The organism is Streptomyces sp. NPDC001315 (assembly GCF_042896175.1).
In the GTDB taxonomy this organism is placed as follows: Bacteria; Actinomycetota; Actinomycetes; order Streptomycetales; family Streptomycetaceae; genus Streptomyces.
Window position 1 is genome coordinate 1 of record NZ_JBIAWZ010000035.1, and the last position, 48,430, is coordinate 48,430.

The window sequence follows — 48,430 nt, forward strand, 5'->3', positions numbered from 1 at the left end:
GCTCGGCGGGACCAGGACCTCACACGTGGCCCGCCTCGAACTCACCGCGTGACCCACGGGCACGGCAGCCGGTTTACGGATTTCTCAACGGAGTCCTGAAGGGCGGAGCACTGGGCAAGTGTTCGGTAGCGGTCCGGCTTTCGGGTGCGGGGTGAGTGAGGCTGATCGCGCCCGCGTGGCGGAGCCGCGTATGGACACGGCCCCGCGCCCCTTCAGGTGGGCAGCAGGTTGCCTCGTTTCGAGAGCAGGAACTTCTTGAAGGCTGCCACCGGCGGTGTGTCCGGGTGGCCGTCCAGCCACGCCACGCCGATTTCTCTCGCCGCGCGCGGGGCCGTGACCGTCAGTTCCACCACTCCCGGGCGGGCCACTGCCGGTGGTGGCAGCAGCGCGACCCCCAGGCCCGCCGCGACCAGGCCCCGCAGGGTTTCCGCCTCCTCACCCTCGAAGGCGACACGGGGCTTGAAGCCGGCCTCCTGGCAGAGGTCGTCGGTGATGCGGCGGAGGCCGTAGCCGGGTTCGAGGGTGACGAAGGTTTCGTCGGCGGCTTCGGCGAGGCGGATGCGGCGACGGGACGCCAGCGGGTGGTCCGCGGGGACGACGAGGCGCAGCTTCTGTTCGTCGAGGCGGCGGGCGACGAGGTCGGGGGCGTCCGGGACGGGGGAGGTCAGGCAGAGGTCCAGTTCGCCGGCGCGCAGTCGTTCGAGCATCGCCTCGCCGTAGTTCTGGACGAGACTGAAGCGGACGCCGGGGTGGTCGGCGCGGAAGGCGTGCAGCAGTCCCGGGACGGTCTCCGCGCCCATGGTGTGCAGGAAGCCGAAGGCGACCTTGCCGGTGGTGGGGTCGGCGTCGGCACGGACCTCGTCGGCGGCGCGCTCGACCTCGGCGAGGGCACGTTCGACGGAGGCGAGGAAGGTGCGTCCGGCGGGCGTGAGGGACACCGTACGGCCGCGGCGGGCGAACAGGTCGACGCCCAGGTCCTGTTCCAGCCGGACCATGGCCCGGGACAGGGTGGACTGCGGGACGTGCATCTCCTGGGCGGCGCGCGTGACGTGCTCGGTGCGGGCCACGCCGGCGAAGTGGGCCAGACGCGGGGCGAGCAGCGCGACGATGTCGTCCATGTCTTTTGTGTCACCGGTCGGTGACAGCCGAGCCTGTGACCTCTGCTGATGCGCCATGGGAACGATTATGACGATTCCATGCATTGGACGGATGAAGGAGGGGTGCATAGCGTCGAAGCATGTCTCCCGCCAGTACCGGGGCGTCCACCGTCGTGGACGCCGTCCCGTCCGTTTCCGCTCCGGATTCCGCTCCCGACTCCCGCATGGCCCCCGGTGGCCCCGGCTACCGCCGGATGAGTTTCGCGCTCTTCCTCGCGGGTGTCGCCACCTTCGCGCTCCTCTACTCCACCCAGGCCCTGCTGCCGTTGATCTCCGGTGAGTTCGGGGTGGCGGCGAGCGAGGCGAGCTGGACGGTGGCGGCGGCGACCGGCGGACTCGCGCTGTTCGTGCTGCCGATGAGCGCGCTCTCGGAGCGGTTCGGCCGCCGTACGGTGATGACGGGGTCGCTGGCGGTCGCGGTGACGGTCGGGATGCTGGTCCCCTTCGCCCCGTCGCTGGGGTGGCTGGTGGTGCTGCGCGGGCTCCAGGGCGCGGCGCTGGCCGGGCTGCCCGCGTCGGCGACGGCGTACCTGGCGGAGGAGGTCCGCCCCAGGGCGCTGGTCACGGCGATCGGTCTGTTCGTCGCGGGCAACAGCGTCGGCGGGATGAGCGGCCGGGTCATCACCGGCTGGATCGCGCAGGAGTGGGGCTGGCGGATCGCCGTCGGCGCGGTCGGCGTGATCGCGGTGGGGTGCGCGGTGGCCTTCCGGCTGCTGCTGCCCGCCCCGAGGCACTTCATGGCGGGTTCGCTGCGGCCGCGGGTCCTGGCCCGCACCGTCCGCGAGCACCTCGCCGACCCGCTGCTGCGCCGGCTGTACGCGATCGGCGCGCTGTTCATGACGGTGTTCGGCGGCGTGTACACGGTCATCGGTTATCGCCTGACGGAGGCACCCTTCTCCCTCCCGCAGGGCATCGTCGGCTCGATCTTCCTGGTCTACCTGGTCGGTACGGTGTCGGCGTCGACGGCGGGCCGGCTGGTCGGCCGCCTGGGCCGGCGCGGCGCTCTGTACCTGGCCGGCGGCACGACGGCGACGGGCCTGCTGCTGTCCCTGGCCGACTCGCTGCCCATGGTCCTGCTGGGCCTGGTCCTGATCACGGCGGGCTTCTTCGCCGGCCACGCGGTGGCGTCCTCGGCGGTCAGCAAGACGGCCACCACCGGCCGGGCCCAGGCCTCGGCCCTCTACCAGTCCGCGTACTACATCGGCTCCAGCGCCGGCAGCACGGTCGGCGCGATGGCCTTCCACTCCGGTGGCTGGGCCGGGACCGTGGGGGTCGGCGTCCTGGCGGTGTTCGGCGTCGTGACGATCACGGTGTTCGGCTCGCGGGCGGCGCGGGTGCAGAAGCGACTGGCGACGGCCTGAGCCGCGCACGCACGGTGGGCACGGGGCCGAGGCGGCTGGGGTCGCCTCGGCCCCGTGCCCCGTACGGGTCGTACGGGTCGCGCCGGCATCTGTCACATCCGTGAAGCAACCGCGCTGACCTGGGCTTTCGCACACTCCGAGGGCCATTGTCAGTGGGGTGCGGTAGCTTCCGAAGTGCTGGGCGCACAGGCGCGTGACAGAACGGCCACAGGGGTGGGTGGACCATGAGTGACGGTACGGCGACGGCTGACGACCTCGACATCAGGCTGGAGAAGCACCGGGTCGAGCTGACCGGCTACTGCTACCGCATGCTCGGCTCCTCCTTCGAGGCCGAGGACGCGGTGCAGGACACGATGGTCCGCGCCTGGCGCGGCTACGAGAAGTTCGCGGGGCGCTCCAGCCTCCGCTCCTGGCTCTACCGCATCGCGACGAACGTGTGCCTGGACATGCTGACCGCCGGCAACAAGCGCGCCCGCCCCATGGACCTGACCGACTCGACCCCGCTCGCCCAGGCCGCCCTCTCCCCCCACCCGGACCACACCTGGCTGGAGCCCGTGCCGGACGCCCGGGTGCTGCCGACGGTGGAGGACCCGGCGGAGGCGGCGGTGGCGAAGGAGTCGGTGCGGCTCGCCTTCATGGCCGCCCTCCAGCAGCTGCCGCCCAAGCAGCGGGCGGTGCTGATCCTGCGCGAGGTGCTGGCCTGGAAGGCGAGCGAGGTCGCCGAGCTGCTCGACACGTCGGTCGCGTCGGTCAACAGCGCGCTGCAGCGGGCCCGCGCGACCCTCTCGGAGCGGGACGACTCGGGCGCGGACGCGGCTGTCTCCGACCCGCTGGACGAGGAGCAGCAGAAGCTCCTGGAGCGCTATGTGGCGGCGTTCGAGGGCTATGACATGACGGCGCTGACGGCGCTGCTGCACGAGGACGCCGTCATGACGATGCCGCCGTTCGACCTGTGGCTGACCGGCCACGACGACATCACGGGCTTCATGACGACGCTGGGCGCGGCCTGCGCCGGTTCACGTCTGCTGCCGGTCGAGGTGAACGGGCTGCCGGGCTTCGCCCAGTACAAGCCGGACCCGGAGGCGGGCGGCTTCACGGCGTGGGCGGTCCAGGTCCTGGAGATCTCAGACGGCCGGCTCACCGGGTTCCACTTCTTCCTCGACACCAAGCGGTGGTTCCCGCTGTTCGGGCTGCCCCTCCAGCTCGAAGCGGAGACCGACCAGGTGGAGGAGGGCGCGTAGCGCCGGATCGGGGTCACGCAGCCGGATGCGGCCCCCGGCCCGCCGGGCCGCCAGTTCCAGCCGCGCCAGCAGATCGACCGCCCCGAGCCCCTGCGGTCCGAGCCCGCCCACATCGCATACGACGACCCCGGCGCCCGTGGCCTCCAGCAGCGCCCGCACACCGTCGCACAGCCCCGTCGTCTCCTCCCGGGTGACGGGGCCGGCCAGCGTGAGTACGGCGGGTTTCATGGCGTCCACGTGCGGTAGACCGGGCGCGGGGCGGTAACTCATCGAGGCCCGGCGCGGACGGGACGCCGCGCACCGCACCGCCGCGAGGATCACATTGACCTGGCCATGACCTCCCCACAGGGTTGGCTGTATGCGCCACAGATCGTCTCCGCCCGCACCGCTCGGCATACCGTTCCCCGCCGAGGAGGCCCTGTGCAGGGGGTGTTGAGCGGCTTCGCGGTCATCGCGGTCGTCATCGGCGTCGGCTATCTCCTCGGGCGGGGCGGTCACCTCGGGGAGCACGGCCGCGAGGTGCTGACCAAGCTGGCCTTCCACGTGGCGTCCCCGGCCCTGCTGTTCACCATGCTCGCGCAGGCCGACCTGTCGGTGATCTTCTCCAGCCGGCTGCTGGTCACGGCGATGAGCACGGCAGCGGCGGCGGGAGTCTTCGTCGCGGTGGGCGTGGTACGCCGCTGGGGCGTGGGCCGGACGACGATCGGCGCGCTGTGCTCCAGCTACGTCAACTCCGGCAACCTCGGCATCCCGATCGCCGTGTACGTCCTGGGTGACGCCTCGCTGGTGGCGCCGGTGCTGCTGTTCCAGCTCATCGGCGTCACGCCCGTCGCCCTGACGATCCTGGACCTGTCGGACGAGGACGCGAAGAGCCCCCTGTGGCGGCGGCTGCTCACGCCCCTGCGCAATCCGATCGCGGTCGGCTCGCTCGCCGGGGTCACCGTCTCGGCGAGCGGCCTGCGCATACCCGGCCCGGTCCTGGACCCGCTCACCCTGATCGGCAACATGTCGGTGCCGGCGGTCCTGCTCGCCTTCGGCATCTCCCTGTGCGGCAGCACGATGCCGGGCCGGGGCGCCGACCGGCACCCGGTCCTGCTGTCGGTGGCGCTGAAGTCCGTGGGCCAGCCGACGGCGGCCTGGGCGCTGGCGTCGGGCGTCTTCGGGCTGCACGGGCCACAACTGCTCGACGTGGTGGTGACCTCGGCCCTCCCGGCCGCCCAGAACCTCTTCACCTACGCTTCCAGCTACGGCGTGGGCGAGCGCCTGGCCCGGGACTCGATCCTGCTGTCGACGGTGGCTTCGGTGCCGGTGCTGGTGGTGATCGCGGCGGTGCTGGGGTGACCGAGAAGGTCAGTCGACGGGGAACTCGCTGGTGTCGATGACGAGGTCGAAGGGGGCCGGGAGCTTGAGGGACTCGCCGAACTTGGCGGTGCTCAGCGGGTTGTGGCGGAACGCTGGAGCAGGTGACACGGTGATGATCCCCTCGATGATCTCCACCTTGCTGCCCTCGGGCCATTCCATCTCCCCCCAGAACCGGACGAGGTCGTCCCAGCTCCGCTCGGGGTCCTGGCTGACGGTGAGTGCGCTCACGGCCGTCTCCAATCGGTGCGCCACCGAGTCCAGCATGCCGAACGGGATCGGTGGAGGTCCACCGATCCCGTTCACCCGAATGAAGGCCGTGACATCAGCGGCCTCCGGCCGCGGAGCAGGTCAGGCGATACGTTCCAGCACGACCGGCGACGCCGTGAACTCCGTACCGGCGGCCGCGACGTCGTACGAACCCTCGATCGCCTGGAGGGCGTACTCGAAGCGCTCGGGCGTGTCGGTGTGCAGCGTCAGCAGAGGCTGGCCCTCGGTCACCGTGTCGCCCGGCTTGGCGTGCAGTTCGACGCCCGCGCCCGCCTGCACCGGGTCCTCCTTGCGGGCGCGGCCGGCGCCCAGACGCCAGGCGGCGACGCCGATGTCGTAGGCGTCGAGGCGGGTCAGGACACCCGAGGACGCGGCCTTGACGACGTGCTGTTCCTTCGACGTGGGCAGGGGGGCGTCCGGGTCGCCGCCCTGGGCCGCGATCATGCGGCGCCAGACGTCCATCGCCGAGCCGTCGGCCAGGGCCTTCGCCGGGTCGGCGTCCTCCACGCCCGCCGCGTCCAGCATTTCGCGGGCCAGGGCGATGGTCAGCTCGACGACGTCCGCCGGGCCGCCGCCCGCCAGGACCTCCAGCGACTCGCGGACCTCCAGCGCGTTGCCGGCGGTCAGGCCGAGGGGGGTCGACATGTCCGTCAGGAGCGCGACCGTCTTCACCCCGTGGTCCGTGCCCAGCCCCACCATCGTGGACGCCAGTTCCCGCGCGTCCTCGATCGTCTTCATGAAGGCGCCCGTGCCGACCTTCACGTCCAGGACCAGGGAGCCCGTGCCCTCGGCGATCTTCTTCGACATGATCGAGGAGGCGATCAGCGGGATCGCCTCGACCGTGCCGGTGACGTCGCGCAGGGCGTACAGCTTCTTGTCGGCGGGGGCCAGGCCGTCGCCCGCCGCGCAGATCACCGCGCCGGTGGTGTCGAGGACGTGCAGCATCTCCTCGTTGGAGAGCAGGGCCCGCCAGCCGGGGATCGACTCCAGCTTGTCGAGCGTGCCGCCGGTGTGGCCGAGGCCGCGGCCCGACAGCTGGGGTACGGCGGCTCCGCACGCCGCCACCAGCGGGGCCAGCGGCAGGGTGATCTTGTCGCCGACGCCGCCCGTGGAGTGCTTGTCGGCCGTCGGGCGGGACAGGGACGAGAAGTCCATGCGCTCACCCGAAGCGATCATAGCGGCGGTCCAGCGAGCGATCTCACCGCGGTTCATGCCGTTGAGCAGGATGGCCATCGCGAGGGCCGACATCTGCTCGTCGGCGACCTCGCCGCGCGTGTACGCGTCGATGACCCAGTCGATCTGCTCGTCGCTGAGCTCACCGCGGTCCCGCTTGGTGCGGATGACGGAGATGGCATCCATGGCCATGGCTTTCCTTCCGGGGATTGCGAAGAGCGCGGCCCCTCTGCGCGAGTCAGAGGGGCCGCACCGGAGTTACTTGGTGAGGTGATCCGGGCCGAAGGCCTGCGGCAGCATCTCCGCCAGCGGCAGGATCCCCTTCGGGGTCTCCAGGAGGAGATCCGGTCCGCCGAACTCGTACAGCAGCTGCCGGCAGCGGCCGCACGGCACGAGGATGTCGCCCTTGCCGTCCACGCATGTGAAGTGCGTGAGCCGGCCGCCCCCGGTGCGCTGCAACTCCGAGACCAGCCCGCACTCGGCGCACAGCCCGAGCCCGTACGAGGCGTTCTCGACGTTGCAGCCGGAGACCGTACGACCGTCGTCGACCAGGGCGGCGACGCCGACCGGGTAGCCCGAGTAGGGGGCGTACGCGCGGGTCATGGCCTCGCGGGCCAGCGCGCGCAGGGCGTCCCAGTCGACGGTGACGGCCGGGGTCACTTGCCTTGTCCCTTGCGGTACGGGAGGCCGTCCGCCTTCGGCATCCTGAGGCTCTGCGCCGACAGCGACAGCACCAGCAGGGTGACGATGTACGGGGTCGCCGTCACGACCTGGCGCGGGACCTCGTTCGTGGTGGTGTACCAGAGGAACATCCCGACCGAGATGACGAGGGTGGTCACAGCGGAGCGGTACTTCTTCTTCCACGCCAGGTAGGCCGCGCCGAACACCAGCAGGATCGCCAGCAGCAGGATCAGCGCATGGACGTTGGTGGTACCGCCGCGCAGGTTGAGGCTGTCGGTGTAGCCGAACAGGCCCGCGCCGAGGGCGAGGCCGCCCGGCATCCAGTTGCCGAAGATCATCGCGGCGAGACCGATGTAGCCGCGGCCGGCGGTCTGGCCGTCCAGGTACACGTTCGACGCGACGATCGACAGGAAGGCGCCGCCGAGACCGGCGAAGCCGCCCGAGATGATCACGGCGATGTACTTGTACTTGTAGACGTTGACGCCGAGGGACTCGGCCGCCACCGGGTTCTCACCGCAGGAACGCAGACGCAGACCGAAGGCGGTGCGCCACAGCACGTACCAGGTGGCCGGCACGAGGGCCACAGCGATGACGGTGAGCGGCGACAGGTCGGTGATCAGACCGCCGACCAGGCCGGCCAGGTCCGAGACCAGGAACCAGTGCTTCTGGTTGAGGGTGTCCAGCGCGCTGGACAGACCGGGGATGTCGAAGGTGCCCAGCGAGTCGATCGGCGGGGACTGCTTGGCGGAGCCCTGCGGGGCGTCCTCGAAGGTGAACTTCGACAGGTAGCGGGTGGTGCCCAGGGCCAGGATGTTGATGGCCACACCGGAGACGATGTGGTTGACGTTGAAGGTCACGGTGGCGATGGCGTGCAGGACGGCGCCGAGCGCGCCGCCGATGATGCCGAAGACGACACCGGTCCACGGGCCCCACTGGTAGCCGGCCCAGGCACCGAACCAGGTGCCGAGGATCATCATGCCCTCGAGGCCGATGTTGACGACGCCCGCGCGCTCGGCCCACAGACCGCCGAGACCGGCCAGGCCGATCGGGACGGCCAGGCGCAGCGCGGTGGACATCTGGCCGGTGGAGGTGATGCCGTCCGCGCCGGTGATCAGCCGGACGATCGAGGTCAGGATCAGCACGCCCGCGATGACCAGCAGGAGTACGGGGAGCGACATACGGCGGCCGCCCTTGCCGGGCTTCGCCTGCGGCTTCTTGGCGATGGTCGCGGTGGACATCAGGCCGCCACCTCCTTCTTGGTGTTCTGAACGGCGGCCGCGGCGAGTTCGGCACCGACCCGCTTCTGCTGGCGGCGCAGACCCCACTGGCGTACGGCCTCGTACGAGATGACGACCGCGAAGACGATCAGACCCTGCATGATCGTGGCGATCTCCTTCTCGTACGCCACCGGGGTCGCGTAGTCGAGGGCCGGAGAGGCCTTGTCGAGGAAGGCGATCAGGAGTGCGGCGAAGGCGATGCCGACCGGGTTGTTGCGGCCGAGCAGGGCGATGGTGATGCCGGTGAAGCCGAGACCCGTCGGGAAGGTCAGGCTGTAGGTGTGGGCGTCGCCGAGCAGCAGCGGCAGGCCGGACAGGCCCGCGACTCCGCCGGAGATCAACATCGCGGTGAGGACCATCTTCTTGGCGTCGACGCCGGAGGCCGCGGCGGCGGTCTCCGACTCACCGGTGGCGCGCAGGTCGAAGCCGAAGCGGGTGCGGTTGAGGACGACCCAGTAGGCGATGCCGAGGGCGATGGCGAGGAAGACCAGACCGTAGATCTCGCCGACGTCGGCACCCAGGTTGATGCCGGGGACCCAGCCGGACTTCTTCATCTCACCGGTGGTCATGTTGTTGCCGAGCTGCACGCCCCACACGTCGGAGAGGGTGAGGTAACCGATGAGGCTGGTGGCGATCGCGTTGAGCATGATCGTCGCAACGACCTCGCTGACGCCCCGGGTGACCTTCAGAACGCCCGCGATGCCGGCCCAGAAGGCACCGGTGAGCACGCCGACGAGCAGCAGCAGCGGGATCTGGAGGAAGGAAGGCAACGCGATGTTCGCGCCGACGACGGCGGTCATCATCGCGGCGAGACGGTACTGTCCGTCGACGCCGATGTTGAACAGGTTCATCCGGAAGCCGACCGCCACCGCGAGCGCGGCGATGTAGTACATCGCGCCCTGGTTGAGGATCAGCACCTGGACGTCGGAGTAGCCCGCCTGCTCGAGCATCAGCCGGTACGGCTCGAACGGGTTCTTGCCGGAGGCGACCAGCACGACCGAGGTCAGCAGGATCGCCGCGACGAGCGCGATGACCGGGCCGGCCACCGCGAGGAGCACGCGCTCCTTGTCGAACTTCTTCATCGGGCCTCGTCCTCCGGGGCGGTCTCTTCCTCGACGTGCTCCAGGTGTCCGGAGGCGGCGCCGGTCATGGCCGAGCCGAGCTCCTCCGGGGTGATCGTCGCCGGATCGGCGTCGGCGACGAGCCTGCCGTCGTAGATCACGCGCAGGGTGTCGGACAGGCCGATCAGCTCGTCCAGGTCGGCGGAGATCAGCAGCACGGCCAGGCCCTCGCGGCGGGCTTCGCGGATGCGGTCCCAGATCTGCGCCTGGGCGCCGACGTCCACGCCGCGGGTGGGGTGGGCGGCGATCAGGAACTTGGGGTTGTGGCTCATCTCGCGGCCGACGATCAGCTTCTGCTGGTTGCCGCCGGAGAGCGAGGCCGCGGTGACGTCGATGCCGGGGGTACGGACGTCGTACTCCTCGACGATGCGGCGGGTGTCGGCCTGGGCGCCCTTGGGGTCCAGCCAGAATCCCTTGGCGTTGGGCTTCTCGGTGACGTGGCCGAGTATGCGGTTCTCCCAGAGCGGGGCCTCCAGGAGCAGGCCCTGGCGGTGGCGGTCCTCGGGGATGTACCCGACGCCCCGCTCGCGGCGCTTGCGGGTGGGCCAGGGGGTGATGTCCTCGCCCAGGAAGTGGATGGAGCCGGAGTGGGCGTGCTTGGTGCCGATCAGGGCGTCGATGAGCTCCGTCTGTCCGTTGCCCTCGACGCCCGCGATACCCATGACCTCACCGGCGTGGATGGTGAAGGTGACGTCGTCGAGGACGCGTTTGACGTCTCCGCCGCCGGCGAACTCGGTGAGCCCTTCGCCGGTGGGCTCGCCGGCCTCGCCGAGGGAGGCGCCGCCGCTGGCGTAGACCGTGAGGTTCCTGACCTCGATCACCGACTTGTCCGTGACCGTCGACTCCGCCGTCTCCGGGGTGGGCAGCTCGCTGCCGACCATCATCTCGGCGAGCTGACGGGGGGTGGTCTCGGCGGGAACGGCGGTCCCCACGGTCGTACCGCGCCGGATGACCGTGATCTCGTCGGCGACCGACAGCACCTCGCCCAGCTTGTGCGAGATGAAGATGACGGACAGGCCCTCCGACTTCAGCTCACGCAGGTTGTCGAAGAGCGCGTCGACCTCCTGCGGCACGAGTACGGCGGTCGGCTCGTCGAGGATGAGCGTCGTGGCGCCGCGGTAGAGGACCTTGAGGATCTCCACGCGCTGACGGTCGGCGACGCCGAGGTCCTCGACCAGGACGTCCGGACGGACGCCCAGTCCGTACCGGTCGGAGATCTCCTTGATCTTCTTACGGGCGTTGCCGCCGATGCCGTGCAGCTTCTCGCTGCCCAGCACCACGTTCTCCAGCACGGTCAGGTTGTCGGCCAGCATGAAGTGCTGGTGGACCATGCCGATGCCACGGACGATGGCGTCGGCGGGGCTGCCGAAGGCGACCTGCTCACCGTCGACCGCGATGGTGCCCTCGTCCGGCTTCTGCATGCCGTAGAGGATCTTCATCAGCGTCGACTTGCCGGCTCCGTTCTCGCCGACGAGGGCGTGGACGGTGCCCTTTCGGACAGTCAGGTGGATGTCGTGGTTGGCGACGACACCGGGAAATCGCTTGGTGATCCCCGCCAGCTCGACCGCGACTGTCGACGGAGCGGTGAGCGGAGGGCTGCTGGACGCGTCGATGGCGCACTCTCCTTGGGAAAGGGGCCGCTCTACGCGCGTAGCGCCCCTGCTTTAAATAGTGCCCGGACCTGATCGTTCTCGTTTCGCTCACGATCCGTTCCGAGCATTCTGCCGCGCGAACGGGGCGCGGAGGGACATGCTCCCCGCACCCCGTTCCGTGGCCGTAACGCTGCCATTACAGCGCCCTTTTGACCATGTCTACGACAGGCCTATGACCGTCGGTTCAGGAGGTCTTGACGGTGATGGTGCCGGCCTTGATGCCTTCCTCGGCCTTCTTCACGGCGTCCTGGATGGCGGTGTTGTTCGCGAACTCCGGGTTGGAGCTCGACAGGCTCACGCCGCCGTTCTCCAGGCTGCCACGGACCGTGCCGGTCTCCGGCTTGCCGTCGTGGACGGACTTGGCCAGGTCGTACACCGCACCCTCGACGTTCTTCATGGCCGAGGTGAGGATCGAGCCCTTGTACTTCGCCAGCGCGTCCTGGTTGTACTGGTCGGAGTCGACGCCGATCGCCCACACCTTGTGCGCGTTGGCGGCCTTGATGACACCCTGGCCGGACAGACCGGCGGCGGCGTAGACCACGTCGGCGCCGGCGTCGATCTGGCCCTCGGCGGCGTTCTCGCCCTTGTCGGGGCTGGAGAAGCCACCCTCCTGCGCGGTCTCGGTCAGGTACTGCTCCTTGACCGTGACGCCCTTCTTGGTGTCCTCGACGCCCTGCTTGAAGCCGGCCCCGAACTTGTGGATCAGCGGGACGTCCACGCCACCGACGAAGCCGACGGTGTTGCTCTTGGTCGCCTTGGCGGCGGCGACACCGGCGAGGTAGGAGGCCTGCTCCTCGTGGAAGACGAGGTCGGCGACGTTGTCTGCCTTGATGGTCTCGTCGTCGACTATGCCGAAGGTGGTCTTCGGGTACTTCGCGGCGACCTCCTTGACGGCCGGCGCGTAGGCGAAGCCGACCCCGATCACCGGGTTGTAGCCCTGCTTGGCCAGCGTCTCCAGGCGCTGCACCTTGTCCGCGTCCGACTCGCCGTCCTGCGGTTCGACGGCCGTGCTCTTGTAACCGAACTCCTTGTCGGCCTTGTCCAGGCCGGCGGTGGCCGCGTCGTTGAAGGACTGGTCGCCCTTGCCGCCGACGTCGTACGCCAGGGCGAGGCCCAGGTTCTTGTCGCTGCTGGAGGAGGACGAGGTGGACGAGCTTCCGCAGGCGGAAACAGTCACGGCAAGAGCTGCGGTTGCAACGCCTGCAACCGCGATACGGGACACCCGGCGCATGGAACGAGACTCCTTAGTGCAAGCGCCTCAACCAGGCGCTGGTTCCGCGGCAGCGTAACGCGCGTAGACCAGACGGAACACCCCTTCTGTCCGGTCCGTTATCGAGCTGTGGCCACAGATGTCACCCAGAATACGGACAGCAGTGCGCCCCTTGCGGAAGGCAAGGGGCGCACGGGCTGGAGGGACGCCCTGGAGGGCGTGCGGGCCCCTGTTCCGCGGGGCCGGGACGCCGCTACTCCGTCTTGACGGTGACCGTGCCGGCGATGATGTCCGCCTTGGCCTTGTCGACGGCGGCGGCGACATCGGTCAGGGCCTTGTACTTCGGGTTGGAGTCGGCGAAGCCGACGCCACCGGACTTGAGGTCGCCACGCACCTCACCCTTCAGCGGCTTGCCCTCGACGACGGACTTGGCCAGGTCGTAGACCGCGCCGCCGACGTTCTTCAGGGCCGAACCGAGGATGTAGTCCTTGTACTTGGCGAGCGCCGCCTGCGCGTACTGGTCGGAGTCCACGCCGATGGCCCACACCTTGTGCTCGGCGGCGGCCTTGATCACGCCCTGGCCGGACAGACCGGCCGCCTGGTAGACGACGTCGGCGCCGGCCTCGATCTGGCCGTTGGCCGCGTTCTCCCCCTTGTCGGGGCTGGAGAAGCCGCCCTCCTGGGGCGTCTGGGTGAGGTACTGCGACTCGATCTTGATGTTCGGGTTGACGGACTTGGCGCCCTGGTCGAACCCGGCCTCGAACTTGTGGATCAGCGGGATGTCCACGCCGCCGATGAACCCGATGTGGTTCTTCTTGGTGGCCTTGGCCGCGGCCACACCCGCCAGGTACGAGGACTGCTCCTCGTGGAAGACCATGTCGGCGACGTTGTCGGCCTTGATGGTCGCGTCGTCGATGATGCCGAAGGTGATCTTCGGGTACTTGGCGGCGGCCTCCTTCACGGCCGGCGCGTAGGCGAAGCCGACGCCGATGATCGGGTTGTAGCCGGCCTTGGCGAGGGTCTCCAGGCGCTGCACCTTGTCGGCGTCGGACTCGCCGTCCTGCGGCTCGACGTCCTGGCCGCCGACCTTGAACTCGGTCTTGGCCTTCTCGAAACCGGCGTACGCGGCGTCGTTGAAGGACTGGTCGCCCTTGCCGCCGATGTCGTACGCGAGGCCGATGCCCTTGCCCGAGTACTTGCCTGACTCGGAGTCGCTGCTGGTCGAGTCGGTGCTCGACTTGCCGCAACCGGCGGCCGCGAGTGCGACGACCGCGACGGTCACCGCTGCTTGGGAGAACTTGGTCCTCCGAGATATCAGACGCACAGCAAGCACCCTTCATCCCCACGGCACCGTCGCCGGCCCGCTTCCCCTTGTGCCGCCTCGGTGGCGATTCCGGCGCACAGTAACGCGCGTAGAAGGGGAGAGGAACGGGGTTTCTCGCGGCCGTTATCGATTCGTGCCGACGGCGGGTTACATTCTCCCGCCGTCGGTTACGGCCGGGTGACACAAGTGGACGAAGGGGTGCACATCTGGCACCCCTTCGCTCCGGTGCCGCACCTTGCGGCTGTGCCTCAGCTCGCGGCGTCCAGCAGCGCGGCGGCCGTGAACAGCTCCACGCCGACCGTGATCGCGGACTCGTCGGCGTCGAAATCACCTTGGTGCAGGTCGCGCACCGTGCGCTCCCCGGGCGTGCGGACCCCGAGCCGCGCCAGGGCCCCCGGCACATGCTCGAGGTACCAGGAGAAGTCCTCCCCGCCGAGACTCTGCTCGGTGCTCTCGACGGACTCCGCGCCCCGCCGGACGGTCATGGCGTCCCGCAGCAGCTCGGTGACCACCGGGTTGTTCACCACGGGCGGGACACCACGCACGTAGTTGATCTCGGACTTCGCCCGGTACGTGTTGGCGACCTCATCGATCGCGGCGACCACGACGTCGGGCGCCTGCCGCCACGCCTCGAGGTCCAGACACCGCACGGTCCCCGAGAGTTCGGCGTGCTGCGGGATGACGTTCGGAGCGTGCCCGGACTCGATCCGCCCCCAGGTCACGACCAGGCCGCTGCGCGCGTCGACCCGCCGGGCGACGATCGCCGGCACGTCGGTCGCGACCCGGGCGGCGGCGGTGACGAGGTCGGTGGTCAGATGGGGCCGCGCGGTGTGCCCGCCGGGCCCGTCCAGCGCGATCTCCAGCCGGTCGCAGGCCGAGGTGATGGGTCCCGGCCGCAGCCCGACCCGCCCGGCGTCGACCCTGGGGTCGCAGTGCACGGCGATGATCTGCCGTACCCCGTCCAGCGCCCCGCACTCGATGGCGTCGGCGGCGCCACCCGGGAGCACTTCCTCGGCGGGCTGGAAGATCAGCCGTACGGGACGGGGCAGCAGGCCCTTCTCGTGCAGGTCGGCGAGGACGAGTCCGGCGCCCAGCACGACGGTCGTATGCACGTCGTGCCCACAGGCGTGCGCCCGGTCGGGCACGGTGGACCGGTACGGGCACTCGGTCTTCGTGTCCGGAATGGGCAGGCCGTCGATGTCGGCGCGCAGGGCCAGCATGCCGGGCCCGCCGTTCCACTCCTCGCCGTCCACACCGATGTCACAGACGAGCCCGGTCCCTACGGCGAGCACACGCGGCTTCAGGCCGGCCTTCTCCAGCCGCTCCTTGATCGCCGCCGTGGTGCGGAACTCCTGGTTGCCGAGCTCGGGATGCATGTGCAGGTCGCGCCGGAAGGCGACGAGTTCGGCGCGCAGTGCCTCGGGCAGCGCGCCGGGGAGCACATCATCCCCGGGGAGATCGGCCTCGGACTCTCGGGACATCAATTGCTTCACCCTCTGAAGGGTAGGACTCGGGGACGGCCGACTGACCCTCGATCAACAAAACTTCAGCCCGTTAGGGGAAGAAAACCTGGCCGCCAGACGCATAGGCATCGACTCGGATGGGTAGACTCGCCCGTTTTTCGGTCGAGCGTCGCATCCGCCCACTCTCCACACATACCACGCCCCGCCGCACCCATACCGTTCTTGTTCACCTGTCGGAACGGCGCGGTCGCAGAAGCGCGCCGCCCCACCGTCCGGTCGCGGAACCATCACCTCTGAGCGACGTTCCCGGCACGCCACGCACTCCGCGCCTCCGCAGCGGGCAGCCTGCTCCCATGACGACCCCCCTGGAGGCATGCGGCTGCGGCGAGGACCGGATCCCCTGGATGCTGACGAAGTACGGCTTCCTGGGCACGGCCACCCTGGCCCTGACCACGCTGCTCCTGATGCTCGCGACAGGCTCGCTGCTGGTCGCGACGGTGTGGCTGCTGCGCCGCGGGCCCGCGAGGACAGCCGCGAAGAGAGCCACGAGCCCGCCCCCGGCCGGGCCCACCACCGCCGACCCGCCCTCTGGCCTGGCGGCATTCACCTGGCGGACGGAGGACGAACCCTGAGCTCGGCGAGGTGGTCCACGAAGCGGGCGGTGAAGGAGCAGGGCGCGGCCCCCGTCGCCGATCTCGGCAGCGGGCCCGGCTACACCACACTCACCGCCGACAGCCGCGTGACGTCCCGCGCCGTCCCCGTGACCCCGGACAGGAACCCCTGCGCCCTGGGCGAGGCGTTCTCCGTCAGCCAGGCGGGGTCGATGTCGCACACCGCCACCCGTACCTCCGTACCGGCCAGCGCGAGCGGCAGCGTGTGGACGACCGTCGACGGGAAGCTGAGGATCGTCCGACCGATCGGACCCCGCCGGGCGATCAGTTCGAGCGGGAGTTCGGGGCGGACGATCTCCAGTCCCGTCTCCCCCGCCAACCGGTGGAGCTTGTCCGTGCTCTCCCTGCGGTGCGCGAAGTACCGCGTGGCCCCATGAGCCCTGGCCAGAGCCCGTACGGCCGCCAGGTACCGCTCCACGTCCACCACGCCGGTCTCCACCAGCGAGGTGCCGACCAGGTCCGCGCCCTTGGTGACACGGGGCGGGCCGAAGCGGGCCCGGGTCCAGGCGAAGCCGTTCGGTGTGATCGTCACGCCCTGCGGCGCCTCCTCGATCGGCATCGAGGAGAAGATCTCGACCCGGCGCTCCCCGCCCGGCGTCAGCCGGCGCCGGGCGGACGCCGACACGGGAGCGAACAGCACGTCACGAGGGCCGGGACGGCCGCCCTTGCGGTGCCAGCGCACCAGTCGCTCGCCCCGGGCCAGCTGGGCGACGAACTCCATCGTCGCCGTGCCGTCGTCGACGACGACCAGGTCGCGGGCCCGGGTGATGGTCAGCAGCAGTTGTACATAGCGGGAGAAGGGGTCTCCCATCACCACGCGTTCCGCCCGGCGCAGCAGCCGGGACAGGCCGCCTATCGTCCGGAACGGCGCGGTCGTACCGCCCCGTGCCTCCTCCCAGCGGACCGCGTGACCCTCCTCGCGGGCCAGCTCCGCCATGCGGCGCAGCTGGCCCCGGGTCATCGGGTCCATCGGGGACAGGACGACGAGGGTGAACCCCGCGCCGGGCGTCTCCTGGCCGCCGAGTCCGTGCGCGTGCGCCCACTCGAGCACGTTCAGGAGCTGCACGGGGCTCTCGACGAAGGCGAGGGTGTGGGGGGTGGTGCCGGTGGTCCCGGCGCGAGGGTTCATCGACGTACGACCGTCCCGTAAGGCACTCGAAGTCGGATGCGAAGTCGGGCTCGTAGCCGGACTCTGACTCAGACCGCGACCGGCTCGCCCGCCGCCGCGGCGATCTCCGCCTCGGCGACGACGCCGGTGACGCGGCGCAGCTTCTTCATCGGGCCGAGCTCGGAGTCGTAGACCTTCTTCACGCCGTCGCCGAGCGAGGCCTCGATGGTGCGGATGTCGCGGACGAGGCGGGTGAGGCCCTGCGGCTCCACGGAGGCGGCCTGGTCGGAGCCCCACATCGCGCGGTCGAGGGTGATGTGGCGCTCGACGAAGGTGGCGCCGAGGGCGACCGCGGCCAGTGTGGTCTGCAGGCCGGTCTCGTGGCCCGAGTAGCCGATCGGGACGTTCGGGTACTCGGCCTGGAGGGTGTTGATGACGCGGAGGTTGAGCTCCTCGGCCTTCGCCGGGTAGGTCGAGGTGGCGTGGCAGAGCAGGATGTTGTCGCTGCCCAGGACCTCGACCGCGTGGCGGATCTGCTTCGGGGTGGACATACCGGTGGAGAGGATGACCGTGCGGCCGGTGGCGCGCAGGGCGCGCAGCAGTTCGTCGTCGGTCAGGGACGCGGAGGCGACCTTGTGGGCGGGGACGTCGAACTTCTCCAGGAAGGCGACGGCCTCGGTGTCCCACGGGGAGGCGAACCAGTCGATGCCCTTCTCCTTGGAGTACTCGTCGATCTGGCGGTACTCGTCCTCGCCGAACTCCACGCGGTGGCGGTAGTCGATGTAGGTCATCCGGCCCCAGGGGGTGTCGCGCTCGATGTCCCACTGGTCGCGCGGGGTGCAGATCTCCGGGGTGCGCTTCTGGAACTTCACGGCGTCACAGCCGGCCTCGGCGGCCGCGTCGATCAGCTTGAAGGCGTTCTCGAGTTCGCCGTTGTGGTTGATGCCGATCTCACCGACGACGTAGACGGGCCGGTCCGGGCCGGCGGTCTTCGAACCGAACGTGCGCAGGCGGGAGTTGGTGCTCATGGCAGAGACGTCCTTACTTACTTGGTGAGGGTGTCGAGAGAGGGGCCGAGGATCCAGCTGGCGATCTCTCGGATCGCGCCGTCGCCACCGGGGACGGTGGTGACCGCGCGTGCGGCGCCGCGCACGACGTCGTGGGCGCTCGCGACCGCCACGGGCCAGCCGACGAGGGCGAAGCACGGCAGGTCATTGACGTCGTTGCCGACGTAGAGCACGCGCTCCGGCGCGATGCCCTGCTCCTCGCACCACTGCTTCAGTGCGAGGTCCTTGCGGTCGATGCCGTGCAGCACCGGGAGCTTGAGCTTCCGGGCCCGGGCGGCGACGACCGGGTTCTGTTCCGTGGACAGGATCAGCATCTTCAGGCCGCTGCGGCGCAGGGCCGCGATGCCGAGGCCGTCCCCGCGGTGCACGGAGACGAACTCCCGTCCGTCGGAGTCGATCAGCACCCGGTCGTCGGTCTGGGTGCCGTCGAAGTCGAGTACGACCGCGTCGATGTCGTCGGCGGCCGGGAGGAGACCTGCCGGCGAACCGGGCCTGTCCGCGTCGAAGAGCGGGGCCAGCGCGCGCGCCCGGGCGAGATCGTGCGGGTCGTCGATCTCCAGCACCCGCGCCGGGTCGGTGCGCACCAGTTCCGTGCGGCCGAAGAAGCGGTGCCGGTGCTTGCGGAAGCCGGCCGCGTCCATCGCGTAGGCGGCGCCGGTCTCCAGCAGGTCCTGCGGGCGGTCCTGGCGGCGCGGGCGGAAGGACTTGTCGTGGTTGACGCCGTAACCGCCCTCGGTGACCGCCGGGTCGGCGACCTTCGTGCCGCCGCCGACCTCGCCCGCGCGCCCGGCCTGCACGACCGCCGGGTCGTCCGCCGCGTCCCGCCAGACGAAGCCGTGGAAGGGCGCCACGGTCACCGCCGTGTCGGCGCCGTTCTCGACGACCGCGCCGGCGACCCCGTCGATGTCCTCGCGGACGATGAACGGGCTGGTGCACTGCACGAGCAGCACCACGTCGACCGGGGAGCCGTGCAGGGCCTCGTGGGCGTCCATGGCGTGCAGGACGGCGGCCTCGGAGGTGGCGGTGTCGCCGGCGATGGCGGCGGGGCGCAGCACGACCTCGGCGCCGGACCGGCGGGCCGCGGCGGCGATCGCCTCGTCGTCGGTGGAGACGACGACGTCGGTCACCAGCCGGGAGGCCCGGCACTCACGCACGGCGCGGGCCACGAGCGGGACGCCGCCGACGGGGGCGAGGTTCTTCGCGGGCACGCCCTTGGAGCCGCCGCGCGCGGGAATCACCGCGAGCACCCGGCGCACCGAAGCGCCTTGGCCCGCTTCCGGGTTGGACATGGGATCTACTCCTTGGGCAGGTATCCGAGCGGCGCTCACAGCTCGCCCATCCGCCGGATCACGGGCGCCACGCGCTGCACGCCGTGCCGGTAGGCACCGCGCGCCGCCCGGCGCACGATCTGCCGGACCGGTCCCGGTTCCTTGTCGGCGGCCGGCGCGCCGGGCAGCGGGGCGCCGTCGGGGGCGAGGTGGTGGCGGGCGAGGATGCCCGGCAGGTATCCGGGCGCGGTCTCGGGCGTGTAGTACGGGGCCGGCAGCGGCAGTCCGCCGGGGCGGTCGAGGAGCTCGGTGATCCGCTCGCGGGCCGCGTCGAAGGCGGTGGCGTAGGAGCCGTCGGCCGCGACGCCCTGCCGGGCCACCCACTCCTCGTCGGGCGCCGGCCGGTGTCCGGCGTCGAGCTGGTCCCAGGAGGCGAGGCAGCCGGAGCCGACGAAGTGGTGGTTGCCGAGCACCTCGCGCACACCCAGGTCCGTCAGGACGACGGTCGGGATACGGCGGTGCAGGGCCTCCAGGGCGGCCGTGGAGCTGACCGTGACCAGCAGGTCGGTGCGGTCGAGGACGTCACCCATGTGCCCGTACACCAGGCGGAAGTTGGGCGGCGGATCGGCCTTCTGCACCAGCTTCTGGTAGGGCAGCTCCTCGATGTGCGTGGTGTGTTCACCCGGCCTGGAGCGCAGCTTCAGCAGCACCTCGCGGTCGGGGTGCGTGCGTGCGTGCCGGATCAGGCGCTCCAGCAGGTACGTACGTTCCTTGCGGCTCGCCGGGACGGACGGCTGCGCGGCGAAGACGACGGTGTAGGGCCTGCGCCCTTGCTCCGCAGACGGGTCGTGCTCGCCGGCGTACGGGTCTCCGCCCAGGAACGGCAGCGCGACCTCCGTGACGGCCGAGGCGTCGGCGCCGACCCCCTCGTAGACGGCGCGGAAACGGTCCGCGTCCTGACGGGAGTTGGCGAGGACGAGGTCGGCGCCGTGCCGCAGCAGCAGGCCGTCGGCGAGCTTCTCGTAGACGACGCCGACGTAGCCGGTGACGACGACGGGCCGCCCGGCGCGGTCGGCCCAGACGTGCCGCAGGCCGTGCAGCATCGCCTGGACGCCGCCGCCGACCAGGGCGAGGACGAGGACGTCGTACGTCTCTTCGCCCATCACGCGCAGGAACTCGGCGGCGGTCACCTCGCGGAGCGAGTCGGCGTGGACGCCGACCTCCTGGAGCTGACGAGCGGTGGGGGTGGCTCGGCCCCGCAGCAGGTAGCCGTCGAGACGGATGTCCGCTTCACCCTTTTCCGTGGAAACGGTGCGCTTCGCGGTGAGCGCGCCCCATTTCCACCGGGTGTCGGAATCCGCGAGAACGGCGACTCGCAGGGCCTTCGTTGCACTTGCTGGCACGTCAACGACCGTAGGAAGGCATTCCTAGGTTCCGCCCAACCCGAAAGCAACAAAGGGTTAACAGCACATCGCCGAATGGGGTTCCGGGGCGTCGGCGACACTTGAGAAGACCTGATTCACAAGTTCGCCACGCGCAGTTCACCTGACATCAAACCAACGGTAAAGACGGGTGACGGGCGGCCCTCTAACGTCGGTCGGGTGGTCAAGCTCTCCGTCATCGTGCCGTTCTACAACGTGCAGCAATACGCGCCGGACACCCTCAAAAGCCTGCGGGCGAACACTCGTGACGACTTCGAATTCATTCTCGTCGACGACTGTTCGCGCGACGGGACGCCGGACATTCTCGCGCGCGCGGAGCGCGAGTTGCCCGGCGCGGTGCTCGTCAGACACGAGGAGAACGGAGGCCTGGCGACCGCGCGCAACACCGGGATCGACCGGGCACGCGGGGAGTACCTGACGTTCCTGGACGGCGACGACTGGCTCGCGCCCGGCTACTACGATCAGCTGGTCGGCGCCATCGAGGGGCTGGGCTGCGACTTTCTGCGTACCGACCATGTGCAGTGCACCGGACGGGCACGCGCGGTGCACCGGGTCCCGCACGGCCGGCGGGGCGTGGTGATGAAGCCGCGGGAGGCGATCCTGCCCGCGGACCGGTCCACGTCGGTCGACTACGCGTACGCCTGGGCGGGCATCTACCACCGCCGGCTCGTCGACCGCGGACTGCTGCACTTCACCCATGGGCTGCGCACGGCCGAGGACCGGCCGTGGATCTGGAAACTGCACCGGGAGGCGGAGTCCTTCGCCGCCGTGGGGCTGCTGGGCGTCTTCTACCGGCGCGGGGTGGCGTCCTCGCTCACTCAGATCGGGGATGTTCGGCAACTCGATTTCATTCGCGCGTTCGACCAGGTAATCGAGGAAACGGCGCTTGACCCCGAGGCGGACAAGCTGCTGCCGAAAGCAGTGCGCACCTATTGCGCGATCATGGCTCATCATCTCGGATCAATCGAGAGGTTCGAACCCGCCGTGGCTCGAAAACTGCGCTCACTGAGCTCCGCCGCCCTGAAGCGAATGCCGCAGGACCTGCTCGCGGAAGTGATGGACACGATGGACTCGCAGCGGGCGAGCCGGCTGCGGCGGCTGCGCCGCAGGCCCGTTTCCGCCCGGACGGTGGCCGCCTGATGCCTCGCACCACCCGGATCTTCTGCGCGTCCACCCTGTACGGTGCCGCGACCCTGGCCGCCGCGCTGGACGCCGGACTGTTCGAGCCGACCGACCGACGGCTGCTGCTCGTCACCAACAACGCGACCAATCCCGAGACGACGCCCGCCGTCGACGCGATGCCCGGCTTCGCGCGGATCGGTGAGCGCTTCGACGAGGTGCTCTCCTGGAACGAGACCATCGCGCCGTTCCACCCGAGCGGCTGGAGCCCGCGGGGCGACGACATTCCCATGTGGGAGCGGTACGTACGGCTGCTGTGGGGACTCGGCGACGACGAGGTCCACCTGGCCGTCGAGTCCGTGCAGGTCAATCCGTCGCTGGCGGTGTGCCAGCTGTTCACCGGCGCTCCCGTCGATGTCTACGCGGACGGCCTCATAAGCTATGGCCCCACCCGCGACAAGATCGATCCGCTGGTCGGCACCCGTATCGGGCGGCTGCTGCACCTCGATCTCGTGCCGGGCCTGACCCCGTTGCTGCTCACCGAGTTCGGCGTCACGCCCGAGCTGGTGCCGGGCGAGGCGTTCCTGAAGGTGCTGGGCGAACTCGCCGAGAGCGAGACCGATGTGCCGGTGCTCGATGAGCAACCGGCGCTGCTCCTGGGCCAGTACCTCTCCGCGCTCGACATCCTCGGCGACGCCGAGGAGGAGGAGCTGCACCTGAGCATGGTGCGCGGCGCCGTGGCGCTCGGGCACCGCCGGCTGGTCTTCAAGCCGCACCCGGTCGCGCCCGCGCGCTGGTCGCGGCTGCTGGAGGACGAGGCGGCCCGGCTCGGCGCCGAACTCACCCTGCTGGAGCGGCCCGTGCTCGCCGAGGTGGTGTTCCAGCGGATGCGGCCCGCGCTCGCCGTCGGCTGCTTCTCCACCGCGCTGCTCACGGCGGCGGGCCTCTACGGCATCCCGGTCGCCCGCGTCGGGACCGGCACCGTGCTGGCCCGGCTCACGCCCTACCAGAACAGCAACCGCGTGCCGGTGACCATCGTCGACGCGCTGCTGCCCGACCTCTCCGACCGGGCGGCGGTGGAGGCGTGGGCGATGCCGACGCGGGAGCGCGTGGAGCAACTGGCGGCGCTGCTCAAGACGGTGGGATTCGCCATGCAGCCCAAGATCTACCCCGGGCTGCGCGGCGAGGCCGAGGACTACCTCTCGCGGGGCCTGAACCCGCACACCTGGCGCTACTTCAAGCGCCGCCGCCTGACCGCGCTGGCGCTGCCGGGCGCCGTACCCGCGCAGCTCTCCTTCATCCCGCGCAACGCGACCGTGCGCCGTCTCGCGCGGCGGGCCAGGGCGCTGTCACGCCGCTGAGCGCTCCGCGGGATGTGCGGCGATGCGCCGTCAATCGCCGGCGGCATCGTCGTGGCTGGTCGCGCCCACGCGGCGGAGCCACATACCGACACAGCCCCGCGCCCCTTCGGGGCGCCGCGGAACCGCAGCGGACTTCCCCGAGGCTGCTTGGACGCCTCCGTTCTCGTGCGTCACCCCCGTTCCTCCGCAGGACCGGGGGCGGCGCGCGTTTTCCGCACCCCTGGCGTCAACCTGACGCCAACTCATTCATCCGGGCGACATTTGCCTGACGCCTGTGTGTCAACGCCGAATCGCCTTTCATCCGTCGGAGGTTCGTAGCGTCCCGTCGTTGACGAACGAACGACTGATCACGACTCCGCCGAGAAAGGCCCCTGGATGAACGCGGCTGACCAGGCCCTGGCACCGACGAGCCCGGCCCCGGCGCCCACCTCGCGGATACCGGTCTCCGAGAAACCTGCCGCCTCCGCGCCCCGTCCGCGCGCCGCGGACCGGCTGCGCGCCCTGGACGGACTGCGGCTGCTGGCCGCGCTGATGGTCTGCATGTACCACTTCGCCGGGAAGAACGGCGAGGTCGCCGAGTCCTGGCACCAGTCGCCCGGGCAGATGTTCCCGACGCTGTCCCAGGCCGCGACCTACGGCAGTCTGGGCGTGCAGTTCTTCTTCGTCATCAGCGGCTTCGTGATCTGTATGAGCAGCTGGGGCCGCACGTTGGGCGCCTTCTTCCGCTCCCGGGTCTCCCGCCTGTACCCGGCTTACTGGGTGGCGATCGTCCTGATCACGGCGGCGGCGTACATCATGCCCGTCGTCGTGCGGCCGCTGCGGTCCGACGAGCTTCTGCTCAACCTCACCATGCTTCAGCAGCCGATGGGCGCGAACCGGGTCCTGGGCGTGGACTGGACGCTCTGGGTCGAGGTGCGTTTCTACGCGCTGTTCGCCCTGTGTGTGGTCTGGCGGGGCGTCACCTACCAGCGGGTGGTGCTCTTCTGCTGCCTGTGGACCACGGCCGGGGTCTTCGCCCGGGTCGCCGACACCCCGCTGACCGACGAGCTGGTGATGCGCGACCACGCGCCCTTCTTCATCGGCGGACTGGCGCTGTACCTGATCCACCGCTTCGGCAGCAACATGCTGCTGTGGGGCATCGTCGTCATGTCGTTCCTGCTGGGCCAGCGCTACTCGGTGACCGCCCTGTGGCACCCGGGCCCGCAGGGCGACTTCCATCGCGACCCGCACGTCATCCAGGTGATCGTCTTCCTCGCCTTCGCCACGGTCGCGGTGGTGGCACTGGGGTGGACCCGCTGGGCGAACTGGCGCTGGCTGACGGTCGCGGGGGCGCTGACGTACCCCTTCTACCTGGTGCACGAACACCTCGGCTGGTTCTTCATCCGCGTGCTGTACCGGGGCTACGGTCTGCCCCCCTACGCGACGATCGTCGTCAGCGTGCTCAGCCTGCTGCTGATCGCCTGGCTGATCCACCGGCTCGTGGAGAAGCCGTTCGGACCGCGACTGAAGCGGGCACTGGTCGTCCGACGGCCGCAGCCGGATGGGTGAACCGCGGGTTCCTCGCCGGTGAGAAGGGCCGGGCCCCATCCTTGGAGGACGAGGCCCGGCCCTTCTGCCGTGCAGGCGGCTCCGTCAGGACGACTGAGCCGCCCGGATCCGCCGTACGACCCTGCGTACCGTCGGGTTGCGGCGCAGGGCCTCCGCGCGGACCGGGCTGCCGCCGGGGAGGCGGAGCGCGGTCAGGCGGCGCTTCTTGAAGTAGCGGTCGTGCTCGGAAAGATGGGCGGTGAGCCAGGCGGCCGCCTCGTCGTGCAGGGCCGGGTACTTGCGGAACTGCATGCAGTACCCGACAGTGCGCACCAGGGGCGCGAGGCGCTCGCTCAGCGCGGCCAACTCCAGCGGGGCGCCGAGGATTTCCTGCTCCGCGTCGGGCAGGGCCGCGTCGATGATGGTGAGCGGGACGCGGTTGCTGTTCTCGTACGGTGTGATGCGTTCGAGGAGGAGGTCCGTGCCGACGCGGGCGACGGGGATGCCGTAGAAGGCGGCGGCCGTCATCAGGGCCGTGGAGAAGCAGCCGATGACGAGGTCCGGCTTCAGGTTCGCGAAGACGGTCTCGGCGAGGACGGGGTCGCTGAGGACGGCGAGCCGCACCCCGAGTTCCTTGGCCACCGCCTCCAGGGACCTGCTGTAGACGGCGGGCGCGCTGGGGTGGGGCTTGAACAGGACGCTGTCGTGGCCGGCCCGGGCCGCGGCGCGCAGCATGCGGATGTGCAGCTGCTCTTCCTCGTCCTGGGTGATGAGGTCGATCGCGGAGAGGTACTGGCCGAGCAGCACGGCCGTCGGGCGGTCACCGCCGGGCAGCCGCTCGGCGAGGATCCCGGCGCCGTCCTCGCCTATCCGGGCGAGTACGTCGACGATGGCCTCGTTGGGTATCGGCTCCGGCTCGACGCCGTACTCGGACAGCAGCATCGGGCGCAGCCCGGGTATCAGGTCGAGGTGGAGCACCCGGACGATGCGGCTGTTCAGGCCGTGCGGGATGCGGTTGCGGGTGGGCCCGTAGCTCATCAGGCCGTCCGCGTACACGTGGACGGGGCTGTCCGCGAAGATGTCGGCGACCGCGCGGGACGGGTTGGCCTGGATGGACTCACAGGCGATCTCGACCTTTTCGTCGCCGAGGTTCCAGGCGAGGCGTACGGCCTTCTCCCACAGCTGGGCGTCCTGGGCGCGGGGCGACCAGCCGGCCGGGTGGTGCGGGGAGATGAACTCGTTCCACGAGTGCACCTCGTCGAACTCGGGACGCAGCTTCTCGAACCCGGCCATCCGGTCCAGCGGGGTGCCGACCTCGGGCACGGCGGCCGTGTTGCTGACGACGAGGATGCGGCGGTGGGCGGCGCGCGGTCCGAAGAGACCGGCGCGGATGGCCGCGGTGACGGTGGCGGCGGCGTACTGCGTGGCCGAGAAGAAGATCTGTGTCGTGCCGCTCATGCCGCGACTCCCTTCATGCCGCCGCGTATGCGTCGCAGCGTGTGCACGCGCTCCTCGCCCATCCCGACGAGTGCCTCGTTGAGTTCGTCCTCCGTCATCCGGCCCAGTGCCGCGGCTGCGAGCTGCCGCAGCTTGGCGTGCACGCTGCGCTCGAACCGGCCGCGGTCGAGGAGCTGGTGGGCGATGACGACGCAGTAGTTGCGCAGCGCCTTCTTGCGCAGCCCGGCCGCCTCCGGGTCGCCCTCGAGTTCGGCGAGGACGAGGTCGAAGGACCGGAAGAAGTCCAGCTGACGCACGTCACCGATCTGGGTCAGCGAACTCGAGATGCCGCGCCGGTAGAAGACCCCGCGCAGGCTGGCGACGGCGTAGGACTCGGCCCTGCGGTGCAGTTCCCAGATCCAGGGGCGGTCCTCGGCGGTGCGCAGTCCGTCGTGGAAGCGCAGCAGACCGCGGTCGAGGAGTCGGCGGTGGTAGACGCCGGCCCAGGCGTACGGGTAGTCGACCATCGTCGTGTCGTCGACGGGGAGGATGGAGGTACGCGGGTCGAGCGGGGTGTGCCGGCGGCCTTCGGGGGCCCGGTGGATCTGGCGTTCGAGGCCGAAGACCTGGACGTGGTCGGTGCGTACGAAGTCGACGTCGTGACGTTCGATGTAGTCCACCAGGTCGGCCAGATAGCCGGGGGCGAGCCAGTCGTCGCCGTCCAGGAAGGTGAGGTAGCGGCCCTCGGACGCGTCGATGCCGGTGTTGCGCGCGGTGGCCAGTCCGCCGTTCTGTTCGTGCCGGATCACCCTGCTGTGCCTGAGTCTCTTCGTCAGCGCGAGGAGGGCTTCATAGGTCTGGTCCTTGGTCGACCGGTCCTCGACGAAGATGAACTCGAAGTCGTCCCGATCATTGTTGGCCAGGCCGGCCACGGTTTCCGGGACATACGTCTCGATGTTGAAGCAGGGGACGACGACGGACAGAGTGGGTTGGTTGGCCACGTGTGCACCTGGATTCTCAGCGGAAAGTCAAGTGATCCTAAGAAATGAGAATCCGCATTCGAGTGTCCCGTCATCGACATTCAGGTGAACTCGATATGACAAGCCCCCCGTCTCTTTCGGCAGCCCCGTATTCTCGCGGAACACGGTGCTAAGTTCGCGCGCGTGACCGATATATCCACCTCGACTCCACCCGCTGCACAGCGCGTGCCGAGTCCGCACAGACCGGCCTCCCGCCGGCTGCGCCTCACCTCTCCCGCGGGGTGGACCACCGCCATCACCGCCGTCGGGCTGCTGATCTACACGACGCTCACCGCCGGCGTCTTCCTCGACCTCCGTTATGTGCTCGCCGCCCTGCGTACAACGGGGAAAAGCGGCCTGTCTCCCTCCGAGGTCTTCGCCCACCGGCCCTTCTTCTACCGCTGGCTGATCGCCGGTCTGGACTCCGTCACCGGCGGATCGAACGCGGTGCGCGAGGCCACCCTGCGGCTCATCGGCGTCGCCCTGTGCGCGGCCACCGGTGTTCTGCTGCACCGGGCCCTGCGCCGCCGTATGCCCGAGCGGGACGCGCTGCTCGTCGCGGGCCTGGCCGCCCTCGCGCTGGCCTTCGCGCCCGTCATCGACTACTTGCAGCCGGAGTGGTTCGCGATCGTCTTCGCGATGCTCGCCGTCGCCGCCGCGCTCGGCCTCCGCAACCGCTGGCAGGCCGCCGTGCTCGCAGCGCTGCCGCTCGGTCTCGCCGTCCTGATGAAGTACTCCACCGCGGGCACCGCCGCGATGGCGCTCGTCGTCGTCTTCGCCGTGGACCGCGTACGCGCCCTGCTGCTGGCCGCCGCGTCCGCCGTCGCCACCGGCCTGCTGTTCGCGGTCAGCGCCTGGTCGGGCTCGCGCGAGCTGCAGTGGCTGCGGGACATGCCGCACATCAACGCGCACGCATGGGGCAAGGATCCGCTCGTCGTCTCCGACCTGCTGCAGCGGACCGCCGACTACCTGGGCGACCGGATCGCGCTCACGCCGGTCCTCGCGCTGCTGCCCGGGGCGCTGCTGCTGTTCGCCGCCACCCTCCCGTCGCGCCGGCAGCGCGTCGAGGCCGTGCTCGGCACCCTGTTGCTCGTCGCCATCGGCCTGGCCGTCGTGGTCTACCAGGGCAACTGGTTCGCGTACCACGGCGAGAGCCTGGTGGCGGTGGCGGCGGCCCTGACCGGTCTCGCGATCGGCCGCTGGTACGGACGGCACGGCAGGCCCCCGTTGTGCCTCACCGTGCTCGCCCTGCTGTACGGGGTGGGGACCCCGCTGCTCGCCCACGTCCGCGCGGACGTCGACGTGGACGTGCTCGCCTGGCTCGCCTCGGCCGCGGCCCTTCTCGCCGGCGCGGCGGACCTGCTGCGGGTGCGGGCGCCGCGTCCGCGCGCCCCGCGCATTCCGGTGGCGCTGCCCGTCCTCGCGCTCGTGGTGTGCCTGGCCGCGACCGTGTGGCCCACGTCCGGGGTCCGGGTGATCCTCGGGCGCATCGTCACGACCAACGCCGAGCTCAAGGTACAGGCGCAGGCGGCGGAGACCGCCGCCGAGCAGGTGAAGGCCGAACTCCCGGCCGGGGTACCGGTCCTGTACCTGACCTTCGGCCAGCAGGCTTACTACATCGACCACCCGACCGCCTGCCGGTACCCCTTCCCCACCTTCTTCAACGTGCCCAAGCAGCTCACCGACGTCCCGTCGCTCACGTCGACCCGGGAGAACGTGCGCTGCATCACGCAGGACCACCCGGCCGCGTACGCCGTGTACCAGCCCAGCTGGCTGTCGCTGGGCGTGATCGACCCGCGTATCGCCGCCGACATCCGCCGCACGTACGACTGCCCCAAGCCGGAGGGGCGGCAGCTCGTGGTGTGCACGCTGCGCTGAGGCGCGTACGGCTTGTGCGACGGCTCATGGCTTGTGGCTCATGGCTCATGCGAAGGCCCCGGCGGTGAATTCCGCCGGGGCCGACTCGTCTCGGCGTCGGTCAGACCGCGCCCGCGATCCGTGCCGCCTTGTGGCCCAGCTCCACCGAGTAGCTCTGCCCCCGGTCCTGCGGGTAGATCTGCGACATCGTCGCGAGCGTCACCCGGCTGAGGTGGGTCCGGTGACCGGGGATCAGCGCCTTGTACTCGGGCGTGACCACGGGCTGGGCGAAGGGCGCCCGGGAGAAGTGCCAGTCCTGGATCCAGGAGCGGTCGAACTCCGGGTTCAACCGCTGGAGATACGGCAGGTACCGCTCCAGCAGCTCGGCCGGCTCGGTGGTGAAGCGCCAGTCGTCCCGCTCGACGTAGTTGCCCACGTAGAGGATGTGACGGCCGCCGTACTGAGCGCGGTCGATCATCTGCGTGTGCTCGACGACCGCGAGGAACGGGAAGTCGGGCTCGTTGATGTTGAGCCAGTAGTACGGGATGGCGCTGCGGTCCAGCTCCAGGACGAAGCAGGTCGCGCCCAGGTACTGGTTGCGCCAGACGGCGTCGTCGGCCGGTACGTCGGCGGCCTTGGCGAAGGCGGGCTGCGGAGTGGTGACGATCAGCTGGTCGAAGGTGTACGAGGCACCGTCGGCGGTGCGCACCGTGACCGGCCCGTCCTCGCCGTCCTGGCGAATCGTCTCCATGCGCTTGCCGAACTCGACCTTGCCGCCGTGCTCGGCGATCCGGTCGCGCAGCGTCGCGTACACGCGCTCGAACCCGCCGTCCAGATAGCCCAGTTCGAAGGTGCGGCAGTGCACCCGCGCCCACAGCCAGGCCATGGACACCTGGTCGGCTCGGTCGCCGAACTTCCCGCGCAGCAGCGGCTCCCAGACGGCCTCGGTGGCACGCCGCCCGGCCCACTTGCGCACCCAGCTCAGGGCGGTGCGGTCGTTGAACTTCTCTCCGTCGCGCACCACCTTCAGCCACGCGGACGACAGCCCGAAGCGGATTCCGGCGGGCAGGCCGTACAGCGGGGAGCTCAGCATCTCCAGCGGCGTGCTGAAGGGGTGCATCCGCCCGCCCCGGAACACACCGGTGGTGGTCTTGTGGAAGCGCAGGTCGCCGCCCAGGCCCAACTCCTCGATGAGCTCGATCATCTGGCGGTCGCTGCGGAAGATGTGGTGGTAGTAGCGCTCCAGCGGCACTCCCCCGACGGGGATCGACGCGGCGAGCCCGCCCAGTTCGTCCGCGGCCTCCAGGACGGTGACCGCGTGGCCCTGCTTGACCGCGTCGTACGCGGCGGTGAGGCCGGTCGCGCCCGCGCCGATGACGCCGAGATTCATGCGAAACTCCACTTTCTGTTGAGCACGAACTGGAGGGCCAGCACCAGCGGCAGCGAGCCGGCCTTCACGAGGTTCGGGTCGATGTCGAGCCCTCGGGAGAACACCGCGAGCAGCACGAACGTCAGGGCGATACCGGTCAGGCCGACGGCGTAGAAACGCAGGTAGCGCGTCAGCAGACGGTCACGCTTGTCGAAGGTGAACAGGGCGTTCAGGACGAAGTTGTTGGTGATACCGAGGCTGGTGGAGAGCACGTTGGCCACCTGCTCGTTCATCCCGGCCACGTTGTAGAGCAGCAGGAACGCACCCATGTCGAGGAGGACTCCGCTGCCGCCGACCAGCGCGTACGTGATCAGCTGCCGGAGGTCACGGGTGCGGGTCCGGGTGCCCTCAAGGGTGTCAGTCACCATGACGGGGGCCGTCGGCGCCGTCGGCGCCGGCTTCCGTGTCGTGCGCGATGACCTCCCGCACGGTGTACAGGGGGCGGCCCTGCACCTCGTTGTAGGTACGCCCGATGTAGCTGCCCAGCACGCCGAGCGACAGCATCTGCACACCGCCGAGGAACAGGACGACCACCATCAGCATCGTCCAGCCGGAGACCGTGATCTCCGGCCGCAGCACCTTCATGGCGAGCGCGTAGCAGATGCCGACGAGCGAGAGCGCGAGGACCACGAAGCCCAGCTTGGTGATCAACCGCAGGGGCGCGGTGGAGAACCCGGTCAGCCCGTCGATGGCGAGGCGCGCCATCTTGCGCAGCGGGTACTTGGTCTCTCCGGCGAACCGCTCGTCGCGGTCGAAGTGCACCTCGCTCTGCCGGAAGCCCATCGAGGCGACCATGCCGCGCACGAACCGGCTGCGCTCGCGAAAGCGCCGCAGCTCGTCGGCGGCGCGTCGGTCCATGAGCCGGAAGTCGCCGGTGTCCACCGGGATGTCCACATCGGTGGAGGACCGCAGCAGACGGTAGAAGGCGTGCGCGGTGGTCCGCTTGAAGAGCGTGTCCTGCCGGCTGCGCCGACGGGCGTGCACGATCTCCGCACCCTCCCGCCAGGCGTCGATCAGCTGGAGGCTGACCTTCGGCGGATCCTGGAGGTCGGTGTCCATGACGATCACGGCATCACCGCGCGCCTCGTCGATACCGGCCGTGATGGCCATCTGGTGCCCGAAGTTGCGCGCGAAGTCGACGATCCGGACGCGCCGGTCGTTCTTCGCCATGTCTTTCAGGATGGGCAGCGTGCCATCGGCGGAGCCGTCGTTGACGTACACCAACTCATAAGTGAACTCCGGGCGTTCACTCAGTGCCGTCACGAGTTCCTCGTGGAAGTGGCGGATCCCGTCCTGCTCGTTGAAGACGGGCAACACATATGAGACGAGCGCGGCACCGCCACGCTGACGGGGCACGTGGGCCCCCTGCACCCGTCTGGCTATGTCTGGCATTGGGCGAACGTAGGGGCGCGATGTGAATTGCCTGCGAACGCGCAATTAGCAGTGGGGTGCTACCAGTCGACATACGGCGCACGCCTGCCCGAACGGCCGCCAGGGTGGCCTATGCCCGCCCGTACCGCACCTCAATCCCCGCGATCACCAACTCCAGCCCCTCCGCGAAATGCCGGTCATGGTCGGCGAAGATCTCCGATGACGAGCTGGGCGCGGTACTGGGCGGCCGGGCTCCCGAGGGGCTGCTGGACACGTACGAGGAGAAACGGCGTCCCCGTCGCCGCGGACGTACTCGGCCTCTCCACGGCCATCCACCGCGACGAGGCGAGGCGCGGGGCAGAGCGGGGAGGGGCTGGCGCAGTACGCGGCGCGGTACGCGATCCGGACGTGGTGAGCTGCGCCGCACTCGCAGCGGTGCGCCGGAGTGCCTACGCGCTGGCCAGCGTCAACTTCACCGCGAAGCCGAGGAACAGCACACCCGCCGCGGAGGTCGCCCACGCCGACAGTCGCTTGCGGCGGCGGAAGGCGGCGGCCAGCTTCGTGCCGCTGAATATCAGCGCGCTGAGGTAGAGGAAGCTGGCCAGCTGGGCGAAGGCGCCGAGCACGACGAAGGAGAGCGCCGGGTAGGCGTAACCCGGGTCGACGAACTGCACGAAGAAGGCGACGAAGAAGAGGATCGCCTTCGGGTTGAAGAGGCTGACCACGAAGGCGCGGCGGTACGGCCGTTCCTCGGCACCGGTGGCGGCGACGTCCGGGGCTTCGTCCACGGCCCGCTCCCGCCGGGTCCGCCACATCCCCCAGGCGGCCCGCATCATCCCGACCGCCAGCCAGGTCAGGTATCCGGCACCGGCGTACTTCACGATCCCGAACAGCACGGCGTTGGCCTGCAGCAGCGAGGCGACGCCGGCCGCGGACAGCGTCATCAGCACGGTGTCCCCGCACCACACCCCGGCCGCGGCGGTGTACCCGGCACGGACCCCGCGGCGAGCGGCGACGGAGAGGACGTACAGGGAGTTCGGTCCGGGGAGCAGGACGATCAGGACGAGGCCTGCCAGATAGGTGGGGAGATCGATGATGCCGAGCATGAAAGGGAGTGTCGCATGCGGGTACGACACCCCACCTGTGGGTATCGCGGTCAGTCACCGTCGAGAAGGGTGTCCACGGAGAGGTCGAGCGTGACGCCGACGGATTCCGGTACCGGGATGCTCTGGCCCCGCTTGTAGCGCTCGGGGGCGGCGTACTCTCCCTTGACCGGGTCCTGGTAGAGCAGCACCTCGTCGTGCTTGCGGTCGGCCACGATGTAGACGGGGACGCCTGCTTCGGCGTAGCACTCGACCTTGGGGCCGAGGTCGTCGGACCAGTTCGAGGAGGTCACTTCCACCACAAGGCGGAAGACGTTCGGGGCGTAGCAGTTCTTCTGGACGAGGGCATCGCGGAAGTCCGCGTCGACGACGGAGAAGTCGGGGATCGAGAAGTCGTCGGCCAGCGTGGGCAGCCACAGGCCGATGCCCTGGACATACCTGAGCCCGGCCTCCCGAGCCCCCGCCCTGTCGAACGCTACGACCAACCAAGTCAACGACAGCGCATGCGAGCCGTCCGGCGGCGGTGTCACAGTGAGCCTCCCCTGGAGAATCTCCACGCGGTGCCCAGGCAGTGCACGGGAGAGCAGGTCGGCGGCTTCGCCCAACGTCAGCTCGTGTTGCAGTACAGCCACGGCATCCTCCTTTTCAGGGGTCACTCTCCATGAGCGTAACCGGCGGCGGGTCGACTCCGCCCCCTATCACCCATTCGGACGAATCGCCCAGCTCAGAACGCATCGCTCGGCACGTAAGTCCCCCAAACTTCCCGGAGGGCATTGCACACCTCGCCCACCGTCGCCCGCGCCCGCAGGGCGTCCTTCATCGGGTACAGGACGTTGTCCGTGCCCTCAGCGGCCTTCTTCAGGTCGGCCAGGGCCGTGTCGACGGCCGCCTGGTCGCGCTCGGAGCGCAGCTTGGCGAGCCGCTCCGCCTGCTGGGCCTCGATGGCCGGGTCGACGCGCAGCGGCTCGTACGGCTCCTCCGCGTCGAGCTGGAAGCGGTTGACGCCGACGACGACGCGTTCGCCGGAGTCGGTCTCCTGGGCGATGCGGTAGGCGGAGCGCTCGATCTCGTTCTTCTGGAAGCCGTGCTCGATGGCGTTGACGGCGCCGCCCAGGTCCTCGACCTTGCCCATCAGTGCGAGGGCGGCGGCCTCCACGTCGTCGGTCATCTTCTCGATGACGTAGCTGCCCGCGAAGGGGTCGACGGTCGCGGTCACGTCCGTCTCGTACGCGAGGACCTGCTGCGTACGCAGGGCCAGGCGCGCGCTCTTGTCGGTCGGCAGCGCGATGGCCTCGTCGAAGGAGTTGGTGTGCAGGGACTGGGTGCCGCCCAGCACAGCCGCCAGGCCCTGGACGGCGACGCGGACCAGGTTCACCTCCGGCTGCTGCGCCGTCAGCTGCACGCCGGCCGTCTGGGTGTGGAACCGCAGCATCAGCGACTTGGGGTTCTTCGCACCGAACTCCTCCCGCATCACCTTCGCCCAGATGCGGCGCGCGGCACGGAACTTGGCCACCTCTTCGAGGATCGTCGTCCGGGACACGAAGAAGAAGGACAGGCGCGGCGCGAAGTCGTCCACGTCCATGCCGGCCCCGACCGCTGTGCGCACGTACTCGATGCCGTCCGCGAGCGTGAAGGCGATCTCCTGCGCCGGAGACGCACCCGCCTCGGCCATGTGGTAGCCGGAGATCGAGATGGTGTTCCACTTCGGGATCTCGGCCTTGCAGTACTGGAAGATGTCCGCGATCAGGCGGAGGGAGGGCTTCGGCGGGAAGATGTACGTCCCGCGCGCGATGTACTCCTTCAGGACGTCGTTCTGGATCGTGCCCGTCAGCTGTGCGGCCGGCACCCCCTGCTCCTCGCCGACCAGCTGGTACATCAGCAGGAGCAGCGCCGCGGGCGCGTTGATCGTCATCGACGTCGAGACCTTGTCCAGCGGGATCCCGCCGAACAGCACCCGCATGTCCTCCACCGAGTCGATGGCCACGCCCACCTTGCCGACCTCGCCGTGCGCGATCGGCGCGTCGGAGTCGTGACCCATCTGCGTGGGCAGGTCGAAGGCCACCGACAGGCCCATCGTGCCGTTCGCGATCAGCTGCTTGTAGCGGGCGTTGGACTCCGTCGCCGTACCGAAGCCCGCGTACTGGCGCATCGTCCACGGACGGCCGGTGTACATCGACGGGTACACACCACGGGTGAACGGGTACGCCCCCGGCTCACCCAGCTTCTCCGCCGGATCCCAGCCCTCCAGCGCGTCCGGTCCGTAGACCGGTTCGATGGGCAGTCCGGACTCCGACTCGCGCGTCATGGTGTGCCGCCTCCTGGTTGTTCGCCAGTACGAACCCGACCGTGCGACGGAGGGTCCTGGAAACCACAATGCCGCGCCGTTCGTGTGCCGTCATCCACGGGGAACATCTCAGGTGACATCGTGCACGATCAGCGCACTCCGGTGAGCCGAACGGCGGGGCGACAGTGAGACGAGGGGGGTCCGTGATGCGTGGTACGGGCATGGGGAGGCCGACTCGCACGGGCATGGGGAGACCGATGGCCACCCTGGCCGCCGTGGCGGCCCTGACCGCGCTGGCGACGGTGTGCGGCTGCACCGTGCAGCCCCCGGACGGGGACGGCAACAGCCGGTCGCCGGTGCACATCGACATCACCAGTACGGCGCCGAGCCTGCCCGACGCGTCCCGTACGCCCGCCCGCTCCGACGACAAGCCGAGCGCCGCCCCGACCGCGTCCGCCGCCCCGGCGGTGCTGTGGTCGCCCGGGGACACCGGGCGGGACATACGCGAACTCCAGGCCCGGCTGCGCCAGGTCGCCTGGCTCTTCGACGGGCCGACGGGGACGTACGACGATCTCACCGCGGAGGCGGTCAAGGGCTTCCAGGGCAAGCGCGGGCTGCCGAGGACGGGTGAGGTGGACTCCGTCACCTGGCAGCGGCTGCTGGGGATGACGCACGAACCCGGACCGTGGGAGCTGTACCTGATGGGCGGGCAGCCGGCCGCCGCTCCGGACCCGCGCTGTCTGACGGGCCGGGTGCTGTGCGTCAGCAAGTCGAGCCGCACCCTGCGCTGGATGATCGACGGGCGGACCGTGTCGACGATGTCGGTCCGGTTCGGCTCGCAGTACACCCCCACCCGGGAGGGCGTGTTCCACGTCTACTGGAAGTCCCGCCACCATGTGTCCACGCTCTACGACTCCCCGATGCCGTACGCCATGTTCTTCAGCGGCGGGCAGGCCGTGCACTACTCGTACGACTTCGCGGCCCGCGGGTATGCCGGCGCCTCGCACGGCTGTGTCAACGTACGGGACGAGGCGGCGATCGCGGAGCTGTTCGCGCAGGTGCGGAACGGCGACAAGGTCGTCGTGTACTGGTGACGCCGCAGAGCGCGGAAGAGGATTCGGGGCGCGGGCGGGACCGGGGGAACGTGTCCCGCCCGCGCCGGGTGCACGTGCCGTAGGTACGGGGGGAACCCCGGCTCCGTGCGACGGCCGATGACCAGTCGGCTCACTTATCACTGCGTCGCGGCCGCCGAAAACGTCACACCTGCCGCGAAAAAAGTTCAACGCGCTACGAAATCGCAGGTCAGGGGCGTGTGCCGGGGCGTGCGTCCGCACCATTCCGGTGACCGCCGCTGCCGCTGCCGCCACTGTCGGGGGCTATGCCCGGGCCGTCACCGTTCTCGCCCCTGCCGCCTTCATCGCCTTTGCCGCTCTCGCCGCTCTCGCTGTTCTGGTCCCCTCGGTCGCCGCTGCCGTCGCGGCTCTCCCAGTTGGAGTCGTCCTTCGATTCGCCCTTGGAGTCGCCCTTGGAGTCGTCCTTGGGCTCCTCCTTGGCCTTGGTGTCCTGGCCGGCGGCGGTGCTGTCGAGGATGCCCTCGCAGTACTTCCACACGCGCGTGGAGCCGCCCGCGACGCCCTCCAGGGCGCGTCGGCGTTCGGCGCTCAGGTCCCGCCCGGCGCGTACGTCCTGGCAGGCCCTCGCGGCACCGTTCCACGACGAGCCGGAGCGGGCACCGGCGCGGTCACCGGAGTCGCTGCCCTCGGCACCGGTTCCGCCGTCCGTGCCCCGTGCCGTGTCCCGGCCGGCGGAGCCGGTGCCGTCGGGTGTCGCCGAGCCGGTGACGCCGCCCGCGGTGCCGTACGGCGCGGGCGGGACGAGCGGGGGGGCGGGGCTCGCGGCGGCCGAGACGGAGGCGGCGGGGCCCGGTTCGACGCCGCCGAACGGCGTGGGCAGGACTCCGGTTCCGGCCGCCACCGCGACCCCGCCGACCATGCCGAAGGCCAGCGCGGCGGACAGCCCGAGGCGCACCGGGCGGCCCAGGCGGGGGCGGCCGGCCGCCGGAGCGGGGCGGCCGAGGCGGACGAGCCCGGCGTCCCCGGAGTAGGAGGTGCGGGCGCGCGTGCGGCGGCCCGCGGCCGACCGCTCGGCGCCGCGGGTGGTGCGCGCCGCACGGAACGCGGCCAGCGCGGCGGCCTCGCCGGGGAGTTCGTCGCTGCTCAGCGGGGGTGCCGCCGCGGACAGCGCGCCAAGAGTCTCGGCGAGCCGTTCGGCCCGGTCGCGGGCCGTGGCGTCGACAGCGTTGTCGAACGGCTCTCCGCGCAGCAAGCGCTCCGCCGTTTCGCGGTCCAGCCACCTGTACTGCTCGTCGGCCATCACATGTCCCTCTGCGTCCGCGCGCGTGGATGCGTCACACCGGCGGACGTCACCGCGCGGCCGCGCGGTTCTCGCTGTGTCGGCAGGGCGTCGAGGCCGTCGGCCGATTCCGGATCGGCGCCGAGGAGTTCGGCGAGCCGCTTCAGACCGCGGTGCGCGGCCGTGCGGACGGCGCCCGGCCGCTTGCCGAGCGTCTCGGCGGCGGTCTTGGCGTCGAGGCCCACGACGACGCGCAGCACGACCGCCTCGGCCTGGTCCTGCGGCAGGCGGGCGATGAGGGAGAGGGTGCGGTCGGTGGCCAGGGCCTCCATGGCCTCGCCCGCGGTGTCGGACTCGGCGGCCTTGGCGGTCAGCTCGGTCTCGTCACCGCCTATCGCGGGGCGGCGCCCGCGCATCCGTATGTGGTCCAGGGCGCGGTTGCGCGCGATACGCGCGGCCCAGCCGCGGAAGCGGTCCGCATCGCCGGTGAACCGCTCCAGGTCACGGGCGATCTGCAGCCAGGCCTCGGAGGCGACGTCCTCGGCGTCGAGGTCGCCGACCAGCGTCCGTACGTATCCGAGCAGCCGAGGGTGCACCGTGCGGTACACAGTCCGGAACGCGGTCTCGTCCCCGTCCTGTGCCGCAAGCACCGCGGCCGTCAGCTCCGCGTCGTCCCCCAGCACCGCGCCCCTTTTGCTGCGCCTAAGCCGGCGCCGCTCTCGCGGGCCGGGTCCTCGCCGTCGTGGTTGCTCAATCGATGGTTGCGGTCACAGGCTCCGTGGTGGTCACGGCAGTCCGCCGCTGTCCGCGGTACGGCGCGAAAGGCACGTTACGGCGTGAAACCGCTACTCGTCCATGTCGGTAGAACATGCAACTAACTCGTGACTCGGCAGGTGTGACAGAAAACGCACTCGTGGCGCTGTAGGAAATACGGGCCGCCGCGCGGCCCGTGCCGCGCGACGGCCGGGGCCTCTCCTGTGGGGGGTGGCGGCCCCGGCCGTTGCTTTGGCAGTGAGTTCTCGGCGCCCCGCGGGCGCTCCCAGGTCGCCGCGTACGACCCCGAAGGCGGTCTCGCCCCTGCTGGGCCGGCGTGTGACAGTCCTGGAAGAAGTGTCACAGTTCGTCAGGCCGTGTCCGCCCCGTCGAACCAGTCCTTCCCGGCCGCCCAGTGCGCGACCCAGCCTGCGAACCCCGGCTCGGCGGTGGTGTACCCGAACTCGGCGCCGAACGGGACGGCACCGACGTCCGTTATCTGCCAGACGTGGCCGCGGTGGGGGCCGGTGACGACCAGGTGCCAGTCCATCGCGCAGCCGTCGGTGCCCAGCACGACGGTGCCGTGGTGGCGGACCTGGTCGAGAACCGGGTCGATCTCGTCGGCAGGGCGTTCGTCGTCCTCCCACAGCCACGCTTCCGTCAGCGGGAAAGGCAGGCTCAGGTCGCGCTCCCCGGCGTCATCGCCCCAGTCGTCGGGCACCTCCTCGAGCCCCAGCAGTCCGAACTTCGGCGGTCCGGCGAAGGACCCGTCGGTCACTTCGGCGACGAAGCCGCGGTACGGCTCGGGCAGCACGATGCCGTGCCGGGCCTCGAAGGCGTGGACCGCCTCCCAGCCCAGGGCCGAGGCGCCTTCGTCGGACACGTCGAACGCGGCCCGTAGCGTCGCGAGCTCCGCCGGATCGGCGTGATCGTCTCTCATACGGCATGGATATCAGCCGCCACCGACAACGGCCCCGCCGCCCGCTGCCCAGCTCCCACTGCTCAGCCGCCCGCGCTCGTCGGCGCCGTCGCGTCCCGGCACAGCAGCCGCAGCGACCCCTGGCCCGCGAAACACCGGCGGGCCTCGTCGATCGGGTCCCACAGCCGTCCGTCCGGGGTACGGACCCAGTGGTCCCCGCCAGTCGCCCACCACTCCGCGCCGGTCTGACGGGCGATCACCTCACCGGCGTACGCGCCGAAGCCGCGCAGCACACCCTCCACGGCGGGCTTCGGGGTGCCCTCCCGACGTAGCTCCTCGATCATCCGGTCGACCCGCCACAGGCTCTGCGCCGAGTAGTCGAGCCGCAGCCGCGCGCCCTCGCGCATCGCGGTCACCACGTCCGCCGCCCACCGCACGGGTCTGGTCGCGGCATGGGGCCTGGTCCCCTGCTGTGCGGTGCCCGTCGTCACATAGCTCGTCCCATAGGTCGTCACATTGGGAAGAGCGAGGTCAGCGGCCTTTTCGTCACCCGGATCCGAGCGGTTCCCGCAACCGGCGCAGGACCGCCCCACGTCCCTCGCACGAAGGTCACAGGATTCGCTCAGGTTCGGGGTTTGCGCCCCTGCGCCCGCTGTCCGCCCCGTGCGCCCCGCGCCCGCCGCGACACCACGGCGCGCAGCACCCGCCGCCCCTCCGTGGACACGTCCAGCGCCCGGCGCAGCCCGCCCGCGCCGTGCTCGGCGAGCAGTTCCAGAACGGTGATCTGACGGCGCAGTTCGGCGGCGACGAGCGGCGGCATGCCCTGCGTACGGCCCTCGCGGCGGGAGTCGACCGGGGAGGCGTCCTCGAACGGGTCGAGGAGCCGGTGGATCTGGAGCGAGGCGACCGAGCAGGCGTCGGCCCACAGCCGCACCTCGGCGGCGGTCCGCACGGCCGGGGCGGCGGCGAGCATCCGGTGGGCGAGAAGGGTGGCTTCGTTCTCGGCGGACCGGGCCGGTTCGGCCAGCTTCTCGCGCGCCTGCTCCAGCGACTCGCCCCAGTCACCGGAGCCGGAGCCGAGGCCGGAGCCGTCCGCGAGGCTCCCCCACAGTGGCCGCAGGATCTCGTCATCACCGCCGAGGAGCGGTACGCACCGATCCAAACAAGCCAGTCCGCTCGCGGTCAGTCCGCGTTCGTCGGCCTGACCGATGAGGTCCACCAGGCTCATTCACGCCTCCCTCGCCGGGGCGCCATCCCTTACGGAGCCCGCACTTCCCCTTACTGCGTGCGACCGCTCCGTAGTGTCACAGGAGCACCACGCCGAGCCGGTCGGGCAGAGGAAGAGGTGATTTTCGGCCAACGAGTCCGCGGCGGCGGTGAACCCCGTGAGCAGCGGCCCGGCAGGCGGGCGAACCGCCCGTACACGACCCGCACACGCCCCGGGCTCACCCCAGCCGCGCCGCCAGTGCCTTGAACTCCGTCCAGGAGAGGGCCGGTGTGCCCGGGTCCCACAGCTTCTGGACCGTCGCCCGCAGCGGCATGCGGATCCCGGCCGCGACCTGGTCCTGGGTCTGGGAGTTCGCCAGGTCGGACCAGACCGCGAAGGAACCGCCGAGGATCTGGGCGTCGTACTTCGCCGGCACCTCCGCCGTCTTGCGCAGGACGCGCGGATTCCACTGCTCGTAGATCCGCTGCCCCGTCGGGTAGACGAAGGTCTGCGGCTGTCCGAGCACGTAGTAGAGGAACTCGTCGTTGTAGTTGAGCACCTTGCGCCCCGCGCTCAGGTACTCCGTCGGCTCCCGGGCCCCGATCTCCTTGCCGGTCCAGTAGGCGACCTGGAGGTCCTTGGCGGGCTGCACGGACGTACCGCGGAAGAAACCGTCGTTCCAGACCCGCATCGTGCGGTCGTGGGCGCGGACGGTGTCGGCGCGGTCGTTGAGCCAGCCGGTGGTGAGGTCGGCGACGGTGCCGGAGGAGCCGTACGCCTCCTCGGCCGCGGCGGCCAGCTGCGGGTAGGAGGCCTCGGGGTCCGCCACGGTCAGCGCCTGGTACTCGTCGCCGCCGAGGTGCCACTGACTGCCGGGGAACAGGCCGGCGTACTCGTCGAGCAGGTCGTCGACGATCGTCGCGGACTCCCTCTTGGAGATGTCGATCGCCCCGCGCGTGGCCACCCCCTGCGCGTTGCGCAGCTGGAGGTCGGGGTGGGCGGCGATGACGGCGCCGAGGTGACCGGGCGAGTCGATCTCGGGCACGACCGTGATGTGCCGGCTCTCGGCCAGCTGGACGATCTTCGTGACCTCGGCCTTGGTCAGATGCTGCTGGGAAACGATCTCGGGATGGGTCGTGGACTGGATCCGGAAGCCCTGGTCGTCGGAGAAGTGCAGCCCGAGCTCGTTGTACTTCAGGTCGCCCAGCTCGCGCACCCGGTCCTCGATCCAGGACGCGGTGAAAGGCTTGCGCGCGATGTCCAGCATGAACCCGCGCCGCGGCTTGGCCGGCTCGTCGCGCACGACGCCCTCCGGGGCCGTGGCGCCACCGTGCACCTCCTGCTTGAGGGTGCGGGTGCCGTAGAAGACTCCCGCGTCGGCGGGCCCGCTGATGGTCACCCGGCCGCCGCGCACGGTCATCGCGTACGACTCCGGGTCCGCGCCCTCGTCGTCGTTCAGCGCCAGCCGTACGTCCCCGGCGCGCACGTCGCTCTTCTCGCCCGCGTACGTCAGCCCCAGCTCACCGGCGACCAGCCGAGCCTCGTCGGCCAGCTCGCCGTCGCTCACCACCACCCGGTATCCGGACGCCGGACGCCAGCCCGGACCGCGCGCCGGGGTGTGGGCCCGTACGGCGGGGATGGTGCGCGGGGTCCGGGAGAGGGCGTAGGTGCGAGTGGGTGAGGGACTCGGACTCGACGCCCGTCCGGAGGAGGTCTCGCCCGAGGACGCGGACGCGCTGTCGGAGGCCTGCCGCGCCGCCGAGCCCGCGGGGCTCCCGTCGTCGCCGGAGGCCCAGAGCGCGAGCCCCGTACCGAACGTGGCGACCGCGGCCCCGATCAGCAGTGCCCGCTGCCCCACCTTCTTCTGCGGCGCCCGGCGCCGGTGCTCGCTCACGGCGCCAACCTACGACCCCTGATACGCCGAAGGCGTCCACCACGCGTTCCGAAACTCTCTCGTGCGGGTGAAATTCGGGCATCCGACGGACACGACGTGATCGCTCTCACTACGGTGTTGTCACACCTCTCACAGCATCGCCTGCCGACCTCACGGCATCGCCTGCCGACACACACGTGACGCGAGGACCCACGCTGTCTGCGCACCGTCTTCCCTACCTCCCGGGCCGAGTCGCCATACCCGCCCTCCAGGAGCAGACCCGCACTCCACCGTCTCCGAATCTGCTGGAGAAGTTCAACACCGCGTCCGCCACGGACGCCCACCACCTGCTCCTGGGCTGCCTCCGCAGCCTCCGCTGGGCCAGGCGCATAGCCGACCATCGCCCCTATCCCGACCTGGACTCCCTCCTCGCGGCCTCCGACGAGGCAGCGTACGACCTGACACCGGGGGACCTGGCGGAGGCACTGACGGACGAGACATTGCCGACATTGCCGGACGGAACGTATTCGGCAGCCTATACCGCACTGAGTGCGGCGCACGCGGCATACGAGGCGCGGTTCGGGCACGCGTTCGTCATCTGCCTGGACGGGGTGGCCGGGGAGGAGACCCTGGACCGCATCCTCGAAGGCATCCGGTCACGATTGACGAACGATCCGGAAGAGGAACGGGTGGTGACGGCAGAGGAACTCCGTCGCCTGGCGAGAGAACGGCTGGTCGACACGCTCAAGGGCGCGAGGCAGTAACGTTTTGCGGCTCCTCCGCGTGGCCGCGACCGGCCCCAAGGGGCGCCGCACCTGCCAGTACACAGCCCACTCATCCCCGAAGCCGCCCGTTAATAGCCCGTCCGTGCCCTTTGGGCTACCAGTTTGATCACACCGGCAGGCCCCGCGTCAGCGCCGCAGGCACACGTCGCTACGATGCTGGGGGCCGGTGGACCGTACCCGGCCGGGCCCGTCCGACACCCAAGCCGGCAGGCCCCAATCCCCGCTCCCGGAGGGTTCTTCCGTGCCGGCTGGAACGCTGTACCGCGGCCGGGAAGGAATGTGGTCCTGGGTGGCTCATCGAGTCACCGGCGTCCTCATCTTCTTCTTCCTGTTCGTTCACGTGCTGGACACCGCTCTCGTGCGTGTCTCCCCTGAGGACTACGACAAGGTCGTAGCCACGTACAAGACCCCGATCGTCGGGCTGCTGGAGTACGGCCTCGTCGCCGCCATCCTCTTCCACGCGCTCAACGGCCTGCGCGTCATCGCCGTCGACTTCTGGTCGAAGGGGCCGCGCTACCAGAAGCAGATGCTCTGGTCCGTCGTGGGTATCTGGGTCGTGCTGATGATCGGGGCGATCTACCCCGTCCTCGGCCACGCCGCTCGTGAACTGTTCGGGAGCTGACGCCGCCCATGTCGAATAACGCAGTCACCACTGAAACCACCGCATCCGGGGTCGGCCCCGTCGAGGGCGGTTCCGTCTTCAACGTCGACAACCCGGCGCCCCTCATCGAGGCCCCGCGCGCACGCACCAAGAAGTCCCCGAAGTCCACGCGGGGCAACTTCGAGATGTACGGCTGGCTGTTCATGCGCCTGTCCGGCGTCGTGCTGGTCGTCCTGGTCCTCGGCCACCTGCTGATCCAGCTCGTGCTCGACGGCGGCGTCTCCAAGATCGGCTTCGCCTTCGTGGCCGGCCGCTGGGCCTCCCCGTTCTGGCAGGTCTGGGACCTGCTGATGCTGTGGCTCGCGATGCTGCACGGAGCCAACGGCCTGCGCACGGTCATCAACGACTACGCGGAGCGCGCGAACACCCGGCTGTGGCTCAAGGGCCTGCTCTACACCGCCACGGTGTTCACCATCCTGCTGGGCACGCTGGTGATCTTCACCTTCGACCCGAACATCCGCTAGGCACGGGGCTGAGGTAATCCACTCATGAAGATCCACAAGTACGACACCGTCATCGTCGGCGCCGGTGGCGCCGGTATGCGCGCCGCCATCGAGTCGACGAAGCGCAGCCGCACCGCCGTGCTGACCAAGCTCTACCCCACCCGCTCCCACACGGGCGCCGCGCAGGGCGGCATGGCCGCCGCGCTGGCCAACGTGGAGGAGGACAACTGGGAGTGGCACACCTTCGACACGGTCAAGGGCGGTGACTACCTGGTCGACCAGGACGCCGCCGAGATCCTGGCGAAGGAGGCCATCGACTCGGTCCTCGACCTGGAGAAGATGGGCCTGCCGTTCAACCGCACCCCGAACGGCACCATCGACCAGCGCCGCTTCGGCGGTCACAGCCGCAACCACGGCGAGGCCCCGGTCCGCCGGTCCTGCTACGCGGCCGACCGCACCGGCCACATGATCCTCCAGACGCTCTACCAGAACTGCGTGAAGGAGGGCGTGGAGTTCTTCAACGAGTTCTACGTCCTCGACCAGCTGATCACCGAGGTGGATGGTGTGAAGCGGTCCGCGGGTGTGGTCGCGTACGAACTGGCCACCGGCGAGATCCACATCTTCCAGGCGAAGGCCGTGATCTACGCGTCCGGCGGCACCGGCAAGTTCTTCCGGGTGACGTCGAACGCGCACACGCTGACCGGTGACGGCCAGGCCGCCGTGTACCGGCGCGGGCTGCCGCTGGAGGACATGGAGTTCTTCCAGTTCCACCCGACCGGCATCTGGCGCATGGGCATCCTGCTGACGGAGGGCGCCCGTGGTGAGGGCGGCATCCTCCGCAACAAGGACGGCGAGCGCTTCATGGAGAAGTACGCGCCGGTCATGAAGGACCTCGCGTCCCGTGACGTCGTCTCGCGCTCCATCTACACGGAGATCCGCGAGGGTCGCGGCTGCGGCCCCGAGGGCGACCACGTCTACCTGGACCTCACGCACCTCCCGCCGGAGCAGCTGGACGCCAAGCTGCCCGACATCACGGAGTTCGCGCGCACCTACCTGGGCATCGAGCCGTACACGGACCCGATCCCGATCCAGCCCACCGCGCACTACGCGATGGGCGGCATCCCGACGAACGTCCAGGGTGAGGTCCTCTCGGACAACACCACGGTGGTCCCGGGCCTGTACGCGGCCGGCGAGGTCGCCTGCGTGTCCGTCCACGGCGCGAACCGCCTGGGCACGAACTCGCTGCTGGACATCAACGTGTTCGGCAAGCGGGCCGGCATCGCGGCGGCGGAGTACTCGCACACGGCGGACTACGTCGAGCTGCCCGAGAACCCCGCGTCCCTGGTCGTCGAGCAGATCGAGCGCCTGCGTACGTCCACGGGCACCGAGCGGGTGGCGGAGCTGCGCCGCGAGCTGCAGGACACCATGGACGCGAACGTCATGGTGTTCCGCACCGAGCAGACGATCAAGACGGCGGTCGAGAAGATCGCCGAGCTGCGCGAGCGCTACAAGAACGTCGCGATCCAGGACAAGGGCAAGCGGTTCAACACCGACCTCCTCGAGGCGATCGAGCTGGGCAACCTGCTCGACCTGGCCGAGGTCATGGCGGTGTCCGCGCTGGCCCGCAAGGAGTCCCGCGGTGGTCACTACCGCGAGGACTACCCGAACCGCGACGACGTCAACTTCATGCGCCACACCATGGCGTACCGCGAGGTCGGCGACGACGGCACCGAGTCCATCCGTCTCGACTACAAGCCGGTCGTCCAGACCCGCTACCAGCCGATGGAGCGTAAGTACTGATGGCAACCCCGACTCTGGACAAGGAAGACGCCAAGCCCGAGGCGGGCTTCGCCGACTCCCCGTACATCACGGTCACCTTCCGGATCCGCCGCTTCAACTCGGAGGTCTCGGCCGAGGCGACCTGGGAAGACTTCCAGCTGGAGATCGACCCGAAGGAGCGCGTCCTCGACGGCCTCCACAAGATCAAGTGGGACGTCGACGGCACCCTCACCTTCCGCCGCTCCTGCGCGCACGGCATCTGCGGCTCGGACGCCATGCGGATCAACGGCAAGAACCGCCTTGCCTGCAAGACGCTGATCAAGGACATCAACCCCGAGAAGCCGATCACGGTCGAGCCCATCAAGGGCCTGACGGTCCTCAAGGACCTGGTCGTCGACATGGAGCCGTTCTTCCAGGCGTACCGCGACGTCATGCCCTTCCTCGTCACGAAGGAGACGAACGAGCCCACGCGCGAGCGGCTCCAGACGGCCGAGGACCGTGAGCGCTTCGACGACACGACGAAGTGCATCCTCTGCGCGGCCTGCACGTCCTCGTGCCCGGTCTTCTGGAACGACGGCCAGTACTTCGGCCCGGCGGCCATCGTCAACGCCCACCGCTTCATCTTCGACTCGCGCGACGAGGCCGGCGAGCAGCGGCTGGAGATCCTCAACGACCGCGACGGCGTGTGGCGCTGCCGCACGACCTTCAACTGCACGGACGCCTGCCCGCGCGGCATCGAGGTCACGAAGGCGATCGCAGAGGTGAAGAAGGCGCTGATCACGCGCCGCTTCTGACCTCGTCTTCGCTTCGTCCGTGAGGGCCCCGTTTCCCGGTTGCTTGCCGGGAAACGGGGCCCTCGGGCATGCCGGAACACGATCGGGTGAACGCGGCTGTGCAGGACGTGGGGACGACGCCCTGCCTACGATGATGGCCTCGACCTCGGCCCACAGGAGGCACGCGATGTCCGCTGCAGCCGACGAGCAGCCCTTCGACGACGACGAGCCGGTCTCGCTCACGGCAATCGCCGACGAGATCATGGAACGCCATCCGGGCTACCGCGTCGAGATCATCGGAGGAAATCTCCTCGTGACCCCGTCCCCGGATGTGCCCCACGCTCGTGCTCTGACCGGCCTCATGATCCCCTTCATCGCGGCTGGCCTGCACAGCGACGAAACCGAAGTGCTCCAGGGCATCGGGCTCTGGCTGCCCACCGACACCGAGGATTACGCGATTCCCGACCTCGCGGTGGTGGACGCCGACATCGACGACCACCTCATCGAGAACAACGCGTACGACCCGGTCTGCTTCCGTCTCGTCCTGGAGGTCACCTCCAGGAACTGGAAGAACGACCTGAAGACCAAGGTCGCCGCCTACGCCGAGGCGAAAGTCCCGGTCTACGTCGTCGTCGACCGCAAGCACCAGCGCGTGCACGTCCTCACCGACCCGGTCGGAGACACCTACGAGAACCACCGCCCGCACGCCCCCGGCGAAATCGTCGCCCTCCCCGACTCCATCGGCGCCAAGGTCACCCTGGACGTGGCGGAGATCCTCAAGGCGGGACAGCCGAAGAGCAGCGGCTGAGCCGATCAACGAGGTCCTCGAGTCGGCCCTGTCCTGCGGGCACGCGGCGCCCCGCCGTCCACTGCGAGCCCCCAACCGCACCGTCCATGGCACGTCTGACGAGCTTTCAATCCCTGGTTCGCCGGGGACGGCGCGGCAGGGTACGGCTCACCCCTACGCAATCCGGGGGAAAGTCACCGAAGTGCGGCAACCTGACGGCCAGGCCTCCACCTAATCTGATGGCATGTCAGATGATCAGTGCTACGAACCGCTCGGCTTCGACAACGTCCTGCTCCCCGTCGGTGACCTCGGTGAGGCCGTCGGGTTCTACGAGCGCGCCGGGTTCGCCGTGGGGTTCCGGTTCGACGAGGCCGGGATCGCGCAGTTGAAGGTCGGGGGCGAGACGCCCGGGATTCTGCTGCGGCAGGAGGAGGGGCTGGGGCGTCGGCCACCTCCGTGGCCCTCGCCCCGGATCTGGGTGGAGGTGCCGGATGCCCGGTCCGCGGCACGGGAGTTGGCGGATGCCGGGATCGCGGTGCTCGACGAGCCGTCACCCGTGGCCACCGGGTGGACGGTCGAGATCGCCGACCCCTGGGGGAACGTCCTCGGGTTCACGGACTACTCCAAGCGGCCCGAGCTCGGGCGGAGGTCCTAGGGCCTGTTCTGAGTTGAGATCACGGGAGGGCTGGCAGGCTGCGTAACCAGAGGATGGATCCGCGCAGGTGGAGTCCTGCGGCGTAGCTCTC

General features: G+C 70.1%; 45 protein-coding genes and 1 pseudogene. 16 read left to right on the plus strand and 30 right to left on the minus strand.

From position 1 onward, the window contains the following. Positions 1 to 212: 212 nt before the first annotated feature. Positions 213 to 1,175: a LysR substrate-binding domain-containing protein gene (locus ACFY16_RS41325; protein ID WP_390652387.1), complete on the minus strand. Its 963-nt coding sequence runs from the start codon at positions 1,173 to 1,175 to the stop codon at positions 213 to 215. 62 nt (positions 1,176 to 1,237) lie between these two features. Between ACFY16_RS41325 and ACFY16_RS41330 the strand changes: the two genes are divergently transcribed. Beyond that, entirely contained in the window at positions 1,238 to 2,518 is a 1,281-nt protein-coding gene (locus tag ACFY16_RS41330; RefSeq protein ID WP_390652388.1) for an MFS transporter, read from the plus strand. Between the two features lie 224 nt (positions 2,519 to 2,742). After that, positions 2,743 to 3,759 (plus strand): sigma-70 family RNA polymerase sigma factor, encoded by a 1,017-nt coding sequence (locus ACFY16_RS41335; protein ID WP_390652389.1) that lies wholly within the window; start codon positions 2,743 to 2,745, stop codon positions 3,757 to 3,759. On the opposite strand, the gene ACFY16_RS41340 is transcribed toward ACFY16_RS41335, so the two are convergent. Continuing rightward, the gene (locus ACFY16_RS41340; RefSeq protein ID WP_390652425.1) at positions 3,643 to 4,029 is read right to left on the minus strand and encodes an STAS domain-containing protein; all 387 of its coding nucleotides are present in this window, start codon (positions 4,027 to 4,029) and stop codon (positions 3,643 to 3,645) included. The two genes, ACFY16_RS41335 and ACFY16_RS41340, sit on opposite strands and share 117 nt — an antisense overlap. Before the next feature lie 150 nt (positions 4,030 to 4,179). Here ACFY16_RS41340 and ACFY16_RS41345 point away from each other — a divergent pair, with 150 nt between their 5' ends. Then, a complete protein-coding gene (locus ACFY16_RS41345) occupies positions 4,180 to 5,100 on the plus strand; it encodes an AEC family transporter (RefSeq protein WP_390652390.1) in 921 nt (306 codons plus the stop codon). A gap of 90 nt (positions 5,101 to 5,190) precedes the next feature. On the opposite strand, the pseudogene ACFY16_RS41350 reads toward ACFY16_RS41345, so the two are convergent. The 9 genes and pseudogenes from ACFY16_RS41350 to ACFY16_RS41390 all read right to left on the minus strand — a co-directional run. Next, positions 5,191 to 5,349, minus strand: a pseudogene (locus ACFY16_RS41350) (Uma2 family endonuclease); the annotation flags it as partial. A 120-nt stretch (positions 5,350 to 5,469) separates the two neighbouring features. Beyond that, positions 5,470 to 6,747 (minus strand): thymidine phosphorylase, encoded by a 1,278-nt coding sequence (locus ACFY16_RS41355; RefSeq protein WP_390652391.1) that lies wholly within the window; start codon positions 6,745 to 6,747, stop codon positions 5,470 to 5,472. A 72-nt stretch (positions 6,748 to 6,819) separates the two neighbouring features. Then, positions 6,820 to 7,221, minus strand: a complete 402-nt coding sequence (locus ACFY16_RS41360) for a cytidine deaminase (protein WP_355508187.1) — start codon at positions 7,219 to 7,221, stop codon at positions 6,820 to 6,822. Next, a complete protein-coding gene (locus ACFY16_RS41365; RefSeq protein ID WP_390652392.1) occupies positions 7,218 to 8,480 on the minus strand; it encodes an ABC transporter permease in 1,263 nt (420 codons plus the stop codon). Before ACFY16_RS41365 ends, ACFY16_RS41360 begins: the two co-directional genes overlap by 4 nt. Next, positions 8,480 to 9,601: an ABC transporter permease gene (locus ACFY16_RS41370; protein ID WP_390652393.1), complete on the minus strand. Its 1,122-nt coding sequence runs from the start codon at positions 9,599 to 9,601 to the stop codon at positions 8,480 to 8,482. Before ACFY16_RS41370 ends, ACFY16_RS41365 begins: the two co-directional genes overlap by 1 nt. Next, the gene (locus ACFY16_RS41375) at positions 9,598 to 11,253 is read right to left on the minus strand and encodes an ABC transporter ATP-binding protein (protein WP_390652426.1); all 1,656 of its coding nucleotides are present in this window, start codon (positions 11,251 to 11,253) and stop codon (positions 9,598 to 9,600) included. Before ACFY16_RS41375 ends, ACFY16_RS41370 begins: the two co-directional genes overlap by 4 nt. 223 nt (positions 11,254 to 11,476) lie before the next feature. Then, positions 11,477 to 12,523, minus strand: a complete 1,047-nt coding sequence (locus tag ACFY16_RS41380; RefSeq protein ID WP_390652394.1) for a BMP family protein — start codon at positions 12,521 to 12,523, stop codon at positions 11,477 to 11,479. 232 nt (positions 12,524 to 12,755) lie between these two features. Next, positions 12,756 to 13,784, minus strand: coding sequence for a BMP family protein (locus ACFY16_RS41385; protein ID WP_390652427.1), 1,029 nt, complete (start codon positions 13,782 to 13,784; stop codon positions 12,756 to 12,758). A gap of 290 nt (positions 13,785 to 14,074) precedes the next feature. Continuing rightward, positions 14,075 to 15,307, minus strand: a complete 1,233-nt coding sequence (locus ACFY16_RS41390) for an amidohydrolase (protein ID WP_390652395.1) — start codon at positions 15,305 to 15,307, stop codon at positions 14,075 to 14,077. 335 nt (positions 15,308 to 15,642) lie between these two features. Here ACFY16_RS41390 and ACFY16_RS41395 point away from each other — a divergent pair, with 335 nt between their 5' ends. Next, on the plus strand, positions 15,643 to 15,921 hold the full coding sequence (locus ACFY16_RS41395) for a hypothetical protein (RefSeq protein WP_390652396.1): 279 nt from the start codon (positions 15,643 to 15,645) through the stop codon (positions 15,919 to 15,921). Positions 15,922 to 16,000: 79 nt separating this feature from the next. Here ACFY16_RS41395 and ACFY16_RS41400 read toward each other — a convergent pair whose 3' ends face one another. The 4 genes from ACFY16_RS41400 to ACFY16_RS41415 form a co-directional block, all read right to left on the minus strand. After that, positions 16,001 to 17,089 carry a hypothetical protein gene (locus tag ACFY16_RS41400; RefSeq protein ID WP_390652397.1) on the minus strand — a complete coding sequence of 363 codons (1,089 nt, stop codon included), beginning with the start codon at positions 17,087 to 17,089 and terminating at the stop codon, positions 16,001 to 16,003. Positions 17,090 to 17,157: 68 nt separating this feature from the next. Next, positions 17,158 to 18,096 carry an N-acetylneuraminate synthase family protein gene (locus ACFY16_RS41405; RefSeq protein WP_390652398.1) on the minus strand — a complete coding sequence of 313 codons (939 nt, stop codon included), beginning with the start codon at positions 18,094 to 18,096 and terminating at the stop codon, positions 17,158 to 17,160. Positions 18,097 to 18,113: 17 nt separating this feature from the next. Continuing rightward, positions 18,114 to 19,424: a cytidylyltransferase domain-containing protein gene (locus ACFY16_RS41410; RefSeq protein WP_390652399.1), complete on the minus strand. Its 1,311-nt coding sequence runs from the start codon at positions 19,422 to 19,424 to the stop codon at positions 18,114 to 18,116. A gap of 35 nt (positions 19,425 to 19,459) precedes the next feature. Further along, a complete protein-coding gene (locus ACFY16_RS41415) occupies positions 19,460 to 20,806 on the minus strand; it encodes a DUF6716 putative glycosyltransferase (protein ID WP_390652400.1) in 1,347 nt (448 codons plus the stop codon). 198 nt (positions 20,807 to 21,004) lie between these two features. Between ACFY16_RS41415 and ACFY16_RS41420 the strand changes: the two genes are divergently transcribed. The 3 genes from ACFY16_RS41420 (at position 21,005) to ACFY16_RS41430 (ending at position 24,873) form a co-directional block, all read left to right on the plus strand. Further along, the gene (locus tag ACFY16_RS41420) at positions 21,005 to 21,985 is read left to right on the plus strand and encodes a glycosyltransferase family 2 protein (RefSeq protein ID WP_390652401.1); all 981 of its coding nucleotides are present in this window, start codon (positions 21,005 to 21,007) and stop codon (positions 21,983 to 21,985) included. Then, a complete protein-coding gene (locus ACFY16_RS41425; RefSeq protein ID WP_390652402.1) occupies positions 21,985 to 23,325 on the plus strand; it encodes a polysialyltransferase family glycosyltransferase in 1,341 nt (446 codons plus the stop codon). Before ACFY16_RS41420 ends, ACFY16_RS41425 begins: the two co-directional genes overlap by 1 nt. A 375-nt stretch (positions 23,326 to 23,700) precedes the next feature. Further along, positions 23,701 to 24,873: an acyltransferase family protein gene (locus ACFY16_RS41430; RefSeq protein ID WP_390652403.1), complete on the plus strand. Its 1,173-nt coding sequence runs from the start codon at positions 23,701 to 23,703 to the stop codon at positions 24,871 to 24,873. Positions 24,874 to 24,957: 84 nt separating this feature from the next. Here the strand turns inward: ACFY16_RS41430 and ACFY16_RS41435 are convergent, their stop codons facing one another. Continuing rightward, positions 24,958 to 26,310 carry an alpha-2,8-polysialyltransferase family protein gene (locus ACFY16_RS41435; protein WP_390652404.1) on the minus strand — a complete coding sequence of 451 codons (1,353 nt, stop codon included), beginning with the start codon at positions 26,308 to 26,310 and terminating at the stop codon, positions 24,958 to 24,960. Next, complete coding sequence (locus tag ACFY16_RS41440; RefSeq protein WP_390652405.1) at positions 26,307 to 27,290, minus strand: glycosyltransferase family 2 protein; 984 nt, start codon at positions 27,288 to 27,290, stop codon at positions 26,307 to 26,309. The genes ACFY16_RS41435 and ACFY16_RS41440 overlap by 4 nt, the downstream gene beginning before the upstream one ends. A 162-nt stretch (positions 27,291 to 27,452) precedes the next feature. Between ACFY16_RS41440 and ACFY16_RS41445 the strand changes: the two genes are divergently transcribed. Beyond that, positions 27,453 to 29,186, plus strand: a complete 1,734-nt coding sequence (locus ACFY16_RS41445) for a hypothetical protein (RefSeq protein ID WP_390652406.1) — start codon at positions 27,453 to 27,455, stop codon at positions 29,184 to 29,186. 100 nt (positions 29,187 to 29,286) lie between these two features. On the opposite strand, the gene ACFY16_RS41450 is transcribed toward ACFY16_RS41445, so the two are convergent. The 7 genes from ACFY16_RS41450 to ACFY16_RS41480 all read right to left on the minus strand — a co-directional run bounded on the left by ACFY16_RS41450 (position 29,287) and on the right by ACFY16_RS41480 (position 35,373). Then, positions 29,287 to 30,555, minus strand: coding sequence for an NAD(P)/FAD-dependent oxidoreductase (locus ACFY16_RS41450; RefSeq protein ID WP_390652407.1), 1,269 nt, complete (start codon positions 30,553 to 30,555; stop codon positions 29,287 to 29,289). Next, positions 30,552 to 30,962, minus strand: coding sequence for a GtrA family protein (locus ACFY16_RS41455; protein ID WP_390652408.1), 411 nt, complete (start codon positions 30,960 to 30,962; stop codon positions 30,552 to 30,554). The genes ACFY16_RS41450 and ACFY16_RS41455 overlap by 4 nt, the downstream gene beginning before the upstream one ends. Beyond that, a complete protein-coding gene (locus tag ACFY16_RS41460; protein WP_390652409.1) occupies positions 30,952 to 31,950 on the minus strand; it encodes a glycosyltransferase family 2 protein in 999 nt (332 codons plus the stop codon). Before ACFY16_RS41460 ends, ACFY16_RS41455 begins: the two co-directional genes overlap by 11 nt. Before the next feature lie 145 nt (positions 31,951 to 32,095). Then, positions 32,096 to 32,392 carry a TetR/AcrR family transcriptional regulator C-terminal domain-containing protein gene (locus tag ACFY16_RS41465; protein ID WP_390652410.1) on the minus strand — a complete coding sequence of 99 codons (297 nt, stop codon included), beginning with the start codon at positions 32,390 to 32,392 and terminating at the stop codon, positions 32,096 to 32,098. 22 nt (positions 32,393 to 32,414) lie between these two features. Beyond that, on the minus strand, positions 32,415 to 33,071 hold the full coding sequence (leuE, locus tag ACFY16_RS41470) for a leucine efflux protein LeuE (protein ID WP_390652411.1): 657 nt from the start codon (positions 33,069 to 33,071) through the stop codon (positions 32,415 to 32,417). A gap of 50 nt (positions 33,072 to 33,121) precedes the next feature. Next, the gene (locus ACFY16_RS41475) at positions 33,122 to 33,700 is read right to left on the minus strand and encodes a Uma2 family endonuclease (protein WP_390652412.1); all 579 of its coding nucleotides are present in this window, start codon (positions 33,698 to 33,700) and stop codon (positions 33,122 to 33,124) included. Between the two features lie 92 nt (positions 33,701 to 33,792). Further along, entirely contained in the window at positions 33,793 to 35,373 is a 1,581-nt protein-coding gene (locus ACFY16_RS41480; protein WP_390652413.1) for a methylmalonyl-CoA mutase, read from the minus strand. 185 nt (positions 35,374 to 35,558) lie between these two features. Between ACFY16_RS41480 and ACFY16_RS41485 the strand changes: the two genes are divergently transcribed. Next, complete coding sequence (locus ACFY16_RS41485; protein WP_390652428.1) at positions 35,559 to 36,446, plus strand: L,D-transpeptidase family protein; 888 nt, start codon at positions 35,559 to 35,561, stop codon at positions 36,444 to 36,446. Positions 36,447 to 36,654: 208 nt separating this feature from the next. On the opposite strand, the gene ACFY16_RS41490 is transcribed toward ACFY16_RS41485, so the two are convergent. From ACFY16_RS41490 to ACFY16_RS41515, 6 genes are all read right to left on the minus strand, one after another. Further along, entirely contained in the window at positions 36,655 to 37,725 is a 1,071-nt protein-coding gene (locus ACFY16_RS41490) for a hypothetical protein (RefSeq protein ID WP_390652414.1), read from the minus strand. Then, the gene (locus ACFY16_RS41495; RefSeq protein WP_390652415.1) at positions 37,725 to 38,387 is read right to left on the minus strand and encodes an RNA polymerase sigma factor; all 663 of its coding nucleotides are present in this window, start codon (positions 38,385 to 38,387) and stop codon (positions 37,725 to 37,727) included. Before ACFY16_RS41495 ends, ACFY16_RS41490 begins: the two co-directional genes overlap by 1 nt. A 440-nt stretch (positions 38,388 to 38,827) precedes the next feature. Continuing rightward, entirely contained in the window at positions 38,828 to 39,397 is a 570-nt protein-coding gene (locus ACFY16_RS41500) for an SMI1/KNR4 family protein (protein ID WP_390652416.1), read from the minus strand. 62 nt (positions 39,398 to 39,459) lie between these two features. Next, complete coding sequence (locus tag ACFY16_RS41505; protein ID WP_390652417.1) at positions 39,460 to 39,891, minus strand: hypothetical protein; 432 nt, start codon at positions 39,889 to 39,891, stop codon at positions 39,460 to 39,462. Between the two features lie 107 nt (positions 39,892 to 39,998). Continuing rightward, positions 39,999 to 40,604 (minus strand): hypothetical protein, encoded by a 606-nt coding sequence (locus tag ACFY16_RS41510; protein ID WP_390652418.1) that lies wholly within the window; start codon positions 40,602 to 40,604, stop codon positions 39,999 to 40,001. Between the two features lie 217 nt (positions 40,605 to 40,821). Then, complete coding sequence (locus ACFY16_RS41515) at positions 40,822 to 42,423, minus strand: glycoside hydrolase family 20 protein (protein ID WP_390652429.1); 1,602 nt, start codon at positions 42,421 to 42,423, stop codon at positions 40,822 to 40,824. Between the two features lie 230 nt (positions 42,424 to 42,653). On the opposite strand from ACFY16_RS41515, the gene ACFY16_RS41520 reads away from it, so the two are divergent. The 7 genes from ACFY16_RS41520 (at position 42,654) to ACFY16_RS41550 (ending at position 48,339) form a co-directional block, all read left to right on the plus strand. After that, a complete protein-coding gene (locus ACFY16_RS41520; protein WP_390652419.1) occupies positions 42,654 to 43,220 on the plus strand; it encodes a 2-oxo-4-hydroxy-4-carboxy-5-ureidoimidazoline decarboxylase in 567 nt (188 codons plus the stop codon). A gap of 262 nt (positions 43,221 to 43,482) precedes the next feature. Further along, positions 43,483 to 43,863, plus strand: coding sequence for a succinate dehydrogenase, cytochrome b556 subunit (gene sdhC, locus ACFY16_RS41525; RefSeq protein WP_133043130.1), 381 nt, complete (start codon positions 43,483 to 43,485; stop codon positions 43,861 to 43,863). An 8-nt stretch (positions 43,864 to 43,871) separates the two neighbouring features. Further along, positions 43,872 to 44,366, plus strand: a complete 495-nt coding sequence (locus ACFY16_RS41530) for a succinate dehydrogenase hydrophobic membrane anchor subunit (protein WP_390652420.1) — start codon at positions 43,872 to 43,874, stop codon at positions 44,364 to 44,366. Between the two features lie 24 nt (positions 44,367 to 44,390). After that, entirely contained in the window at positions 44,391 to 46,145 is a 1,755-nt protein-coding gene (sdhA, locus tag ACFY16_RS41535; RefSeq protein ID WP_390652421.1) for a succinate dehydrogenase flavoprotein subunit, read from the plus strand. Next, complete coding sequence (locus ACFY16_RS41540; protein WP_390652422.1) at positions 46,145 to 46,918, plus strand: succinate dehydrogenase iron-sulfur subunit; 774 nt, start codon at positions 46,145 to 46,147, stop codon at positions 46,916 to 46,918. The genes sdhA and ACFY16_RS41540 overlap by 1 nt, the downstream gene beginning before the upstream one ends. A gap of 166 nt (positions 46,919 to 47,084) precedes the next feature. Next, complete coding sequence (locus ACFY16_RS41545; protein WP_390652423.1) at positions 47,085 to 47,705, plus strand: Uma2 family endonuclease; 621 nt, start codon at positions 47,085 to 47,087, stop codon at positions 47,703 to 47,705. A 223-nt stretch (positions 47,706 to 47,928) separates the two neighbouring features. After that, the gene (locus ACFY16_RS41550) at positions 47,929 to 48,339 is read left to right on the plus strand and encodes a VOC family protein (RefSeq protein ID WP_390652424.1); all 411 of its coding nucleotides are present in this window, start codon (positions 47,929 to 47,931) and stop codon (positions 48,337 to 48,339) included. Positions 48,340 to 48,430 lie beyond the last annotated feature (91 nt).

Bases quoted from the DNA above. Each gene is read 5' to 3' on its own strand.
- ACFY16_RS41325 (WP_390652387.1), bottom strand. From the start codon at position 1,175: ATGGCGCATCAGCAGAGGTCACAGGCTCGGCTGTCACCGACCGGTGAC.
- ACFY16_RS41330 (WP_390652388.1), top strand. From the start codon at position 1,238: ATGTCTCCCGCCAGTACCGGGGCGTCCACCGTCGTGGACGCCGTCCCG.
- ACFY16_RS41335 (WP_390652389.1), top strand. From the start codon at position 2,743: ATGAGTGACGGTACGGCGACGGCTGACGACCTCGACATCAGGCTGGAG.
- ACFY16_RS41340 (WP_390652425.1), bottom strand. From the start codon at position 4,029: ATGAGTTACCGCCCCGCGCCCGGTCTACCGCACGTGGACGCCATGAAA.
- ACFY16_RS41355 (WP_390652391.1), bottom strand. From the start codon at position 6,747: ATGGATGCCATCTCCGTCATCCGCACCAAGCGGGACCGCGGTGAGCTC.
- ACFY16_RS41365 (WP_390652392.1), bottom strand. From the start codon at position 8,480: ATGTCCACCGCGACCATCGCCAAGAAGCCGCAGGCGAAGCCCGGCAAG.
- ACFY16_RS41370 (WP_390652393.1), bottom strand. From the start codon at position 9,601: ATGAAGAAGTTCGACAAGGAGCGCGTGCTCCTCGCGGTGGCCGGCCCG.
- ACFY16_RS41380 (WP_390652394.1), bottom strand. From the start codon at position 12,523: ATGCGCCGGGTGTCCCGTATCGCGGTTGCAGGCGTTGCAACCGCAGCT.
- ACFY16_RS41390 (WP_390652395.1), bottom strand. From the start codon at position 15,307: ATGTCCCGAGAGTCCGAGGCCGATCTCCCCGGGGATGATGTGCTCCCC.
- ACFY16_RS41395 (WP_390652396.1), top strand. From the start codon at position 15,643: ATGACGACCCCCCTGGAGGCATGCGGCTGCGGCGAGGACCGGATCCCC.
- ACFY16_RS41400 (WP_390652397.1), bottom strand. From the start codon at position 17,089: ATGAACCCTCGCGCCGGGACCACCGGCACCACCCCCCACACCCTCGCC.
- ACFY16_RS41405 (WP_390652398.1), bottom strand. From the start codon at position 18,096: ATGAGCACCAACTCCCGCCTGCGCACGTTCGGTTCGAAGACCGCCGGC.
- ACFY16_RS41410 (WP_390652399.1), bottom strand. From the start codon at position 19,424: ATGTCCAACCCGGAAGCGGGCCAAGGCGCTTCGGTGCGCCGGGTGCTC.
- ACFY16_RS41425 (WP_390652402.1), top strand. From the start codon at position 21,985: ATGCCTCGCACCACCCGGATCTTCTGCGCGTCCACCCTGTACGGTGCC.
- ACFY16_RS41430 (WP_390652403.1), top strand. From the start codon at position 23,701: ATGAACGCGGCTGACCAGGCCCTGGCACCGACGAGCCCGGCCCCGGCG.
- ACFY16_RS41435 (WP_390652404.1), bottom strand. From the start codon at position 26,310: ATGAGCGGCACGACACAGATCTTCTTCTCGGCCACGCAGTACGCCGCC.
- ACFY16_RS41450 (WP_390652407.1), bottom strand. From the start codon at position 30,555: ATGAATCTCGGCGTCATCGGCGCGGGCGCGACCGGCCTCACCGCCGCG.
- ACFY16_RS41455 (WP_390652408.1), bottom strand. From the start codon at position 30,962: ATGGTGACTGACACCCTTGAGGGCACCCGGACCCGCACCCGTGACCTC.
- leuE (WP_390652411.1), bottom strand. From the start codon at position 33,071: ATGCTCGGCATCATCGATCTCCCCACCTATCTGGCAGGCCTCGTCCTG.
- ACFY16_RS41480 (WP_390652413.1), bottom strand. From the start codon at position 35,373: ATGACGCGCGAGTCGGAGTCCGGACTGCCCATCGAACCGGTCTACGGA.
- ACFY16_RS41485 (WP_390652428.1), top strand. From the start codon at position 35,559: ATGCGTGGTACGGGCATGGGGAGGCCGACTCGCACGGGCATGGGGAGA.
- ACFY16_RS41490 (WP_390652414.1), bottom strand. From the start codon at position 37,725: ATGGCCGACGAGCAGTACAGGTGGCTGGACCGCGAAACGGCGGAGCGC.
- ACFY16_RS41500 (WP_390652416.1), bottom strand. From the start codon at position 39,397: ATGAGAGACGATCACGCCGATCCGGCGGAGCTCGCGACGCTACGGGCC.
- ACFY16_RS41510 (WP_390652418.1), bottom strand. From the start codon at position 40,604: ATGAGCCTGGTGGACCTCATCGGTCAGGCCGACGAACGCGGACTGACC.
- ACFY16_RS41530 (WP_390652420.1), top strand. From the start codon at position 43,872: ATGTCGAATAACGCAGTCACCACTGAAACCACCGCATCCGGGGTCGGC.
- sdhA (WP_390652421.1), top strand. From the start codon at position 44,391: ATGAAGATCCACAAGTACGACACCGTCATCGTCGGCGCCGGTGGCGCC.
- ACFY16_RS41540 (WP_390652422.1), top strand. From the start codon at position 46,145: ATGGCAACCCCGACTCTGGACAAGGAAGACGCCAAGCCCGAGGCGGGC.
- ACFY16_RS41545 (WP_390652423.1), top strand. From the start codon at position 47,085: ATGTCCGCTGCAGCCGACGAGCAGCCCTTCGACGACGACGAGCCGGTC.
- ACFY16_RS41550 (WP_390652424.1), top strand. From the start codon at position 47,929: ATGTCAGATGATCAGTGCTACGAACCGCTCGGCTTCGACAACGTCCTG.